We start from the raw sequence: 57,671 nt of genomic DNA, 5'->3' as shown, positions 1-57,671 counted from the left end.
CAAGCCCGCGGCGGCCTCAGCCGCGCCCGGGAAGAGGCAGCCCGCGCAGAAGCCGAAGCCCCCTGCGCCCGAGGCCGGCCCGGGCCCGGAGCGGTCCGCCGCCCCGGCACTGCGGCCCGCCTCGCCCGCGCAGCCGTCCGCCCCGGTCACCTCCACGCCGAAGCCCCCGGCGAAGCCCGCCGCCAGGCCGGTCGTCCCGGCCGCCTCCGCTTCGCGTTCCGGAGGCTCCTCCAACCGGGTACGGGCCAGGCTCGCCCGCCTCGGCGTGCAGCGCTCCAGCCCGTACAACCCGGTGCTGGAACCGCTGCTGCGCATCGTCCGCGGCAACGACGCCAAGATCGAGACCGCCACGCTCCGCCAGATCGAGCGCGCCTACCAGGTCGCCGAGCGCTGGCACAGGGGGCAGAAGCGCAAGAGCGGCGACCCGTACATCACCCATCCGCTCGCCGTCACCACGATCCTCGCCGAACTCGGCATGGACCCGGCGACGCTGATGGCCGGGCTGCTGCACGACACGGTCGAGGACACCGAGTACGGACTGGACACCCTGCGCCAGGACTTCGGCGACCAGGTCGCCCTGCTCGTCGACGGCGTCACCAAGCTGGACAAGGTCAAGTTCGGCGAGGCCGCGCAGGCCGAGACCGTGCGCAAGATGGTCGTCGCCATGGCCAAGGACCCCCGGGTCCTCGTCATCAAGCTCGCCGACCGGCTCCACAACATGCGCACCATGCGCTATCTCAAGCGGGAGAAGCAGGAGAAGAAGGCCCGCGAGACGCTGGAGATCTACGCCCCCCTGGCCCACCGCCTGGGCATGAACACCATCAAGTGGGAGCTGGAGGACCTCGCCTTCGCGATCCTCTATCCCAAGATGTACGACGAGATCGTCCGCCTCGTCGCCGAGCGGGCCCCCAAGCGCGACGAATACCTCGCCGTCGTGACCGACGAGGTCCAGGCCGACCTGCGCGCCGCCCGGATCAAGGCCACGGTCACCGGACGGCCGAAGCACTACTACAGCGTCTACCAGAAGATGATCGTGCGGGGGCGGGACTTCGCCGAGATCTACGACCTGGTGGGCATCCGGGTCCTCGTCGACACCGTCCGCGACTGCTACGCGGCGCTCGGCACCGTCCACGCGCGATGGAATCCGGTCCCCGGCCGGTTCAAGGACTACATCGCGATGCCCAAGTTCAACATGTACCAGTCGCTGCACACCACGGTGATCGGTCCCAGCGGCAAGCCCGTCGAACTCCAGATCCGTACGTTCGACATGCACCGGCGCGCCGAGTACGGCATCGCGGCGCACTGGAAGTACAAGCAGGAGGCCGTCGCGGGCGCCTCCAAGGTGCGCACCGACGTCCCGAAGAGCACCGGAAAGGGCGCGCGGCAGGACACCGTCAACGACATGGCGTGGCTGCGGCAGCTCCTGGACTGGCAGAAGGAGACCGAGGACCCCGGCGAGTTCCTGGAGTCCCTGCGCTTCGACCTCTCCCGCAACGAGGTCTTCGTCTTCACGCCCAAGGGTGACGTCATAGCACTCCCCGCGGGCGCGACCCCCGTCGACTTCGCGTACGCGGTGCACACGGAGGTCGGCCACCGGACCATAGGGGCGCGGGTCAACGGGCGGCTCGTACCACTCGAATCGACCCTCGACAACGGCGACCTGGTGGAGGTCTTCACCTCCAAGGCGGCCGGCGCCGGGCCCTCCCGGGACTGGCTGGGCTTCGTCAAGTCGCCCCGCGCCCGCAACAAGATCCGCGCCTGGTTCTCCAAGGAGCGCCGCGACGAGGCGATCGAACAGGGCAAGGACGCCATCGCGCGCGCGATGCGCAAGCAGAACCTGCCGATCCAGCGCATCCTGACCGGCGACTCGCTGGTCACCCTCGCGCACGAGATGCGCTACCCCGACATCTCGTCCCTGTACGCCGCGATCGGCGAGGGCCATGTGGTCGCGGCCGGGGTCGTGCAGAAGCTGGTCCAGGCACTCGGCGGCGAGGACGCGGCCAAAGAGGACATCGCCGAGAGCTCGCCGCCCTCGCGCGGCCGAGGCAAGCGCCGCTCCAACGCAGACCCCGGGGTCGTCGTCAAGGGTGTCGAGGACGTCTGGGTCAAGCTGGCCCGCTGCTGCACACCCGTCCCCGGCGACCCGATCATCGGGTTCGTCACCCGCGGCAGCGGCGTCTCCGTGCACCGTGCCGACTGCGTCAACGTGGACTCGTTGTCGCAGCAGCCGGAACGCATCCTGGACGTCGAATGGGCTCCCACCCAGTCCTCGGTCTTCCTGGTCGCCATCCAGGTCGAGGCCCTGGATCGCTCCCGGCTGTTGTCGGACGTCACCCGGATCCTGTCCGACCAGCACGTCAACATCCTGTCGGCGGCCGTGCAGACTTCCCGGGACCGGGTGGCCACCTCGCGCTTCACCTTCGAGATGGGCGACCCCAAGCACCTCGGACACGTGCTCAAGGCGGTGCGCGGGGTGGAGGGCGTCTACGACGTCTACCGGGTGACCTCGGCCCGCAGGCCCTGACCCGGCCGCCGGGATCCGCGCGCCGGCCCGGCTCGTACGCACGACGGCCGAGGCCCCCGTACACGTCCCTCGGGACGCGTACGGGGGCCTCGACTACGGCGGGGATCAGCCGCCGAACTCCTCCAGCCCCTTCAGCGCCTGGTCCAGCAGCGCCTGACGACCTTCGAGCTCCTTGGCCAGCTTGTCGGCGCGGACGTTGTTCCCCGACGCGCGGGCGGTGTCGATCTGGGTGCGCAGCTTGTCGACGGCGGCCTGCAGCTGACCGGTCAGACCCTCGGCACGCGCACGTGCCTCAGGGTTCGTCCGGCGCCACTCCGCCTCCTCGGCCTCCTGGAGCGCCCGCTCCACCGCGTGCATCCGCCCCTCGACCTTAGGGCGGGCGTCACGCGGCACATGGCCGATGGCCTCCCAGCGCTCGTTGATGCCCCGGAACGCGGCGCGGGCCGCCTTCAGGTCCTTCACCGGCACCAGCTTCTCGGCCTCGGCCGCGAGCTCCTCCTTGAGCTTGAGGTTCTCGCCCTGTTCCGCGTCCCGCTCGGCGAAGACCTCGCCGCGGGCGGCGAAGAAGACGTCCTGGGCGCCGCGGAAGCGGTTCCACAGGCCGTCCTCGGCCTCGCGCTGGGCGCGGCCCGCCGCCTTCCACTCCGTCATCAGCTCGCGGTAACGGGCGGCCGTGGCCCCCCAGTCCGTGGAGCCGGAGAGCGACTCGGCCTCCGCGACCAGCTTCTCCTTCGCCTTGCGGGCCTCCTCGCGCTGGGCGTCCAGCGACGCGAAGTGGGCCTTGCGGCGCTTGGAGAACGCCGAGCGGGCGTGCGAGAAGCGGTGCCACAGCTCGTCGTCGGACTTGCGGTCGAGCCGCGGCAGGCCCTTCCACGTGTCGACGAGCGCGCGCAGCCGCTCGCCCGCGGAGCGCCACTGCTCGCTCCGCGCCAGCTCCTCCGCCTCGGTGACCAGAGCCTCCTTGGCCTGCCTCGCCTCGTCGGACTGACGCGCCTTCTGGACCTTGCGCTCCTCGCGCCGCGCCTCGACCTTCGCCACCAGGGCGTCGAGCCGCACGCGCAGGGCGTCGAGGTCGCCGACGGCGTGATGCTCGTCCACCTGCAGACGCAGATGCTCGATGGCGGTCGTCGCGTCCTTCGCCGACAGGTCGGTGGTCCTCACCCGACGTTCGAGGAGGCCGATCTCGACCACCATGCCCTCGTACTTGCGCTCGAAGTAGGCCAGAGCCTCCTCGGGGGAACCCGCCTGCCACGATCCGACGACCTTCTCGCCGTCGGCCGTACGCACGTACACGGTGCCCGTCTCATCGACGCGGCCCCACGGGTCGCTGCTCACAGCGCCTCCTCCACCTGATGCCCGCGAGAGGGTTCGCCCCCCTGGCATCGTCCACAGTTTCCTCGGGCGGGCAGCGCCCGCCCTGCACAACGCCAATCTAGGCGACCGGCCGCCCGGCTGTCCGCACTCGGCGGGGCCGAAAATATTCCGCTCCCACCGCGGCCCTCGCCACCGGACCGCCCGGGCCGGTCGCCCGGTCGCCTCACGACTTGTCGACGGCGGCCTTCGAGATGTCCACGGCCGTCTTCGGCGCACCGTCGCCGCCCGCACCACCGGCCACTCCCGCCGCGCCGACCTTCTCGACGGTCTTCAGCGAGGCGGCGTCCATGGTGCCGAACGGGGTGTAGCTCGGCGGCAGCTTGCTGTCCTTGTACACGAGGAAGAACTGGCTGCCTCCGGTGTGCGGCTGTCCGGTGTTGGCCATCGCCACCGTGCCCGCCGGATAGGTCACCGTGCCGTCCGCGCCCGCCTTGCCCAGCGCCGTCAGGTTCTCGTCCGGGATCGTGTAGCCGGGGCCGCCCGAGCCGTTGCCCTCGGGGTCGCCGCACTGCAGCACGAAGATGCCCTGCGTGGTCAGCCGGTGGCACTTCGTGCCGTCGAAGAAGCCCTTGTCGGCGAGCGCCTTGAAGGAGTTCGTGGTGTGCGGGGTCTTCGCCGCCTCCATGGTGAACGCGATGTCGCCCGCTCCGGTTTTGAGCGACATCGTGTACTTCGCCTTCTTGTCGATCGCCATCGCGGGCTCGGGCTCGGCCTTCTCGCTCGTCGACGGGGAGGGGGAGGCGCTCGCCGCCGCGTCGCTCTTGTCCTTCTTGTCGTCGCCGTCGAGGACGAGGTACGTGCCCACCCCGCCGACCGCCACCACGGCCACCGCCGCCGAGACGGCGATGGCCAGCCGCTTCGACCGGCGGCGGGCCTCCTCCCGGCGCCGCTGCTGCCGCTCGAACTTCTCCCTGGCGAGCTGCCGCCGCCGCTGATCGTTGCTGACCACCGGGTGATCTCCTTGTAGGTCGTTTGTGGGGCCTGGATTGCCCGTACCGTATATGGGTTGGCTGTGTGATGAGGAGCGCCGGTAGGCTCTGAACTGCCGCGACCTTCGTCAGTCGCGAATCCGCCGTCGGACGACCAGTAAGGACGATCGTGCTCATTGCCGGGTTCCCCGCAGGGGCCTGGGGGACCAACTGTTACCTGGTCGCCCCGGCCGCAGGCGAGGAGTGCGTGATCATCGATCCGGGCCATCGGGCCGCGGCCGGGGTCGAGGACGCGCTGAAGAAGCATCGGCTGAAGCCCGTCGCCGTCGTCCTGACCCACGGACACATCGATCACGTCGCCTCGGTCGTCCCGGTGTGCGGCGCGCACGACATCCCCGCCTGGATCCACCCCGAGGACCGGTACATGATGAGCGACCCGGAGAAGGCCCTCGGCCGCTCCATCGGCATGCCGCTCATGGGTGAGCTGACGGTGGGGGAGCCGGACGACGTCAAGGAGCTGAGCGACGGTGTGCCGCTGAAGCTGGCCGGTCTGGAGTTCCACGTCGCTCACGCGCCCGGCCATACCAAGGGGTCGGTGACGTATCGGATGCCCGAGGCCGCGGACGTTCCGCAGATCCTCTTCTCGGGCGACCTGATCTTCGCCGGCTCCGTCGGACGCACCGACCTGCCCGGTGGCGACCACGCCGAGCTGCTCGAGTCGCTGGCCCGTGTGTGCCTGCCGCTCGACGACTCGACCGTGGTGCTGTCGGGCCACGGCCCCCAGACGACCATCGGCCGCGAGCGCGCCACGAACCCGTATCTGCACGGGACGGACGCGCCCCGACGAGGAATGTGACGAGAGTAAAGACCGTGAGCACCTTCAAGGCCCCCAAGGGCACGTACGACCTGATCCCGCCCGATTCCGCGAAGTACCTCGCCGTGCGCGAGGCGATCGCCGCCCCCCTGAAGAACTCCGGCTACGGATACATCGAGACGCCCGGCTTCGAGGACGTCACCCTCTTCTCGCGCGGAGTCGGTGAGTCCACCGACATCGTGACCAAGGAGATGTACACCCTCACCACCAAGGGCGGCTCCCAGCTGGCGCTGCGCCCCGAGGGCACCGCCTCCGTGCTGCGCGCCGCGCTGGAGGCCAACCTCCACAAGGCGGGCAACCTCCCCGTGAAGCTGTGGTACTCCGGCTCGTACTACCGCTACGAGCGCCCGCAGAAGGGTCGCTACAGGCACTTCTCCCAGGTGGGCGCCGAGGCGATCGGTGCCGAGGACCCGGCGCTGGACGCCGAGCTGATCATCCTGGCCGACCAGGCGTACCGCACGCTGGGCCTGCGGAACTTCCGCATCCTGCTCAACTCGCTGGGCGACCGGGAGTGCCGCCCCGTCTACCGGGACGCGCTCCAGGGCTTCCTGCGCGGGCTCGACCTGGACGAGGACACCCGCCGCCGCATCGAGATCAACCCGCTCCGGGTCCTGGACGACAAGCGGCCCGAGGTCCAGAAGCAGCTGGCCGGAGTGCCGGTGCTGCGCGACTACCTGTGCGACGCCTGCAAGGCGTACCACGAGGAGGTCCGCGACCTGCTCTCCGCGGCGGGAGTGGCGTTCGAGGACGACGAGAAGCTCGTCCGCGGGCTCGACTACTACACCCGCACCACGTTCGAGTTCGTCCACGACGGACTCGGTTCGCAGTCCGCGGTGGGCGGCGGCGGCCGCTACGACGGCCTGTCCGAGATGATCGGCGGCCCGGCGCTCCCGTCGGTCGGCTGGGCGCTCGGCGTGGACCGTACGGTGCTCGCCCTGGAGGCCGAGGGCATCGAGCTCGAACTCCCGGCGACCACCAGCGTCTTCGCGGTGCCGCTGGGCGAGGAGGCCCGGCGGGTGCTCTTCGGGATCGTCACGCAGCTGCGCCGCGAGGGCGTCGCGACGGACTTCGCCTACGGCAACCGCGGCCTCAAGGGCTCCATGAAGAGCGCGAACCGGTCGGGGGCGCGGCTCACGATCGTCGCGGGCGAACGCGATCTGACCGAGGGCGTTGTCCAGCTCAAGGACATGGAGTCCGGCGAGCAGACGGCGGTCGCGCTGGCGGACGTGGTCGGGGCCGTGCGCGAGCGCCTGGCCTGACCGCGGACGGTCTCCGGCGCCTCTCCCGGCAGTGTTCGCGCGCTGCGGACACTGCCGGGAGCCGAGTCGGCGTCCTGCCCGGACCCTGCCGGATATGCCGTCGATTCCCGGATATGCCGTCAATTCAATGAGTGGGAAATTCACCCTGTCGGGGGATTCCTGGCGAGCGGGGCACGGGGTCGCATCCGTTCCGGCCATCGTCGGTGGGCGTCGCCCGCCGCGGCGGCGCACCCGCGGGGGTGCGTCCCCGGCCCGCTCCGGGAACCGTCCGGCCCGATCCGTCCGGGCGGTTTTGTCCCGCCGGATCCGCAGGTCGGGACGGTCGGGCCGGGGCGGTGCCCCGGTGGGCGGTCCGCCCTCTCCTCGCCCCCGCGCCGGTCCCGGAGGGCCCGCACCCCTCATGTCGCGCACTCGCTCCGCGTGGAATCCGCCAGACATGTTTATGTCCATCGAACGGATGAGCGCTGGAGGGGTGCGGCACAATGACCGTGCCCAGCAGGCCACTCACTGATGGAAACGGCGATATGACGACTGCAGCGGTTGACCGCCCCTCCTCCGACCAGGACGGGAAGGGGGTGGAGAGGTCCTTCGGCGCCGGCCGGGCGTTCGCGCTGCTGCTGGTGATCACGGGCGCCGCCGGGCTCCTCGCGGCCTGGATCATCACGATCGACAAGTTCAAGCTGCTGGAGGACCCGAACTTCACGCCGGGGTGCAGCCTCAACCCGGTCGTCGCCTGCGGCAGCATCATGAAGAGCGAGCAGGCGTCCGCCTTCGGGTTCCCGAACCCGATGCTCGGCCTGGCCGCCTACTCGGTGATCATCGGCATCGGCCTGGCGCTGCTCTCGGGTGCCCGCTTCCGCAGCTGGTACTGGCTGGGGATGAACGCCGGAACGCTGTTCGGCGTCGGCTTCTGCACCTGGCTCATGTACCAGTCGCTGTACCACATCAACTCGCTCTGCCTGTGGTGCTGCCTGGCCTGGGTCGCCACCATCGTCATGTTCTGCTACGTCACCAAGCACAACATCGAGCACCGGATCATCCCCGCGCCGAACTGGCTGCGCAACGGACTGACGGAGTTCCACTGGGTGCCGCCGGTCCTGTGGATCGGCATCATCGGCATGCTGATCCTGACCCGCTGGTGGGACTTCTGGACGAGCTGACCCGGCGGCCCGTGCCGCGGGCCCTGCCGGACGGCCGGCCCAGCAGGGGTGTCGGTGCCGTGACATAGGCTTCAGTACGTGGAGCCCGACCTCTTTACCGCAGCCGCCGAGGAACGCCAGGAGAACGACCCGTCCAGCAGCCCCCTCGCTGTCCGGATGCGCCCCCGTACTCTCGACGAGGTCGTCGGACAGCAGCATCTGCTCAAGCCGGGCTCGCCCCTGCGCCGTCTCGTCGGCGAGCGGAACGGCGGCCCGGCGGGCCCGTCGTCCGTGCTCCTGTGGGGTCCGCCCGGCATCGGGAAGACGACGCTGGCCTACGTGGTCAGCAAGGCCACCAACAAGCGCTTCGTCGAACTCTCCGCGATCACCGCGGGCGTCAAGGAGGTGCGGGCCGTCATCGACGGGGCCCGCCGCGCCACCGGAGGCTACGGCAAGGAGACCGTCCTCTTCCTCGACGAGATCCACCGCTTCTCCAAGGCCCAGCAGGACTCGCTGCTCCCCGCCGTGGAGAACCGCTGGGTGACCCTGATCGCCGCGACCACGGAGAACCCCTACTTCTCCGTCATCTCGCCGCTCCTGTCGCGCTCGCTGCTCCTCACCCTGGAACCGCTCACGGACGACGACCTGCGCGGTCTGCTCCGCCGCGCCCTGAGCGACGAGCGCGGACTGGGCGGCGCGGTGACTCTGCCGGGCGACGCCGAGGGGCATCTGCTCCGCATCGCGGGCGGCGACGCCCGCCGGGCGCTCACGGCGCTGGAGGCGGCGGCCGGCGCGGCCCTGGACAAGCAGGAGAAGGAGATCACCCTCCGCACCCTGGAGGAGACCGTCGATCGCGCCGCCGTCACCTACGACCGGGACGGCGACCAGCACTACGACGTGGCCAGCGCGCTCATCAAGTCCATCCGCGGCTCCGACGTCGATGCCGCCCTGCACTATCTGGCCCGGATGATCGAGGCGGGGGAGGACCCCCGGTTCATCGCCCGACGGCTGATGATCTCGGCCAGCGAGGACATCGGCCTCGCCGATCCCACGGCGCTGCCCACCGCCGTCGCGGCGGCGCAGGCGGTCGCCATGATCGGATTCCCGGAGGCCGCGCTCACCCTGAGCCACGCCACGATCGCCCTGGCCCTGGCGCCCAAGTCCAACGCGGCGACGCTCGCGATCTTCGCCGCGCAGGAGGATGTGCGGGGGGGCCTCGCGGGCTCCGTACCGGCCCATCTGCGCGACGGCCACTACAAGGGAGCCGCCAAGCTGGGCCATGCCCAGGGCTATGTGTACCCCCACGACGTCCCCGGCGGCATCGCCGCCCAGCAGTACGCCCCGGACGCCGTCCGTGACCGGCGGTACTACCGCCCCACGCGCTACGGCGCGGAGGCGCGCTACGCGGACGTGGTGGAACGGGTGCGCGAGCGGCTCGGCCGGCCCGGTCCCGACGACGAGGCGGCGCGGTCCGGCGACTGAGCGCGGCGGGCAGGGGCGGGTCTGCGCTCGTATCGGCGGGGCGCGAGCCTCCTGGGACCCGTCCCCGGGAGGAGCGCGACCCGTCTCAACGCGCCGCCGCCTCGAAGAGCGTGCGCATGGCGTGCCGCAGCTCGACGACGTCGCGCACCGGCTCGGGGAACTCGAAGCGAGCGTCGAAGCACCGGTCGCGGTCCTCGCACACGCGTACCCGCAGCCCGAACCGGTCCAGTGCCAGCGGCACGACGGAGGGCCGGTGTGCCGCGCAGCGGCGGGACGTCCGTCCGCCCAGCAGCGAGCACAGCGCGCCCAGCCGCTCCCGGTGGGCCGCGTGCAGATGCTGGAGCAGCTCCGTCTCATGACCGGCGAGCGGATCGGGCACCGCGTCCCGGAAGGCGTCGGGCTCGACCGCCTCGGCACCCCACAGGTCGTCGACGTACGCCTCGCCCGTCTCCAGCCGCAGCGTCGTCCGGCCGGGGCCCGACAGTCCGGGCACGATGGTGAGCCACCCCGAGACCCGGGCGCGGGCCCGGACGCGGTGCGGCACGGAGACCGGGGCGACGTCCGTGATCTCCAGCACCGCTACCAGCTCGTCGTCCCCGGCGTGCGCCGCGGCCCGTACGACGGGGGAGGCCGTGGGCAGTTCGAGGAACAGGTCGCCTTCGGGCCCCACGTTCCTGGTGGACGTCACCAGCTCGTCCCAGCCGGCCGTGCGCAGCCCGGGCGCGAGCAGCACCGCCGAGCAGGTACTCTGTACGAGAGTTCGTGTGCGCTCGGCTGCTGACGGCATCCGAGTGGTTTCTGGCCCGCTGGGACGCGGCTGACCACGATCTGATCGGTCCTCCGTCATGTCGGCACCCGGTGAGGTGTCGAGATTGTCAGTGCTGTCCGTGATGTGACTGGTGTTCCCCGGGCGAGACATGCGATCTCCTCAACTAAGGTGAGCCTAACCTAACCTACAACGGAGGTCTGGAGAACGTGCCTAACCAGTCGCGTCCCAAGGTCAAGAAGAGCCGCGCGCTCGGCATCGCACTGACGCCGAAGGCCGTCAAGTACTTCGAGGCCCGCCCCTACCCGCCGGGCGAGCACGGCCGTGGCCGCAAGCAGAACTCGGACTACAAGGTCCGTCTGCTGGAGAAGCAGCGTCTGCGCGCCCAGTACGACATCAGCGAGCGCCAGATGGTGCGTGCCTACGACCGCGCCAAGAAGGCCGAGGGCAAGACGGGCGAGGCGCTCGTCGTCGAGCTGGAGCGCCGTCTCGACGCCCTGGTGCTGCGTTCGGGCCTCGCCCGCACCATCTACCAGGCCCGTCAGATGGTCGTGCACGGCCACATCGAGGTCGACGGCCGCAAGGTCGACAAGCCGTCCTTCCGCGTCCGCCCCGACCAGGTCGTGACGGTCCGCGAGCGCAGCCGCGACAAGTACCCCTTCCAGGTGGCCCGCGAGGGTGGCTACGCCACGGACGGCGAGACCCCGCGCTACCTGCAGGTGAACCTGAAGGCCCTGGCCTTCCGCCTCGACCGGGACCCGAACCGCAAGGAAATCCCCGTCATCTGCGACGAGCAGCTCGTCGTCGAGTACTACGCCCGCTGATCCAGGCGTAGCCGCTCACGGTTCGTGCTCGGGCCCGACCGCTCCCGTCCTGGGGAACGGTGCGGGCCCGAGTGCTTTCCCGGGGCCGAGCACCGGTCCGCGGGGACGACCGGGACCCTGCGGCTCCTCGTCGGCCCCGTCCGCCAGCACCCGCGCCACCACCGCGTCCGGATCCAGCGCGCCACCCGCGCGCAGCTCCGCCTCGTACGGGCCGTCGCCCAGCTCCCGCCGCGCCAGCTTCTCGCACCGGACCCGCGGATGGCCGAAGTACGCCGAGCCGAACAGGGGCGGCCCCACCGACGGCCAGATCCGGTCGGCGGCCCCTTGGAGCAGCGCGGCCTCCGCCGCGTCGCCCTCGACCGCCGTGACCAGGGCCAGCAGTTCCAGGACGAGCACCGAGACCAGCAGGTCGTGGAAGGTGTGCCCGATGGTCAGGGACTCCCTGAGCAGCTCCCGGGCCCGGCCCGGCCGGCCCTCCTGCAGCGCGGCGTAGGCCAGGACGTACAGGGCGTACGAGAGGGCCCACCGTTCCCCGTGGTCCTCGCAGATCTCCCTGACCTCCTCGCAGCTCTCCACCGCGGCGTCGACGTCCCCGTGGAACCCGGCCGCCATCGCGAGCTCGATCCGAGCCATCAGCACATTGCTGTTCAGTTCGCCGAGTTCCCGGTAGCGGGCGAGGGCCTCGGTCAGCAGCTCCCGCGCCCTGGCCATGTCGTCCGTGACCAGTGCCAGGCACCCCAGTCGGTGCACCGCGTACGCCAGCGCCGTGGCGTCGTCGGCCCGGTCCGCCTCCTCCTGGCACTCCTGGAGCGCGGCGCTCGCGCCGATCGGGTCGCCCTGCAGCACGGCCACGTGCCCGAGCACCCACAGCGCCTTCAGCCGCGAGGGGTCGTACGGTGTCTCCTCCTCCAGCACGTGGTCCAGCCAGCGTCTGCCCTCCGAGAGGCGCCCGCAGCCCACCCAGAGGAACCAGAGCGTGCCCGCCAGGTACTGCGCGAGGTGCGCCTCGCCCGGGATCTCCAGCGAATACTCCATCGCCTGCCGCAGATTCGGCAGTTCGCTCTCCGCCCGGGCGGCCACCTGGCTCTGCCGGGGGCCGAACCAGTCCAGCTCGCACCAGGTGGCGAGTCCCAGGAACCAGTCGCGGTGGCGGCGGCGCAACCGGTCCGTGTCGCCGGTGGCCACCAGCCATTCGGCGCCGTACTCGCGCATCGTGTCCAGCATCCGGTACCGGCTGCCGACCGCCGCTTCCTCGCGCACCACGACCGACTGCGCGAGCAGCCCGGAGAGCGCGTCGAGCACCGCGTCGCCCGGCAGGCCGGTGCCTCCGCAGATGTACTCGACCGCCTCGAGGTCGAACTGCCCGGCCAAGACCGAGAGCCTCGCCCACAGCAGACGCTGCTGCGGAGTGCAGAGCTCGTGGCTCCAGCCGATGGCCGTCCGGAGCGTCTGGTGCCGGGGCAGCGCGCTGCGGCTGGAGCCGGTCAGCAGCCGGAACCGGTCGTCCAGGCGTTGCAGCACCTGCTCGGTGGACAGGACGCGCAGCCGTCCCGCGGCGAGTTCCAGGGCGAGCGGGATCCCGTCCAGACGGCGGCACAGCTCCCGTGCGGCCGCCCGGTTCTCCTCGGTCAGCCGGAAATCCGGTCGTACCGCGGCGGCGCGCTCGGCGAACAGTCGTATCGCGTCCTCGTCCGTCATTGGGGCGAGCGGGAAGACGTGCTCGCCGTCGACGTCCAGCGGAAGCCGCCCGGTGGCCAGCACCCGCAGCCGCGGATGCCGGCGCAGCAGCTCGCCCACCAGGTCGGCGCAGGCGTCCACGAGATGCTCGAAGCCGTCGACCACCAGGAGGAGCCGGTGTCCGGCGAGGTGTTCGTGGAGGATCGTGCGGGGCGGCCTGCCGGTGTGGTCGGTGAGGCCGAGGGCGTCGACCACGGTGTGGTCCAGCAGTTCGGGATCGTGGACGGCGGACAGCTCCACCATCCGGACATGGCCGCAGTACCGTTTCTCCAGCCGCATCGCGATCTTGAGCGCGCAGCGGGTCTTGCCCACTCCGCCGACGCCGACGACGGTGACCAGCCGCGCCCGGTCCATCACGCGGCCGAGGGAGGCCAGTTCGTCCTCCCGCCCCACGAATCCACTGAGTTCCGCCGGGAGATCGCCGGCGGCGGTGGGGGCGCTCGAATCGTGGGGGAGCTGAGGGCGTCGCATGAAACACGCACAGTACTTGTACGAGTGCTCTCCGTACAATCACCTGATGGGATCGCATACCTGTCCGCAGAGAATGCGGTACGGGACGCGACCACCGGCGCGATAGGCTCGGTAGACGACGTCCCGCTGCCCGCGGCGCAGGGCGTCGGTACCGAGCAGAGACAGCACAGAGACAGCGACTATCCAGAGAGCGGTGCACACAGTGTCCGGTGGAGAGGTGGCCGGGATCCTGGTGGCCGTCTTCTGGGCGATCCTGGTTTCGTTCCTCGCCGTCGTACTGGTGAGGCTGGCCCAGACGCTCAGGGCGACCACCAAACTCGTGGCGGACGTGACCGAACAGGCCGTCCCGCTGCTCGCGGACGCCTCCGCGACCGTGCGCTCCGCGCAGACCCAGCTCGACCGGGTCGACGCGATCGCGACGGACGTCCAGGAAGTCACCTCGAACGCCTCGGCGCTCTCCACCACCGTCGCCTCGGCCTTCGGCGGCCCGCTCGTCAAGGTCGCCGCGTTCGGGTACGGGGTCCGGCAGGCCATCGGCCGCCGGACCGGTGCCGAACAGGAACCCGCCCGCCGGGCGGCCCGGCGCACGGTGATCGTCGGCCGTACCGTGCCCCCCGTGCGCGGTGGGAAGCGCACCGGCAGAAACCCCCGCGGACCGAAGGACTGACGCAGCGATGTTCCGCCGCACGTTCTGGTTCACCGCCGGCGCAGCCGCCGGTGTCTGGGCCACCACCAAGGTCAACCGCAAGCTCAGGCAGCTGACCCCCGAGAGCCTCGCGGCACAGGCCGCGGACCGGGCCGTCGAGACCGGCCACCGGATCAAGGACTTCGCCCTGGACGTCCGTGAGTCGATGGTGCGGCGCGAGGCCGAGCTGGGCGAGGCCCTGGGGCTGGAGGCGCCGGTCGACCCCGAGCTGCCGGCGCGGCCCCGCTTCGCCGTCGTCGAGGCGGCCGAGCCCGTCGGGCCGGACAGGGCTCTCGCGGCCGGCGACCGCCGTACGCCTCCCCGCAACCCATACACCTACAACCCGTACAACCGGAATGAGGACCACTGATGGAGTCGGCTGAAATTCGTCGCCGCTGGCTGAGCTTCTTCGAGGAGCGCGGTCACACCGTCGTCCCTTCGGCGTCGCTCATCGCGGACGACCCGACTCTGCTGCTGGTCCCCGCGGGCATGGTGCCCTTCAAGCCGTACTTCCTCGGCGAGGTCAAGCCGCCCGCCCCGCGCGTCACCAGCGTGCAGAAGTGCGTCCGCACGCCGGACATCGAGGAGGTCGGCAAGACCACCCGGCACGGCACGTTCTTCCAGATGTGCGGCAACTTCTCCTTCGGGGACTACTTCAAGGAAGGCGCCATCACGCTCGCCTGGGAGCTGCTCACCGGCTCCGTGGCGGACGGCGGCTACGGCCTCGACCCCGAGCGGCTGTGGATCACGGTCTACCTCGACGACGACGAGGCCGAGCAGATCTGGCGCGACAAGATCGGCGTGCCGGCCGAGCGCATCCAGCGCCTGGGCAAGAAGGACAACTTCTGGTCCATGGGCGTCCCCGGACCCTGCGGCCCCTGCTCCGAGATCAACTACGACCGCGGCCCCGAGTTCGGCGCCGAGGGCGGCCCGGCCGTCAACGACGAGCGCTACGTGGAGATCTGGAACCTGGTCTTCATGCAGTACGAGCGCGGCGCCGGTGACGGCAAGGAGGACTTCCCGATCCTCGGCGACCTGCCGTCGAAGAACATCGACACGGGCCTCGGCCTGGAACGCCTCGCCATGATCCTGCAGGGCGTGCAGAACATGTACGAGACGGACACGCTCAAGGTCGTCATCGACAAGGCCACCGAGCTCACCGGCGTCGCCTACGGCAGGGCCCACGGCAGCGACGTCTCGCTGCGCGTGGTCGCCGACCACATCCGTACCTCCGTGATGCTCATCGGCGACGGCGTCACCCCCGGCAACGAGGGCCGCGGCTACGTGCTGCGCCGCATCATGCGCCGCGCCATCCGCAACATGCGGCTGCTGGGCGCCACCGGGCCGGTCGTCAGGGACCTGGTCGACGTCGTGGTCGACACGATGGGGCAGCAGTACCCGGAGCTGGCCACCGACCGCAAGCGCATCGAGAGCGTCGCCCTCGCCGAGGAGGCCGCCTTCCTCAAGGCCCTCAAGGGCGGCACCAACATCCTCGACACCGCCGTCACCGAGACCAAGGCCGCGGGCGGCAAGGTCCTGCCCGGCGAGAAGGCGTTCCTGCTCCACGACACCTGGGGCTTCCCGATCGACCTCACCCTGGAGATGGCCGCCGAGCAGGGCCTGTCCGTGGACGAGGACGGCTTCCGCCGTCTGATGAAGGAGCAGCGGGAGCGGGCCAAGGCCGACGCCAAGGCCAAGAAGACCGGTCACGCCGACCTGTCCGCCTACCGCGCGGTCGCTGACGATTCCGGCACCACCGAGTTCACCGGCTACACCGCCACCGAGGGCGAGTCGACCGTCGTCGGCCTGCTCGTCGACGGCGTGCCCTCGCCCGCCGCCTCCGAGGGCGACGAGGTCGAGGTCGTCCTCGACCGCACCCCGTTCTACGCCGAGGGCGGCGGCCAGCTCGCAGACCAGGGCCGGATCCGGCTGGGCAGCGGTGCCGTCATCCAGGTCCGCGACGTCCAGCAGCCCGTCCCCGGCGTCTCCGTGCACAAGGGTTCGGTCCAGGTCGGCGAGGTCACGGTGGGCGCCTCCGCGTACGCCGTCATCGACACCACCCGCCGCCGTGCCATCGCCCGCGCCCACAGCGCCACCCACCTCACGCACCAGGCGCTGCGCGACGCGCTGGGCCCCACGGCCGCCCAGGCCGGTTCGGAGAACTCGCCGGGCCGCTTCCGCTTCGACTTCGGTTCGCCGTCCGCCGTGCCGGGCACGGTCCTCACCGACGTCGAGCAGAAGATCAACGAGGTCCTCGCCCGCGACCTCGACGTCCACGCCGAGGTCATGCCGATCGACGAGGCCAAGAAGCAGGGTGCCATCGCCGAGTTCGGCGAGAAGTACGGCGAGCAGGTCCGGGTCGTCACCATCGGGGACTTCTCCAAGGAGCTGTGCGGCGGTACGCACGTCCACAACACCGCCCAGCTGGGTCTGGTGAAGCTGCTCGGCGAATCGTCCATCGGTTCCGGCGTGCGCCGCATCGAGGCCCTCGTCGGTGTCGACGCGTACAACTTCCTGGCCCGGGAGCACACGGTCGTCGCCCAGCTCCAGGAGCTGGTCAAGGGCCGTCCCGAGGAGCTTCCGGAGAAGATCGCCGGAATGCTCGGCAAGCTGAAGGACGCCGAGAAGGAGATCGAGAAGTTCCGCGCGGAGAAGGTCCTCCAGGCCGCCGCCGGGCTCGCCGAGTCCGCCAAGGACGTACGCGGCGTCGCCCTCGTCACCGGGCAGGTCCCGGACGGCACCTCCGCCGACGACCTGCGCAAGCTGGTCCTCGACGTGCGCGGGCGCATCCAGGGCGGCCGCCCGGCCGTCGTGGCCCTGTTCACCACGGCGAACGGGCGCCCGCTGACCGTGATCGCCACCAACGAGGCCGCTCGCGAGCGCGGTCTCAAGGCCGGCGACCTGGTCCGCACGGCCGCCAAGACCCTGGGCGGCGGTGGCGGCGGCAAGCCGGACGTCGCGCAGGGCGGCGGCCAGAACCCCGAGGCCATCGGCGAGGCCATGGCCGCGGTCGAACGCCTCGTCACCGAGACGGCATGACGGCGGACGTGACGGGAGCGACGGGGATGCGCCGGGGCCGCCGTCTCGCGATCGATGTCGGGGACGCCCGGATCGGGGTCGCCTCGTGCGACCCCGACGGGATCCTCGCCACACCGGTGGAGACCGTGCCGGGGCGTGACGTCCCGGCGGCCCACCGGCGGCTGAGGCAGATCGTCGAGGAGTACGAGCCGATCGAGATCATCATCGGTCTGCCGCGTTCCCTCGGCGGTGGCGAAGGACCCGCGGCCGCCAAGATCCGGCTCTTCGCACGGGAGATGGCCCGCTCGGTGTCACCCCTTCCGGTGCGGCTGGTCGACGAGCGGATGACGACGGTGACGGCCAGTCAGGGACTGCGCGCCTCGGGAGTGAAGTCGAAGAAGGGCCGCTCCGTCATCGACCAGGCTGCGGCCGTGGTGATCCTCCAGAACGCCCTCGAGTCCGAACGGCGGTCGGGCAGAGCACCCGGTGAAGGCGTCGCGGCGGAGGGCTGATCGCGATACGGTAACGTTCCGCGCGATGCGGCGGTGTTCGAACAAGCACCGCACAGCGAAGAGGCGGAACGTCGCCTCGCGGCTCTAGGGGATCGATGACTGAGTATGGCCGGGGCCCCGGCTCCGAACCGTGGCATCCCGAGGACCCCTTGTACGGGGACCAGGGATGGGGAGGACAGCAGTCCGCCCACGGTGGGGGCCAGTACGGCGGCGGGCAGCAGCAGCCCCATCCCCAGGACCCCTATGCGCAGGACCCGTACCACCAGGACGCGTACCACCAGGACCCGTACGGCCAGGGCGGCTACGCGCAGCAGCCGCAGGACCCGTACGCGCAGCACCCGCAGGCGTCCGATCCGTACGGGCAGCAGTACCACCAGCAGCCCGCGTACGGAACCCCGCAGGATCCGTACGCGCAGCAGCAGCCGCAGGAATACCAGCCGCAGCAACCCCAGCAGCCCGTCTACCACACCGGCGGCTGGGACCCGGGGCAGCAGCCGGCCGAGCCGTACGACGCCCACGCGGCCGATCCGTACGGTGGTCGGCCGGCGGGCCAGGGCGAGATGCCCGACCAGTACGGCACGCCGGACGCCTACCCGCCGCCGCAGCCCCCGGCCGGCCGTGACACCGCTCCCGGACCGGCCCCCGCGAAGAACCCCGACTGGGACCCGGAGACCGAACCGGAGGAGACCCACCCCTTCTTCACCGGCGCCGACGCCCCGGGCGGCAAGGACGACCACGGCGACGAGGACGACGAGCACGACGACCCGCCCGCCTCGCGCCGGGCCGCACGCGGCGGCGGGGAGCGCCGGGGCAAGAGCAAGGGCAAGAAGAAGAGCCGCAACGGCTGCGCCTGTCTGGGCGTCGCGGTGGTCCTGGTCGGCGGTCTCGGTGGGGTCGGGTATCTCGGCTATTCGTTCTGGCAGGACAAGTTCGGCGCGCCGCCGGACTACTCCGGACAGGGGACCGGCCAGGTCGAGATCGAGATCAAGAAGGGCCTCTACGGCTACGACATCGGCAACATCCTGAAGGAGAAGGGTGTCGTCAAGAGCGTCGACGCGTTCGTCGCCGCGCAGAAGGAGAACCCCAAGGGCGGACAGATCCAGGCCGGGGTCTATCTGCTCCACGAGAAGATGTCCGCGGCCGAGGCCGTGAAGATGCTGGTCGACCCGAAGAACCAGAATTCGCTGGTCATCCCCGAGGGCACCCGCAATTTCGATGTCTACGAGATGATCGACAAACGGCTGGGCCTCAAGAAGGGAACGACCAAGGAAGTCGCTGCGTCCAAGGCGTCCGCTCTCGGTCTGCCCGAGTGGGCCGCCGACAACAAGGACATCAAGGACCCGCTGGAAGGATTCCTCTATCCGTCCGCGTATCCGGTCGCCAAGGGGGCCAAACCGGAAGCCATTCTCAGGACGATGGTCTCCCGGGCCAACGAGGAATACAACAAGCTCGATCTCGAGAAGACGGCCAAGGAGCACGACCTCGACGGCCCTTGGCAGGTTCTCACCGTCGCGAGCCTCGTCCAGGCGGAGGGCCTCACGCACGACGACTTCCGCAAGATGAGCGAGGTCGTCTACAACCGCTTGAAGCCGGACAATGTGACCACGAATCGCAAACTCCAATTCGACTCGGCTTTCAACTACCTCAAGAATCAGAGCAAGATCAAGATCGGTTCGAGCGAGATCCATAACAATCCGGACCCCTACAACACCTATTACCATGCGGGTCTCCCGCCGGGGCCGATCAGCAATCCGGGCGATGACGCCCTGCGCGCCACGCTCAATCCCACCGGTGACGGGTGGATGTTCTTCATCTCGCTCGACGGCAAGAAGACCCAGTTCACCAAGACGTCCGCCGAGCACGAGAAGCTCAACAAGAAATTCAAGGAAATCCATGGCCTCGGATGACCGGCGCCACCGCGCAGCCGTCCTCGGCTCGCCCATCGCGCACTCGCTCTCCCCGGTCCTGCACCGGGCCGCGTACGCCGAACTCGGCCTGACCGGCTGGTCGTACGACCGCTTCGAGGTCGACGAGGCGGGCCTGCCCGCCTTCCTGGAGGGCCTCGACGCCTCCTGGGCCGGACTGTCCCTGACCATGCCGCTCAAGCGCGCGGTCATCCCGCTGCTGGACGCCGTCAGCGAGACCGCCTCGTCGGTGGAGGCCGTCAACACGGTCGTGTTCACCCGGGACGGCCGACGGACCGGTGACAACACCGACGTCCCCGGCATGATCGCCGCCCTGAGGGAACGCGGCGTCGAGAAGGTCGAATCGGCCGCCGTGCTCGGCGCCGGGGCGACCGCGTCCTCGGCGCTCGCCGCACTGTCCGGGATCTGCGCGGGGCCGGTCACGGCGTATGTGCGCAGCGCGGAACGCGGCCGGGAGATGCGCGGCTGGGGCGAACGGCTCGGCATCGACGTCAGGACCTGCGACTGGTCACGGGCCGCCGAGGCGCTGCGCGCCCCCCTGGTCGTCGCCACCACCCCGGCCGGTGCCACCGACGCGCTGACCGGCGACGTGCCCGAGCGGCCCGGCACGCTCTTCGACGTGCTGTACGAGCCCTGGCCGACCGGACTCGCCGCCTCGTGGGCGGCCCGGAACGGCACAGTCATCGGAGGTCTCGACCTCCTGGTGCACCAGGCGGTGCTCCAGGTCGAGCAGATGACCGGCCGTGCGCCCGCGCCCCTCGCTGCCATGCGACAGGCCGGGGAAGCGGCGCTCGCTCCCCGCTGACCCCGTGTTCCGGCCGCCGGGAGACGTCCGCCTGCTGGACCGGCGACCGGTCCACGCCCCCGGACGTGGGAGGATCGAGGGCGGCGGGCCAGGGCCGCGCACCCGGTCGCGCCGTCGCAGTTCGAGGCGCGAGCATGAGGAGCACCGTTGAGCAGGTTGCGCTGGCTGACCGCGGGGGAGTCGCACGGCCCCGCACTCGTGGCGACGCTGGAGGGTCTTCCCGCCGGTGTCCCGATCACCACTGGGATGGTGGCGGACGCGCTCGCGCGGCGGCGGCTCGGATACGGCCGCGGGGCGCGGATGAAGTTCGAGAAGGACGAGGTCACCTTCCTCGGCGGGGTCCGCCACGGCCTCACCATGGGTTCCCCGGTCGCCGTGATGGTGGGCAACACCGAGTGGCCCAAGTGGGAGCAGGTCATGTCGGCCGACCCGGTCGACCCCGAGGCGCTGGCCGAACTGGCCCGCAACGCTCCGCTCACCCGCCCGCGCCCCGGCCACGCCGACCTCGCGGGCATGCAGAAGTACGACTTCGACGAGGCCCGGCCGATCCTGGAGCGCGCCAGCGCCCGGGAGACCGCGGCCAGGGTCGCGCTCGGCACCGTCGCCCGGTCGTACCTCAAGGAGACGGCCGGCATCGAGATCGTCAGCCACGTGGTCGAGCTGGCTGCCGCCAAGGCGCCCCGCGGCGTCCTTCCGACCCCGGCCGACGTCGAACGGCTCGACGCCGACCCCGTGCGCTGTCTGGACCCCGACGCGAGCGAGGCGATGGTCGCGGAGATCGACCAGGCCCACAAGGACGGCGACACCCTCGGCGGCGTGGTCGAGGTGCTCGCGTACGGGGTGCCCGTCGGCCTCGGCTCGCACGTCCACTGGGACCGCCGCCTCGACGCCCGGCTCGCCGCCGCGCTGATGGGCATTCAGGCCATCAAGGGCGTCGAGGTCGGTGACGGCTTCGACCTGGCCCGCGTCCCCGGCTCCCGGGCGCACGACGAGATCCTGGTCACCGAGGACGGGATCAGGCGCGCCTCCGGCCGCTCGGGCGGCACCGAGGGCGGTCTGAGCACCGGCGAGCCGCTGCGGGTCCGTGCCGCGATGAAGCCCATCGCGACGGTGCCGCGCGCGCTCGCGACCGTCGACGTCGCCACCGGCGAGGCCGCCAAGGCCCACCACCAGCGCTCCGACGTCTGCGCCGTCCCGGCCGCGGGCATCGTCGCCGAGGCGATGGTCGCCCTGGTCCTGGCCGACGCCGTCGCGGAGAAGTTCGGCGGCGACAGCGTCACCGAGACCCGCCGCAACGTGCGCTCGTACCTCGACCACCTGAGGATCCGATGAGCGGCCCGCTGATCGTCCTCGTCGGACCGATGGGCGTCGGCAAGTCCACCGTCGGGCAGCTGCTCGCCGAACGGCTCGGCACCACTTACCGGGACACCGACGCGGACATCGTGGCGGCCGAGGGCCGGGAGATCTCGGACATCTTCGTCGACGACGGCGAGCCCCGTTTCCGTGAGCTGGAGCGGGCCGCCGTACGGACCGCGGCCGCCGAGCACGAGGGCGTCCTCGCCCTCGGCGGCGGCGCGGTCCTCGACGCGGGCACGCGGGAACTGCTGTCCTCGCTGCCCGTCGTCTACCTCTCGATGGACGTCGAGGAGGCGGTCAGGCGCACCGGCCTCAACGTCGCCCGCCCGCTGCTGGCCGTCAACCCGCGCAAGCAGTGGCGCGAGCTGATGGAGGCCCGCCGCCCCCTGTACACCGAGGTCGCCCGGGTGGTCGTCGCCACCGACGGCCGCACCCCCGACGAGGTCGCCCAGGCGGTCCTCGACGCAATGGAGTTGAAGAAGGAGACATGGCGGACGCAGTGACCCGCATCCACGTCGCGGGCAGCGCGGGCACCGACCCGTACGACGTGCTGATCGGCCGGCAGCTCCTCGGCGAGCTGCCCACGCTCATCGGCGACCGGGCCAGGCGCGTCGCGGTCCTGCACCCCGAGGCGCTCGCCGAGACCGGTGACGCGGTCCGCCAGGACCTCGCCGAGCAGGGCTACGAGGCCATCGCCGTCCAGGTGCCCAACGCGGAGGAGGCCAAGACCGCAGAAGTCGCCGCGTACTGCTGGAAGGCCCTGGGCCAGTCCCACTTCACGCGTTCCGACGTCATCGTCGGCATCGGCGGCGGAGCCACCACGGACCTGGCCGGATTCGTCGCCGCGACCTGGCTGCGCGGGGTGCGCTGGATCGCCGTGCCGACGACCGTGCTCGCCATGGTCGACGCGGCGGTCGGCGGCAAGACGGGCATCAACACCGCCGAGGGCAAGAACCTCGTCGGCGCCTTCCACCCGCCCGCCGGGGTCCTGTGCGACCTCGCCGCCCTGGACTCGCTGCCTGTCCACGACTACGTCAGTGGCCTGGCCGAGATCATCAAGGCCGGATTCATCGCCGACCCCGCGATCCTCGACCTGATCGAGGCGGACCCCGAGAGCGCCCGTACGCCCACCGGACCGCACACCGCCGAGCTGATCGAACGTTCCATCCGGGTCAAGGCCGAGGTCGTCTCCGGCGACCTCAAGGAGTCCGGACGGCGCGAGATCCTCAACTACGGCCACACCCTGGCCCACGCCATCGAGAAGAACGAGCGCTACAAGTGGCGGCACGGCGCGGCCGTCTCGGTCGGCATGGTCTTCGCCGCCGAGCTCGGACGACTGGCCGGACGTCTCGACGACGCCACCGCCGACCGGCACCGCGCCGTCCTGGAGTCCGTCGGACTGCCCCTGACCTACCGCGGCGACCAGTGGCCCAGGCTGCTGGAGACCATGAAGGTCGACAAGAAGTCCCGCGGCGACCTGCTGCGCTTCATCGTCCTCGACGGTCTCGGCAAGCCGACCGTGCTGGAGGGCCCCGACCCGGCCGTCCTGCTCGCCGCGTACGGGGAGGTGTCGGCGTGAGCCGTCGGGTCCTCGTCCTCAACGGGCCGAACCTCGGCCGGCTCGGGTCCCGCGAACCCGACGTGTACGGGGCCACCTCGTACGCCGGACTCGTCGAGACCTGCCGGGCCGTCGGCGAGGAGCTCGGCATGGACGTCGAGGTCCGCGAGACCAACGACGAGGGGGAGCTGATCCGTTGGCTCCACGAGGCCGCCGACGGTTCGGTCCCGGTCGTCCTCAACCCGGGCGCCTTCACCCACTACTCGTACGGGATGCGGGACGCGGCGGCCCAGCGCACCGCCCCGCTGATCGAGGTGCACATCTCGAACCCGTACGCGCGGGAGGAATTCCGCCACACCTCCGTGGTCGCGGCGGTCGCCACCGGGACCGTGGCCGGATTCGGCATCGGTTCCTACCGCCTCGCCCTGCGTGCCCTCGCGGACGAGGCGACCGGCTGACGGACCGGCACATCCGACGGCCGGCCGGGCACTGTCGGCCGTCCCCGTCCGTTCATCCTGCGGCGGCCGGGGACGGTACGGTTGCCGTCCCAGTCCCAGTCGCCTGTACGAGACGGAGTGGCACCGGATGCAGCACGCAGTGGGGGCCCCGCTGCCACCGCCCCAGGGCCCGGCGAACGGGCCGCACCAGGCACGGCACCCAGGCCACCCCGGCCCCCCGGGCCCGCCGCCCCCCGCCGCGCCCACCGGAGGGGGCTGGGGCGGCCCGGCCCCGCAGCACGCCCCCGGACCTCCCGCCAGAGAGGTCACCGGGCACGTCCCACTGCCACCCGGCGGGCCCGTCCCGCTGCCCGCGCCGCCGGCCGGTGCCGGTACCGGCACCGCGACGCTCGCCGTCCTGCTGATCGGCCCGGCGGGAGCGGGCAAGACCACCGTGGCCCGGCTCTGGGCCGGCCGCCGCCGCGTCCCCACGGCCCACGTCAGCCTCGACGACGTCCGTGAATGGGTCTGCTCCGGCTTCGCCGACCCGCAGTCGGGGTGGAACGAGCACTCCGAGGCGCAGTACCGCCTCGCCCGCCGCACCTGTGGCTTCGCCGCTCGCAACTTCCTCGCCAACGGCATCTCCTGCATCCTGGACGACGCCGTCTTCCCCGACCGGCCCGTCGTCGGCCTCGGCGGCTGGAAGCGCCACGTCGGTCCCGGGCTGCTGCCCGTCGTCCTGCTGCCCGGCCTTGAGGTGGTACTGGAGCGCAACGCCGCCCGCAGCGGGAACCGCCGCCTCTCCGACGAGGAGGTCGCCCGCATCCACGGCCGGATGGCGGGCTGGTACGGCTCCGGCCTGCCGATCATCGACAACTCGACGTACGACGTGGAGACCACCGCGCGGGTCCTGGACGACGTGCTCGCCCGTTCCATAACGAGCCCGCCCGCCTGGTGAGCGGCCGGTGAGCCGCGTCCGGACGGCGCGCCGGCAAGGCGCTCGCGGGCGCCGTGCCGGGGCCGGGGACGGCCCGTCCGCGGCCCCGGTCGGACGCGCTGACCGAGCACGCCCGGGCCGGTCCTCGTAGGCTCGTGACATGTCAGACGTGTACGCCGTCCGTCGCGGGCTGCTCCGCGACCGGTGCGCAGCCGTCGGGTCCGCGGCCGCGCTGGTCTCCCGTCCCGCCAACGTCCGCTACCTCGCGGGCGGGGCGCCCCCCGGCGCCGTGCTGCTGCTCGGTCCCGGCGAGGACGTGCTGCTGCGCCCCCGTGACACGGTCGGCGAACCCGGGGACGGGCGGACCGACGACCGGCTGCGGGTGGCGTCCCTGTCGGCCGCCGACGGGGATCCGGTGGTCGCCGCCGCCGAACTGGCCGCCTCGTCGGGCGCGGAGTCCCTGGCCGTCGAGGAGCACCATCTGACGGTCTCGCGCCACCGCGCCATGGGATCGGTGGTCCCGCGGGTCCGGCTGGCCGATCTCGGCCCCACCGTCGAACAGCTCCGGGTGGTCAAGGACGAGGAGGAGATCGCGTGTCTGCGGATCGCCGCCGAGATCACCGACCAGGCCCTGGGCGAACTCCTCGAATCCATCCTGGTCGGCCGCACCGAGCGGCATCTCGCCCTGGAGCTGGAACGCCGGCTGGTGGACCACGGGGCCGACGGCCCGGCCTTCCCCACCTCCGTGGCCACCGGGCCCAACTCCGGCCGGGGCCGCCACCGCCCCACGGACCGGCGGGTGGAGGAGGGGGACTTCCTCTCCGTCTGCCTCGGCGCCAACTACCGCGGCTACCGCTGCGAGATCGGCCGCACGTTCGTGATCGGCACGGCGCCCGCCGACTGGCAGATCGAGCTGTACGACCTGGTCTTCGCCGCCCAGCGGGCCGGGCGGGAGGCCCTCGTCCCCGGCGCCGCCTACCGGGACGTGGACCGCGCGGCCCGCTGTCTCCTGGACTCGGCGGGCCACGGCGGCAGCCTCGCGCCCTGCACCGGGCACGGTGTGGGACTGGAAATCGACGAGGACCCGCAGCTGGCACCCGCGGCCATGGGTAAACTGGACGCTTGCGTGCCGGTCACCGTCGAACCGGGGGTCCACCTCCCGGGCCGGGGCGGGGTCCGGATCGATGACACGCTCGTCGTGCGCCCCGAGGCGGACGGCGGACCCGAGCTACTCACCATTACGACCAAGGAGCTGCTCGCGCTCTGACGCGTTTCCTTGGTCGTTCCACCAGCTTCAGTCCAGGAGATTCCGCAACCGTGGCTTCCACGAACGACCTCAAGAACGGCCTGGTGCTCAAGCTCGACGGAGGCCAGCTCTGGTCCGTCGTCGAGTTCCAGCACGTCAAGCCCGGCAAGGGCCCGGCCTTCGTGCGCACCAAGCTCAAGAACGTGCTCTCCGGCAAGACCGTCGACAAGACGTTCAACGCCGGCGTGAAGGTCGAGACGGCCACCATCGACCGCAGCGACATGCAGTTCTCGTACATGGACGGCGACTACTTCGTCTTCATGGACATGGACACGTACGACCAGCTCATGGTCGACCGCAAGGCTGTCGGCGACGCCGCCAACTACCTGATCGAAGGCTTCACCGCCACCGTCGCCCAGCACGAGGGCGAGGTGCTCTACGTCGAGCTGCCCGCCGCCGTCGAGCTGACCGTCCAGCACACCGAGCCGGGCGTCCAGGGCGACCGCTCCACCGGTGGCACCAAGCCCGCCACCCTGGAGACCGGCTACGAGATCGGTGTCCCGCTCTTCATCACCACGGGTGAGAAGATCAAGGTCGACACCCGCACGGGCGACTACCTCGGCCGGGTGAACAGCTGACCGTGGCTGCCCGGACCAAGGCCCGCAAGCGCGCCTTCCAGATCCTCTTCGAGGCCGACCAGCGCGGCACATCCGTGCAGACCGTCCTCGCGGACTGGGTGCGGCACGCGCGGGCCGACCACCGCCAGCCGCCGGTCACCGAGTACACGATGGAGCTCGTCGAGGGGTACGCGCGGCACGCGGACCGCATCGACGAACTCATCGTGACCTACGCGGTGGACTGGGAGATCGACCGCATGCCGGTCGTCGACCGGAACATCCTGCGGCTCGGCGCGTACGAGCTGATATGGGTCGACGAGACCCCGGACGCGGTGGCGATCGACGAGGCGGTCCAGCTCGCCAAGGAGTTCTCCACCGACGAGTCCCCGTCCTTCGTGAACGGCCTGCTGGCCCGCTTCAAGGACCTCAAGCCGAACATCCGCCGGGCGCAGTAGCCCCGCGACGTTCTTCGGCGGTCGTGGAGCCCGCGGTCGGACCGGCCGCGGGCTCCACGGCGTCCGGCGGCCGACCGCGGCCCGACGGAGGCCCACTGCGGCCCCGTGCCGGCGGCTGTCGGGGAGCCGTCGGTGCGATCCGGGGGAGCCCGCCGTACGAGCCGCGCACGGGACGAAAAAGCCGTGCCGACCGGACACCCGGGAAGGGGATGCCCGCGTCGGCACGGCGACACGTTTCTTCGGGGGAGGGGGCTCAGCCCTCCTCGTGGGCGACGGCACGGCGCGCGTCCGCGTCGAGCACACCCCAGCTGATCAGCTGCTCCGTGAGCACGGACGGCGACTGGTCGTAGATCACGGCCAGCGTGCGCAGGTCGTCCTGGCGGATCGAGAGCACCTTGCCGTTGTAGTCACCGCGCTGGCTCTGGATCGTCGCGGCGTAGCGCTGGAGCGGTCCGGCCTTCTCCTGCGGGACGTGGGCGAGGCGCTCCAGGTCCAGGACGAGCTTCGGCGGCGGCTCGGCGGCTCCGCCGGGCGTCGTGCCGGGCAGGAGCTCCTGCACCGGGACCCCGTAGAAGTCCGCGAGCTCGGCGAGTCGCTGCACGGTCACGGCGCGGTCACCGCGCTCGTACGAACCGACCACGACGGCCTTCCAGCGGCCCTGCGACTTCTCCTCCACGCCGTGGAGGGAGAGGCCCTGCTGGGTGCGGATGGCGCGGAGTTTGGCCCCGAGCTGTTTTGCGTATTCGCTGGACATAAGGCTCCCCGGACGCTGGAACAATGCGCGGCTCCGCCGCGTTGCTGGTAACTCACTGTGAGGTTACGCAGCGTTACTTGGCTGCGTCAAGCCGAACGGTCCGGACCGACACCCGCGGGGGTGCGATCGGAGCCCGGCACAAGCCCTGCTACCGTGGATGACGCAAATTCGACGTCCTTTAAAGTCCGTCCCGTGAGGCGGAGAAGGAGGTCCGTTTCTTATGGACGCACAGCATGAACCCCCCGGCAATGCGGCACGCCCCGTTCTGGAGGCCCCCGACATCTCCCGGGCACTGACCCGCATCGCCCACGAGATCGTCGAACGTGCCAAGGGCGCCGACGACGTGGTGCTCCTCGGCATCCCGACGCGCGGCGTCTTCATCGCCCGCCGACTGGCCGAAAAGCTTCAGGAGATCACTGGCCGGAAGATGCCGGTCGGCTCCCTCGACATCACCATGTACCGCGACGACCTGCGGCTGCGCCCGGCGCGCGCCCTGGCCCGCACCGAGATCCCCGGCGAGGGCATCGAGGGCCGTCTGGTGGTCCTGGTGGACGACGTCCTCTTCTCGGGCCGCACGATCCGCGCCGCGCTCGACGCCCTGGGCGACATCGGCCGTCCCCGCGCCGTGCAGCTCGCGGTCCTCGTCGACCGGGGACACCGCGAACTCCCGATCCGCGCCGACTACGTCGGAAAGAACCTCCCCACGTCGCTGCGGGAGACGGTCAAGGTCCAGCTCTCCGAGGAGGACGGCCGTGACGCCGTGCTGCTCGGTGTCCAGCGGGCCGTCCCGGCCGGCGAGCAGTAGCCGCACTTCACCCGTACGGAGGACCCCGAGCCCGTGCGGCCGCTTCCGCACGCCCGCATGCCCGAATCCTCCCTCTCTCGGAGAACACCCAGATGAAGCGTCACCTCATCTCGGCCGCCGACCTCACCCGCGACGACGCCGTCCTGATCCTCGACACCGCCGAGGAGATGGCCCGGGTCGCCGACCGGCCGATCAAGAAGCTCCCCACCCTGCGCGGTCGTACCGTCGTCAACCTCTTCTTCGAGGACTCGACGCGTACCCGCATCTCCTTCGAGGCCGCCGCCAAGCGCCTCTCCGCGGATGTCATCAACTTCTCCGCGAAGGGCTCGTCCGTCTCCAAGGGCGAGTCGCTCAAGGACACCGCGCTGACCCTGGAGGCGATGGGCGCCGACGCCGTCGTCATCCGGCACGGCGCCTCCGGCGCCCCGTACCGGCTCGCCACCTCCGGCTGGATCGACGGTGCCGTCGTCAACGCGGGCGACGGCACCCACGAGCACCCCACCCAGGCCCTTCTGGACGCCTTCACGATGCGTCGCCGCCTCGTCGGCGCCGACAGCGGCCTGGGCAGGGACCTGGAGGGCCGCCGGATCACGATCGTCGGCGACATCCTGCACAGCCGGGTCGCCCGCTCCAACGTCCACCTGCTGAACACGCTCGGCGCGCACGTCACGCTCGTCGCCCCGCCGACGCTCGTCCCGGTCGGTGTCGAGCAGTGGCCGTGCGAGGTCAGCTACGGCCTCGACCAGGTGCTGCCGAAGTCCGACGCGGTGATGATGCTGAGGGTGCAGCGCGAACGGATGAACGCCGCGTACTTCCCGACCGAGCGCGAGTACTCCCGCCGCTACGGCCTGGACGCCGACCGCATGGCGAGGATGCCCGGGCACGCCGTCGTCATGCACCCCGGCCCGATGGTCCGGGGCATGGAGATCACCGCGGAGGTCGCCGACTCCGACCGCTGCACGGCCGTCGAGCAGGTCGCCAACGGCGTCTCGATCCGCATGGCCGTCCTCTACCTGCTGCTGGGCGGCGCCGAGCCCGCCGCCCCGGCCACCCCGTCGCCCGCCGCCCCCGCCCGTACCGAGGAGAACCAGTGACCATGAGCAAGACCCTTATCCGCGGTGCGAAGGTCCTCGGCGGCGAGGCCCAGGACGTCCTGATCGACGGCGAGACCGTCGCCGCAGTCGGCACCGGTCTGGACGCCGGGGACGCGACCGTCGTCGACGCCGCCGGCCGGATCCTGCTGCCCGGCCTGGTCGACCTCCACACCCACCTGCGCGAGCCCGGCCGCGAGGACTCCGAGACCGTCCTCACCGGCACGAAGGCCGCGGCCGTCGGCGGCTTCACCGCCGTGCACGCCATGGCGAACACCTTCCCGGTCGCCGACACCGCCGGCGTCGTCGAGCAGGTCTGGCGGCTTGGCAGGGAGTCCGGCTACTGCGACGTGCAGCCCGTCGGCGCCGTCACCGTCGGCCTGGAGGGCAGGAAGCTCGCCGAGCTCGGTGCCATGCACGACTCGGCCGCCGGGGTGAAGGTCTTCTCCGACGACGGCAAGTGCGTCGACGACGCGGTGATCATGCGCCGCGCGCTGGAGTACGTGAAGGCGTTCGACGGGGTCGTCGCCCAGCACGCCCAGGAACCCCGGCTCACCGAGGGCGCCCAGATGAACGAGGGCGTCGTCTCCGCGGAACTCGGCCTCGGCGGCTGGCCCGCCGTCGCGGAGGAGTCGATCATCGCCCGTGACGTCCTGCTCGCCGCCCATGTCGGCTCCCGGGTGCACATCTGCCACCTGTCGACCGCCGGGTCCGTCGAGCTCGTCCGCTGGGCCAAGTCCAAGGGCTGGGACGTCACCGCCGAGGTCACCCCGCACCACCTGCTCCTGACCGACGAGCTCGTACGGACCTACGACCCGGTTTACAAGGTGAACCCGCCGCTGCGCACCGAGGCCGACGTCATGGCCCTGCGCGAGGCGCTGGCCGACGGCACCATCGACTGCGTCGCCACCGACCACGCCCCGCACCCGCACGAGGACAAGGACTGCGAGTGGGCCGCCGCCGCCATGGGCATGGTGGGCCTGGAGACCGCGCTCTCCGTCGTCCAGCAGACCATGGTGGACACCGGGCTGCTGGACTGGGCGGGCGTCGCGGACCGGATGTCGTTCCGCCCGGCCGCCATCGGCCGGCTCGACGGACACGGCCGGCCCGTCTCGGTCGGTGAGCCCGCCAACCTCACCCTGGTCGATCCGGCATACCGTGGTGTGGTGGACCCCGCGGGCTTCGCCTCCCGCAGCCGCAACACCCCCTACGAGGGGCGCGAGCTGCCGGGCCGAGTCACTCACACCTTCCTGCGGGGCCGTGCCACGGTCGTCGACGGGAAGCTCGCGTGACATCACTCACCCCCCTGTACCTCCAGCTCGCCGCCGAGCAGAAGTCGGCCGAAGTGACCGACTGGGCCGCCCGCATCAGCTGGGTCGTCGGACTGCTCGTGTTCATCGCCTTCGTCTACTGGCTGATGCGCCAGGGATGGAAGTGGCGCGGCAGCCTCCAGTCCGATCTGCCGGAACTCCCGACCGCACCGGAAGGGTTCGCGGACGGCGGGAAGCCGCTGACGCTGACCGGCCGGTACCACGCCTCGACGACCGCCGGACAGTGGCTCGACCGGATCGTCGCCCACGGCCTCGGCACCCGCAGCCGGGTCGAGCTCACCCTGACCGACCAGGGCCTGGACGTCGTGCGCCCCGGCGCGGCCGACTTCTTCGTCCCGGCCGCCGCGCTGCGCGGGGCCCGGCTCGACAAGGGCATCGCGGGCAAGGTCCTCCCCGAGGGCGGCCTGCTGATCATCACCTGGGCGCACGGCGACAAGCTGATCGACTCCGGGTTCCGCTCCGACCGCTCGGCCGAGCACCCGGCCTGGGTCGAGGCCATCGAACAACTCACCAGCACTACGGAAGGCACCGCACGATGACGACCTCCGCCCGGGGAGCCGGCAGAGCTCCCGCCGTACTCGTCCTGGAGGACGGCCGCACCTTCCGCGGCCGTGCCTACGGGGCCGTGGGGGAGACCTTCGGCGAAGCGGTGTTCTCCACCGGCATGACCGGTTACCAGGAGACGCTGACCGACCCCTCCTACCACCGCCAGGTCGTCGTGATGACCGCCCCGCACGTCGGCAATACCGGCGTCAACGACGAGGACCCCGAGTCGAAGCGGATCTGGGTCTCCGGCTACGTCGTCCGCGACCCCGCCCGGGTGCCCTCCAACTGGCGCGCCCGGCGCTCGCTCGACGACGAACTGGAGAGCCAGGGCGTCGTCGGCATCAGCGGCGTCGACACCCGCGCCCTCACCCGCCACCTGCGCGAGCGCGGCGCCATGCGCGTCGGCATCTTCTCCGGCGACGCGCTGGCCGAGGAGGCCACGCTGCTGGCCCGTGTCCAGCAGGCGCCCCAGATGGTGGGCGCCGACCTCTCCGCCGAGGTCGCCACGAAGGAGGCGTACGTCGTCCCCGCGATCGGCGCCAAGAAGTTCACCGTCGCCGCCGTCGACCTCGGCATCAAGGGCATGACCCCGCACCGGATGGCCGAGCGCGGCGTCGAGGTGCACGTACTGCCCGCCACCGCCACGCTGGAGGACGTGTACGCGGTCGAGCCCGACGGCGTGTTCTTCTCCAACGGTCCCGGTGACCCGGCCACCGCCGACCACCCGGTCTCCGTCATGCGGGGCGTCCTGGAGCGCGGCACCCCGCTCTTCGGGATCTGCTTCGGCAACCAGATCCTGGGCCGCGCCCTCGGCTTCGGCACCTACAAGCTGAAGTACGGGCATCGCGGGATCAACCAGCCCGTGCAGGACCGTACGACCGGAAAGGTCGAGGTCACCGCGCACAACCACGGCTTCGCCGTCGACGCCCCGCTCGACAGGGTCACCGACACGGAGTTCGGCCGCGCCGAGGTCTCCCACGTCTGCCTGAACGACCAGGTCGTCGAGGGGCTGCGGCTCCTCGACCGGCCCGCCTTCAGCGTCCAGTACCACCCCGAGGCGGCCGCGGGCCCGCACGACGCCGCGTACCTCTTCGACCGTTTCGTCTCCCTGATGGAGGGCCGGCGTGCCTAAGCGCTCCGACATCCAGTCCGTCCTGGTCATCGGCTCCGGCCCGATCGTCATCGGCCAGGCCGCCGAGTTCGACTACTCCGGTACCCAGGCGTGCCGCGTGCTCAAGGCCGAGGGCCTGCGCGTCGTCCTGGTCAACTCCAACCCGGCCACGATCATGACCGACCCGGAGATCGCCGACGCCACGTACGTCGAGCCGATCACCCCCGAGTTCGTCGAGAAGATCATCGCCAAGGAGCGCCCCGACGCGCTCCTGCCCACCCTGGGCGGCCAGACCGCGCTCAACACCGCGATCTCCATGCACGAGAACGGTGTCCTGGAGAAGTACGGCGTCGAGCTGATCGGCGCCAACGTCGAGGCCATCCACAAGGGCGAGGACCGCGACCTCTTCAAGGCCGTCGTCGAGGCGGTCCGCGCCAAGACCGGCCACGGCGAGTCCGCCCGCTCGGTCATCTGCCACTCCATGGACGAGGTGCTCGCGGGCGTCGACACGCTCGGCGGCTACCCCGTGGTCGTGCGCCCCTCCTTCACCATGGGCGGAGCCGGCTCCGGCTTCGCACACGACGAGGACGAGCTGCGCCGCATCGCCGGCCAGGGCCTGACGCTCTCCCCGACCACCGAGGTGCTCCTGGAGGAGTCCATCCTCGGCTGGAAGGAGTACGAGCTGGAGCTGATGCGCGACAGGAACGACAACGTCGTGGTCGTCTGCTCCATCGAGAACTTCGACCCGATGGGCGTCCACACCGGTGACTCGATCACCGTCGCCCCCGCGATGACGCTCACCGACCGCGAGTACCAGCGGCTGCGCGACATCGGCATCGCGATCATCCGCGAGGTCGGCGTCGACACCGGCGGCTGCAACATCCAGTTCGCCGTCGACCCGGTCGACGGCCGGATCATCGTCATCGAGATGAACCCGCGGGTCTCCCGCTCCTCGGCGCTCGCCTCGAAGGCCACCGGCTTCCCGATCGCCAAGATCGCCGCCAAGCTGGCCGTCGGCTACACGCTCGACGAGATCCCCAACGACATCACCGAGCAGACCCCGGCCTCCTTCGAGCCGACGCTCGACTACGTCGTGGTCAAGGCCCCCCGGTTCGCCTTCGAGAAGTTCCCCTCCGCCGACTCCGCCCTCACCACCACCATGAAGTCGGTCGGCGAGGCCATGGCGATCGGCCGCAACTTCACCGAGGCGCTCCAGAAGGCGCTGCGCTCCCTGGAGAAGAAGGGCTCGCAGTTCTCCTTCACCGGCGACCCCGGCGACAAGGACGAACTGCTCGCCGCGGCGGTCCGCCCGACCGACGGCCGGATCAACACCGTCATGGACGCGATCCGGGCCGGTGCCACCCAGGAGGAGGTCTTCGAGGCCACCAGGATCGACCCCTGGTTCGTCGACCAGCTCTTCCTGATCAAGGAGATCGCCGACGAGCTGGCCGCCGCCGACGAACTCGTCCCCGAACTGCTCGCGGAGGCCAAGCGGCACGGCTTCTCCGACCAGCAGATCGGCGAGATCCGCGGGCTGCGCGAGGACGTGGTCCGCGAGGTGCGGCACGCGCTGGGCGTGCGCCCGGTGTACAAGACGGTCGACACCTGCGCCGCCGAGTTCGCGGCGAGGACGCCGTACTTCTACTCGTCCTACGACGAGGAGAACGAGGTCGCACCGCGCGAGAAGCCCGCGGTCATCATCCTCGGCTCCGGCCCGAACCGCATCGGTCAGGGCATCGAGTTCGACTACTCCTGCGTCCACGCCTCCTTCGCACTGAGCGACGCGGGCTACGAGACCGTGATGGTCAACTGCAACCCGGAGACCGTCTCCACCGACTACGACACCTCCGACCGCCTGTACTTCGAGCCGCTGACGCTGGAGGACGTGCTGGAGATCGTGCACGCGGAGACGCTCGCGGGCCCGGTCGCCGGTGTCGTCGTCCAGCTCGGCGGCCAGACCCCGCTCGGTCTGTCGCAGGCGCTCAAGGACAACGGCGTCCCCGTCGTCGGCACGCCCCCGGAGGCCATCCACGCCGCCGAGGACCGCGGCGCCTTCGGCCGTGTCCTGGCCGAGGCCGGGCTGCCCGCGCCGAAGCACGGCACCGCCACCACCTTCGGCGAGGCCAAGGCCATCGCCGACGAGATCGGCTACCCCGTCCTCGTACGCCCGTCGTACGTGCTCGGCGGGCGCGGCATGGAGATCGTCTACGACGAGACCCGGCTCTCCGCGTACATCGCCGAGTCCACCGAGATCAGCCCCACCCGGCCGGTCCTGGTCGACCGCTTCCTCGACGACGCGATCGAGATCGACGTCGACGCGCTCTACGACGGCGCCGAGCTCTACCTCGGCGGCGTCATGGAGCACATCGAGGAGGCCGGCATCCACTCCGGCGACTCGGCCTGCGCGCTGCCCCCGATCACCCTCGGCGGCTTCGACATCAAGCGGCTGCGCGCCTCCACCGAGGGCATCGCCAAGGGCGTCGGCGTCCGCGGACTGATCAACATCCAGTTCGCGCTCTCCGGCGACATCCTGTACGTCCTGGAGGCCAACCCGCGCGCCTCGCGCACGGTCCCCTTCACCTCGAAGGCGACCGCCGTCCCGCTCGCCAAGGCCGCCGCCCGGATCTCCCTGGGCGCGACCATCGCCGAACTGCGCGCGGAGGGCCTGCTCCCGGCGCACGGCGACGGCGGCACCCTGCCGCTCGACGCCCCGATCTCCGTCAAGGAGGCCGTCTTGCCGTGGTCGCGCTTCCGCGACATCCACGGCCGCGGCGTCGACACCGTCCTCGGCCCGGAGATGCGCTCCACCGGCGAGGTCATGGGCATCGACTCGGCCTTCGGCACGGCGTACGCCAAGTCGCAGTCCGGCGCCTACGGGCCGCTGCCCACCAAGGGCCGCGCGTTCATCTCGGTGGCCAACCGCGACAAGCGCTCGATGATCTTCCCGGCGCGCGAACTCGTCGCCCACGGCTTCGAGCTGCTCGCCACCTCCGGCACCGCCGAGGTCCTCAAGCGCAACGGCATCAACGCCACCGTCGTGCGCAAGCAGTCCGAGGGCACCGGCCCGCAGGGCGAACGCACCATCGTCCAGCTGATCCACGACGGCGAGGTCGACCTGATCGTCAACACGCCGTACGGCACCGGTGGCCGGCTCGACGGCTACGAGATCCGCACCGCCGCCGTGGCCCGGTCCGTGCCGTGCCTGACGACGGTCCAGGCGCTCGCCGCCGCCGTCCAGGGCATCGACGCGCTCACCCACGGAGACGTCGGCGTCCGCTCCCTCCAGGAACACGCGGAACACCTGATCGCCGCCCGCGACTAGCCGAAGGGGGACACCGGAAACGGTGTCCCCCTCTCCATGAGGACACCCCCGATGTACAAACTCTTCTTCCAGCTGTTCTTCAAACGGATGGACACGGAGCGGGCGCACCACCTGGCCTTCGGCTGGATCCGCCTCGCGGCCCGCGTCCCCGTGCTGCGCACCTTCGTCGCCGCCGTGCTCGCCCCCCGGTACAAGGAGCTGCGCACGGAGGCGTTCGGCCTGCGGATGCACGGCCCGTTCGGCCTCGCCGCCGGCTTCGACAAGAACGCCGTCGGGATCGACGGCATGGCGATGCTCGGCTTCGACCACGTCGAGATCGGCACGGTCACCGGCGAACCGCAGCCCGGCAACCCCAGGAAGCGCCTCTTCCGCCTCGTCGCGGACCGCGCGCTGATCAACCGCATGGGCTTCAACAACGAGGGCTCCGCGGCGGTGGCCCGACGGCTCGCGGCCCGCACCCCGGTCCTCCGGACCACGGTCGGGGTCAACATCGGCAAGACGAAGGTCGTGCCGGAGGCCGAGGCGGTCGGCGACTACGTGAAGTCCACCGAACGGCTCGCCGCCCACGCCGACTACCTCGTCGTCAACGTCTCCTCGCCCAACACCCCCGGCCTGCGCAACCTCCAGGCCACCGAGGCGCTGCGCCCCCTGCTCGCCGCCGTGCGCGAGGCGGCCGACCGCACCGTCACCGGACGGCGCGTCCCGCTGCTGGTCAAGATCGCCCCGGACCTCGCGGACGAGGACGTCGACGCGGTCGCCGACCTCGCGGTCGAGCTGGGGCTCGACGGCATCATCGCCACCAACACCACCATCGCCCGGGACGGTCTCGGTCTGAAGTCCCCGCGCGCCCTCACCGGCGAGACCGGCGGACTGTCCGGAGCGCCCCTCAAGGCGCGCTCCCTGGAGGTCCTGAGCCGCCTGTACGCGCGGGTCGGGGACCGGATCACCCTGGTCGGCGTCGGGGGCGTCGAGAACGCCGAGGACGCCTGGCAGCGCATCCTCGCGGGCGCCACGCTCGTCCAGGGGTACAGCGCCTTCATCTACGAGGGCCCGTTCTACGCCCGGGCGATCCACAAGGGCCTGGCCGCCCGCCTGGCCGCCTCCCCGCACGCCACCCTCGCCGAGGCCGTCGGCGCGGAGACCAGGAAGGCCATCGCATGACCACCCCGGAACCGTTCGGCGCGCGTCTGCGCCACGCCATGGACACCCGCGGGCCGCTCTGCGTCGGTATCGACCCGCACGCCTCGCTGCTCACCGCCTGGGGCCTGGGCGACGACATCGCGGGCCTGGAGCGGTTCACGCGCACCGTCGTCGAGGCGCTGGCGGACCGCGTGGCGGTCCTCAAGCCGCAGTCGGCGTTCTTCGAGCGCTTCGGCTCGCGCGGCATCGCGGTCCTGGAGAAGGCCGTCGAGGAGGCACGGGCGGCCGGCGCGCTGGTCCTGATGGACGCCAAGCGCGGCGACATCGGCTCGACCATGGGTGCCTACGCGGCGACCTACCTGGACCCCGGCTCCCCGCTGTTCTCGGACGCCGTCACCGTCTCGCCGTACCTGGGCTTCGGCTCGCTGCGTCCGGCGCTCGACGCGGCGGTCCTGTCCGGCTCGGGCGTCTTCGTGCTCGCCCTCACCTCCAACCCCGAGGGGGCCGAGGTGCAGCGCGCCACCGCCGCCGACGGCCGCTCGCTGGCCCAGGTGATGCTCGACCACCTGGCCGCGGAGAACGAGGGGGCCCGGCCGCTCGGTTCGGTCGGCGCGGTGGTCGGCGCCACGCTCGGCGACGCGGGCGTGGACCTCGCCGTCAACGGTCCGCTGCTCGCGCCGGGCATCGGGGCCCAGGGGGCGACCCCCGCGGATCTCCCCGGCGTCTTCGGGGACGCGGTGGGCAACGTGCTGCCCAGCGTGAGCCGCGGGGTGCTGAGCCGGGGGCCGCACGCGGTGGGGCTGCGCGACGCCGCCGAACGGCTGACGGACGAGGTCCGGACGGCCGTCGCGGGCGCATGACCGTGCAGGTTGTCACTGCGTTGAGTGAATTCTGAACGAAAAACTCGGATGTTATGTCTGGAATGTCCTGGTCGGCGGAGGCTGACCAGGACTTTTCGTTGGTTCTCGCTGACTCGGGCCGCCCGGGCCGCTAGTCTCCGTCGAGAGCCGACGTGCACGAGTGGCGCGTCGCTCGCCTGGTGTGGGGCGCACAGCTTCCTCACCGGTCCGTATCCGACAGATCGACATCCGAGGTGACGTAGGCGTGGCTCTTCCGCCCCTTACCCCCGAACAGCGCGCAGCCGCGCTCGAAAAGGCCGCCGCGGCTCGCCGGGAGCGGGCCGAGGTCAAGAATCGACTCAAGCACTCCGGCGCCTCCCTCCACGAGGTCATCAAGCAGGGCCAGGAGAACGACGTCATCGGGAAGATGAAGGTCTCCGCCCTCCTGGAGTCCCTGCCCGGCGTGGGCAAGGTCCGCGCCAAGCAGATCATGGAGCGGCTCGGCATCTCCGAGAGCCGCCGGGTCCGGGGTCTCGGCTCCAACCAGATCGCATCCCTGGAGCGCGAGTTCGGCGGCAGCGCCGCCTGACGTTCTCGGGCACCTCCGAGAACCTGGATAATCGCTCCATGGCTGCAACATCCCGGGGGACGTCCCCCGTACCCCCGGACGTACGTCCGCGGCTGACCGTGCTCTCCGGCCCCTCCGGGGTCGGCAAGAGCACGGTCGTCGCCCATATGCGCAAGGCCCACCCCGAGGCGTGGCTCTCGGTGTCGGCGACGACCCGCAAGCCGCGCCCCGGCGAGCAGGACGGCGTCCACTACTTCTTCGTGGACAACGACGAGTTCGACAAGCTGATCGCCAACGGCGAGCTGCTGGAGTGGGCCGAGTTCGCCGGCAACCGCTACGGCACGCCGCGCCGGGCCGTGCTCGAACGCCTGGATGCCGGTGAGCCGGTGCTGCTGGAGATCGACCTCCAGGGTGCCCGGCTGGTACGGCAGTCCATGCCGGATGCCCGGCTCGTCTTCCTGGCCCCGCCGAGCTGGGAGGAGCTGGTCCGCCGGCTCACCGGCCGCGGGACCGAGTCGGCCGAGGTGATCGAGCGTCGGCTCGCCGCCGCCAAGGTCGAGCTGGCCGCCGAGTCCGAGTTCGATACGACGCTGGTCAACACCTCCGTCCAGGACGTGGCACGCGAGCTGCTAGCCTTGATGCTGGAGGCTTCCGGCCGCAGCGACGGCACGGACGGCACCGACTGAACAACCCGGGCACGTGCGGTGTACGCGGCATGTGCGACAGACGGACACGTCGGTACCGTCACCAGCGCGGAGCCTCGCGCCGTCAAAGGTTTCTTTGATCCTCACCCCCTTCGGAAGGCAGAGAGTGTCCTCTTCCATCACCACGCCCGAGGGCATCATCAACCCGCCGATTGATGAGCTCCTCGAGGCCACCGACTCGAAGTACAGCCTCGTGATCTACGCCGCCAAGCGCGCGCGCCAGATCAATGCGTACTACTCGCAGCTCGGCGAGGGCCTCCTGGAGTACGTCGGTCCGCTCGTCGACACCCACGTGCACGAGAAGCCGCTCTCGATCGCGCTCCGCGAGATCAACGCGGGCCTGCTCACCTCCGAGGCCGTCGAGGGCCCCGCGCAGTAGGCAGGAATCGCACCTCCACCACAGGCCCGGCGGCCACGACCGCCGGGCCTGTGGTGCGTCCGGGGGCGACGGCGCCGCACCCGGCGCGGTGCGGCAGCATGGGGGAGTCCGAATACGAGTGCGGGGAGACGCAGTGGACAAGCCGAAGGTCGTTCTTGGGGTCAGCGGGGGCATCGCCGCGTACAAGGCGTGCGAGCTCCTGCGCCGGTTGACCGAGTCCGGTCACGACGTACGGGTCGTCCCGACCGAGTCGGCGCTGCACTTCGTGGGCGCGGCCACCTGGTCGGCGCTCTCGGGCCACCCGGTCGCCACGGAGGTCTGGAACGACGTCCACGAGGTCCCGCACGTCCGGATCGGGCAGGGCGCGGACCTCGTCGTCGTCGCCCCCGCGACCGCGGACACGCTCGCCCGGGCCGCTCACGGCCTCGCCGACGACCTGCTCACCAACACGCTCCTCACGGCGCGCTGTCCGGTCGTCTTCGCACCCGCCATGCACACCGAGATGTGGGAGCACCCCGCCACCCGCGAGAACGTCGCCACGCTGCGCCGCCGCGGCGCCGTCGTCATCGAGCCCGCCGTCGGCCGGCTCACCGGCGTCGACACCGGCAAGGGCCGGCTGCCCGACCCCGGGGAGATCTTCGAGGTCTGCCGCCGGGTGCTGACCCGCGGCGCGGCCGAACCGGACCTGGCGGGCCGGCACGTCGTGATCAGCGCGGGAGGCACGCGCGAGCCGCTCGACCCGGTGCGCTACCTCGGCAACCGCTCCTCCGGCAAGCAGGGCTACGCCCTGGCGCGCACCGCGGTCGCCCGCGGCGCCCGGGTCACCCTGATCGAGGCCAACACCGGCCTGCCCGACCCGGCGGGCGCCGACGTCGTGAGCGTCGGCACCGCCGTCCAGCTGCGCGAGGCGGTGCTGAGGGCCGCCGCGGACGCCGACGTGGTCGTGATGGCCGCCGCGGTCGCCGACTTCCGCCCCGCCGCCTACGCGCCGGGCAAGATCAAGAAGAGGGACGGGCAGGAGCCGGAGCCCGTCGCGCTCGTTCGTAATCCGGACATCCTCGCCGAGGTCTCCGCCGGACGCGCCCGGCCGGACCAGATCGTCGTCGGTTTCGCCGCCGAGACCGACGACGTCCTCGCCAACGGCCGCGAGAAGCTCCGCCGCAAGGGCTGTGATCTCCTCGTCGTCAACGAGGTCGGCGAGCGCAGGACCTTCGGGTCCGAGGACAACGAGGCGGTGGTGCTCGGCGCCGACGGCACCGAGACACCGGTGCCCCACGGACCCAAGGAGGCCCTCGCCGACACGGTCTGGGACCTCGTGTCGCCGCGGTTGGGATGAAGATCTCGTTCCATGGTCCGGCACTCCGCGAAACCCCCGGAAAACCGGGCACGCAGGGCATGTCGGCGAGGCTGATTCCATGCCCTGACGGGCCCGTCCGGCGGCCTCGGGACTCCCAAGGAGCGAGACGCGCTGTCCGCCGGACGAAAGCGACCGATAAACTGTCCGCGGATCGTGCCGGGCGCAGCTCCCGGACGGTCCGCCAAATGATCAGCCAGCAGCCGCTGCAACCCCAGGGAGCGATGTGTCCCGCCGTCTCTTCACCTCGGAGTCCGTCACCGAGGGTCACCCCGACAAGATCGCTGACCAGATCAGCGACACGATCCTCGACGCACTGCTCCGCGAGGACCCCACCTCGCGCGTCGCCGTCGAGACCCTGATCACCACCGGTCTGGTGCACGTTGCGGGTGAGGTCACGACCAAGGCCTACGCCGACATCCCGACCCTCGTGCGCAACAAGGTCCTGGAGATCGGCTACGACTCCTCCAAGAAGGGCTTCGACGGCGCCTCCTGCGGTGTCTCGGTCTCCATCGGCGCCCAGTCGCCCGACATCGCGCAGGGCGTCGACACGGCCTACGAGGCGCGGGTCGAGGGTTCCGCCGCGGGCGGCGAGGGCGACGACCTCGACAAGCAGGGCGCCGGCGACCAGGGCCTGATGTTCGGCTACGCGTGCGACGAGACGCCCGAGCTCATGCCGCTCCCGATCCACCTCGCGCACCGGCTCTCGCGCAGGCTCTCCGAGGTCCGCAAGAACGGGACCATCCCCTACCTGCGCCCCGACGGCAAGACCCAGGTCACCATCGAGTACGACGGCGACAAGGCGGTCCGCCTCGACACGGTCGTCGTCTCCTCGCAGCACGCCAGCGACATCGACCTCGACTCGCTGCTCGCGCCCGACATCCGCGAGTTCGTCGTCGAGCACGTGCTGGCGCAGCTCGTCGAGGACGGCATCAAGCTGGACACCGACGGCTACCGGCTGCTGGTCAACCCGACCGGCCGCTTCGAGATCGGCGGCCCGATGGGCGACGCCGGTCTGACCGGCCGCAAGATCATCATCGACACGTACGGCGGCATGGCCCGCCACGGCGGCGGAGCCTTCTCCGGCAAGGACCCGTCCAAGGTCGACCGCTCGGCCGCCTACGCCATGCGCTGGGTCGCCAAGAACGTCGTCGCCGCGGGTCTCGCCGCCCGCTGCGAGGTGCAGGTCGCGTACGCGATCGGCAAGGCCGAGCCGGTCGGCCTCTTCGTCGAGACCTTCGGCACCGCCACCGTCGAGACCGAGAAGATCGAGCACGCCATCGGCGAGGTCTTCGACCTCCGCCCGGCCGCGATCATCCGCGACCTCAACCTGCTGCGTCCGATCTACGCCCAGACCGCGGCCTACGGCCACTTCGGCCGCGAGCTCCCCGACTTCACCTGGGAGCGCACGGACCGCGTGGAGGCGCTGCGCAAGGCGGCCGGTCTGTAACGACCCGGGGAACAGCCCTCAGCCGTACGCCGGGGCCCGGACACCGCACAGGGTGTCCGGGCCCCGGCGCGTGCTCCCGGCGCTCTGCCCCGGGGCGGGCTCCGACTCGGGAGGCGCTGTCCGCGGGGTCTGGTAGGAATGTGGCTGTGAGCAGCGACGACAAGCGATCCGGCGACCCCGGGCCCGGGGCCGGGGAGCAGCTCGCGCTGATCCGGGAGACGGTGCGCGGGGCGAAGGTGCCGCGGGCCAAGCCGCGGACCTGGCGCGGTGCCGCGCTCGCCGAGGAGCTGCCCGTCGCCCGGGTCCTGGTCAACAAGGGCGCGCTCCATCTCGACCAGTACTTCGACTATGCCGTGCCCGAGGAGCTCGACGCCGACGCCCGGCCCGGGGTGCGGGTGCGCGTGCGGTTCGGCGCCGGTTCCCGCCACGTGCGCGGCGGACGGCGCGAGGGCGGGGGACTGATCGACGGCTTCCTCGTCGAGCGGCTCGCCGAATCCGACTACCCGGGGGCGCTCGCCGCGCTCGCCTACGTCGTGTCGCCCGAGCCGGTGCTGAGCCCGGAACTGCTCGCGCTCGCGCGCGCCGTCGCCGACCGGTACGCGGGCAGTCTCGCCGACGTGCTGCAACTGGCCGTGCCGCCCCGCAACGGCAGGGCCGAGTCCAAGCCCTCGCCCGCGCCCCTGCCCCCGCCGCCCCCGCCGCGGCCGGGCAGCTGGGAGCGGTACCCGCAGGGGCCCGCGTTCCTGCGGGCCCTGGCCGAGGGCGGCGCGCCCCGGGCCGTGTGGACGGCGCTGCCCGGACCGCACTGGCCGCGCGAGATCGCCGGGGCCGTGGCCGCGACGCTCGCCTCCGGCCGGGGCGCCCTCGTCGTCGTACCGGACGGCCGGGCCGCGGGCCGGGTGGACGCGGCCCTCACCGAACTGCTCGGCGAGGGGCGCCACGCCCTGCTGACCGCCGACTCCGGGCCGGAGAAGCGCTACCGGGAGTGGCTGGCCGTGCGGCGCGGCTCGGTGCGGGCGGTGGTGGGGACGCGCGCCGCGATGTTCGCGCCGGTCGCGAACCTGGGCCTGGTGGCCGTCTGGGACGACGGGGACTCCAGCCACAGCGACGACAACGCCCCCTTCCCGCACGTGCGGGAAGTGCTCGAACTCAGGGCGGCGCACGCGCGGTGCGCGTTCCTGCTCGGCGCCACGAGCTGCACGGTGGAGGCCGCGCAGCTGGTGGAGAGCGGCTGGGCGCTGCCGCTGGCCGCGGACCGGGAGCAGCTGCGGACCGCGGCGCCCCTGGTGCGCACCGTGGGCGACGGGGAACTGGCGAGGGACGGGGCCGCCCGGGCGGCCCGGCTTCCCAGCCTGGCCTGGCGGACCGTCCGTGACGGGCTGCGCGAGGGCCCCGTGCTGGTCCAGGTGCCGCGCCGGGGATACGTGCCCCGGCTGGCCTGCGAGCGCTGCCGCGAACAGGCCCGGTGCCGTCACTGCGCGGGACCGCTCCAGGCACCGGACCAGCGGGATCTCGAATGCGCCTGGTGCGGACGCGCCGAGACCGACTGGCACTGCGCCGCCTGCGGCTCCGTCCGGCTGCGGGCCCAGGTCGTCGGCGCGCGCCGGACCGCCGAGGAGCTCGGCAGGGCGTTCCCCGCCGTACCGGTCCGCACCTCGGGCCGTGACCACGTCCTGGAATCGGTGCCGGACGCGCCCGCGCTGGTCGTCAGCACCCCCGGCGCCGAACCCGTGGCCGAGGGCGGCTACGCGGCGGCGCTGCTGCTGGACGGGTGGGCGCTGGTCGGGCGTCCCGATCTGCGGGCCGGCGAGGAGGCGCTGCGGCGCTGGACGGCCGCCGCCTCGCTGGTACGGGGCCGGGCGCAGGGCGGCACGGTGGTGGTCGTCGCCGAGCCGACCCTGCGGCCCGTGCAGGCGCTGGTGCGGTGGGACCCGGTCGGGCACGCCCGCCGCGAGCTGGCGGAACGGGCGGAGCTGGGCTTTCCGCCGGTGTCGCGGATGGCGTCGGTGACCGGTTCGCCGGACGCGCTCGCCGCTTTCTTCGCCGCCGCCGAGCTGCCGCCCGAGGCCGAGGTGCTCGGCCCGGTCCCGTTCCCGCGCACCGAACCGGGCAGGCCGCGCAGGCCCGGGGACGCGCCGCCGGGAGAGCCCTGGGAGCGGGCGCTGGTGAGGGTTCCGCCGGGGAGCGGCACGGCCCTGGCGTCCGCGCTGAAGGCGGCGCAGGCGGCGCGGCTCGCGCGGGGCGGCGGCGGCCAGGTCCGGATCCGGGTGGACCCGCCGGACATCGGCTGACGGCCCGGGTCCGGAGCGGGCCGGGCGCGTCCGTCGCCGCCCGCGCACCCGGGGGCGTGGCGGTCGGGTGCGCGGGCACACGTGTGCCCGGCCCGTCGGCCCGTCCGACGCGCCGACGACCGCCACGGACGACGGGCCCGGAGCGCCGGGCACACGGCTGCCCCGCCGTGCGTCGGGCGCGGCGGGGCAGTGGACGGGGTGGTCAGCCGTTGCGCGGGCCGGGGAAGACCCCGGGGCGCAGGTCCTCGCGCAGTGCCGGACGGTCCGCCGGGTGCTGCGGGGGCATGGAGCGCGCGGCGGGCACCGCCGGCAGGGGCGGGGTGCCGCCGGAGCCGGGCGCCATGGGCATCGGGCGCGGCACGGCGCCCTCCCCGGCCGGCTCGGCCGCTCCGGGCTGCCGGGCGTTGCGGCGTGCGCCGTAGCGGCGGTGGACCGCCTGCTTGGTGACCCCGAGCGCGGAGCCCACCGCGTCCCAGGAGAAACCCAGCGAACGGTCGAAGTCCACCGCCGCGGTGACCAGGGTCTCTACGCTGTCGCGCAGTTCCTGGGCCAGCCTGACGGTGGGGGCCGGGGCCCTGCCGTAGACGACGAAGCCCGTGGACGGGCCGGAGCGGCGCGGTCGGTAGACGTTGCCCAGTTGGGCGGTGAGCGTGCGCAGCGCGTCCACCTGCCGCCGGACCCGCTCGATGTCCCGCACCAACAGATGCAGGCTGGCCCGCGCTTGGGCGTCGTGGGTTGCGTGGTCGGCCATGAAGAAGCCTCTCGAACCGGCGTTGAAAGGGATCGGGCCGCACCGTGGCGGCCCGCTTCGGTCAATCTCTCTTGACCAACGCGACAGTCGGTGATCTGGTCACGTGCGGGGGCGCGAGCGCATCCCCGAGGGGCGCGCGGTGACGCGTACGCCCCCCGAGCACCCGGCCCATAGACTTGGGGGCCGACCGGCGGACCGGAGCGGCGTCGTCCCACCGCGCCGGTCGGCCCCCCGCGTCGCAGTTCACCGTACGTTCCGGCCCGAGAGGCAGTCAGCCACCCATGAAGCTCGTCTTCGCAGGCACCCCCGAGGTTGCCGTACCCGCCCTGGACGCCCTGATCGCCTCCGACCGGCACGAGGTGGCGGCCGTCGTCACCCGGCCCGACGCACCGGCCGGGCGGGGCCGCCGACTGGTCGCCAGCCCCGTCGCGGAGCGTGCCGAGGAGGCCGGGATCGAGGTGCTCAAGCCCGCCAGGCCGCGCGACGAGGACTTCCTGGCGCGGCTGCGGGAGATCGCTCCGGACTGCTGCCCGGTCGTCGCCTACGGGGCGCTGCTGCCCAGGACCGCGCTCGACGTGCCCGCCCACGGCTGGGTCAACCTCCACTTCTCGCTGCTGCCCGCCTGGCGCGGCGCGGCCCCCGTCCAGCACGCGGTCATGGCCGGGGACGAGGTGACCGGGGCGTCGACCTTCCTGATCGAGGAGGGGCTGGACTCCGGTCCGGTGTACGGCGTCCTCACCGAGGAGGTGCGTCCCACCGACACCAGCGGCGACCTGCTCACCCGCCTGGCGTTCGCCGGGTCGGGGCTGCTCGTGGCGACCATGGACGGCATCGAGGACGGCACGCTGCACGCGGTGCCCCAGCCCGCCGACGGCGTGACCCTCGCCCCGAAGATCACCGCCGAGGACGCCCGGGTGCGGTGGTCCGAGCCCGCCCTGCGGGTCGACCGGGTGGTGCGCGGCTGCACCCCCGCTCCCGGCGCGTGGACGGTGTTCCGCGGCGAACGCCTGAAACTGGTCCAGGTGACCCCGGTGACGGACCGCGCGGACCTGGCGCCCGGCGAGCTGTCGGCGGCGAAGAACAACGTGTACGTCGGCACCGGGTCGCACGCCGTCGAACTGCTCTGGGTCCAGCCGCAGGGCAAGAAGCCGATGAGGGCCGCGGACTGGGCCCGCGGGGTGCGGATCGTCCACGGCGAGCTGCTGGGGGCCTGAGAGCCCGTCGGGTGACGCCCCCGAGGGCCCCGGGGGCCGGGCGCGGCGACGTAGGCTTGGGGGGTTCGTCCCCTCACCACCAGCGGAGCACCTTTCACGTGAACGACCAGCAGCGTCGCCGTCCCGCCAAGCCGCATCGCCGTCCGAAGAAGGACCCCGTCCGGTTCCTCGCCTTCGAGGCGCTCAGGGCCGTCGACGAACGCGACGCGTACGCCAACCTCGTCCTGCCCCCGCTGCTGAAGAAGGCCCGCGCCGCGGGTGACTTCGACAACCGGGACGCGGCGCTGGCGACCGAGCTGGTCTACGGGACGCTGCGCCGCCAGGGGACGTACGACGCGATCGTCGCGGCCTGCATCGACCGGCCGCTGCGCGAGGTCGACCCGCCGGTCCTCGACGTGCTCGACATGGGCGTGCACCAGTTGCTCGGCACCCGCATCCCCACCCACGCCGCGGTCTCCGCCAGTGTGGAACTGGCCCGGGTGGTGCTCGGCGAGGGGCGGGCCAAGTTCGTCAACGCCGTGCTGCGGAAGGTCGCCGCGGACGACCTCGACGGCTGGCTGGAGCGTGTCGCCCCGCCGTACGACGAGGACCCCGAGGACCACCTCGCGGTCGTGCACTCGCATCCCCGCTGGGTCGTCTCCGCCCTCTGGGACGCGCTGGGCGGCGGCCGGGCCGGGATCGAGAACCTCCTGGAGGCGGACAACGAACGGCCCGAGGTCACGCTCGTCGCCCGCCCCGGCCGGTCCACGACCGAGGAACTCCTCACCGCCCTCGGCGAGGAGAACGGCCTGCCCGGCCGCTGGTCGCCCTACGCCGTGCGGATGGCCGAGGGCGGCGAGCCCGGCGTCCTGGAGGCGGTGCGGGAAGGGCGCGCCGGGGTCCAGGACGAAGGCAGCCAGCTGGTGGCCGCGGCCCTCGCCCACGCCCCCCTGGAGGGCCGTGACTCCCGGTGGCTCGACGGCTGCGCGGGGCCGGGGGGCAAGGCCGCCCTGCTCGCTGCGCTGGCCGCCGGACGCGGGGCCGCCCTGCTCGCCGCCGAGAAGCAGCCGCACCGGGCCCGCCTGGTCGAGCGCGCGCTGGCCGGCAACCCCGGCCCGTACCAGGTGGTCACCGCCGACGGCACCCGCCCGCCGTGGCGTCCGGGCACCTTCGACCGGATCCTGATGGACGTGCCGTGCTCCGGACTGGGCGCGCTGCGGCGCCGTCCGGAGGCGCGCTGGCGGCGTCGGCCGGAGGACCTGGAGGGTTTCGCGCCGCTGCAACGCGGTCTGCTGCGCGAGGCGTTGGCGGCGGTACGGGTCGGCGGCGTCGTCGGCTACGCGACCTGCTCGCCGCATCTCGCGGAGACCCGGGTCGTCGTCGAGGACGTGCTCAGGGGGCGCGGCGGCAGGCCGGCCGAGGCGGAATGGATCGACGCCCGCCCGCTGATGCCGGGAGTGCCCGCGCTCGGGGACGGACCCGACGTCCAGCTGTGGCCGCATCTGCACGGCACGGACGCGATGTACCTGGCGCTGCTGCGGCGCACCGGCTGACGACGCAGCGGGCGTAGGGAGCGCCGCGCGACGTCCCGGCCGACCGGCCGTCGTTCACGGGCCGCCCGGGGTCCGCGTGCGACGGCCGAAACGTCCGGATCGGGCGGATGGTGCGGCCCGGATCCCGCGAACTGTAACGATCCCGTGAGGCTTTGGCCCGCGCAGGGGCGGGGAACCGGTGCGGAGCATGGCAGGCTTGGCACATGGCCCAGATCAACCCCAGCATCCTGTCCGCCGATTTCGCCCGCCTCGCCGAGGAGGCGAAGGCGGTCGAAGGCGCCGACTGGCTCCACGTCGACGTGATGGACAACCACTTCGTCCCCAACCTGACCCTCGGTGTGCCGATCGTGGAAGCGCTCAGCCGGGCCACGGGCACCCCGCTGGACTGCCATCTGATGATCGAGGACGCGGACCGCTGGGCGCCGCAGTACGTCGAGGCGGGAGCCGGATCCGTCACCTTCCACGCGGAGGCCGCCGCCGCCCCCGTGCGGCTGGCGCGGGAGATCCGGGCCAAGGGCGCCCGCGCCTCCATGGCGCTCAAGCCCGCGACGCCCATCGAGCCGTACGAGGACCTGCTCCCCGAGCTCGACATGCTGCTGATCATGACGGTGGAGCCGGGCTTCGGCGGCCAGGCGTTCCTGGACATCATGCTGCCGAAGATCCGCCGCACCCGTGAGCTGATCTCCAAGCACGGGCTCGAACTCTGGCTCCAGGTCGACGGTGGCGTCTCCGGGTCCACCATCGAGCAGTGCGCCGAGGCCGGGGCGGACGTCTTCGTCGCCGGCTCGGCGGTCTACGGGGCCGAGGACCCCGCCGAGGCGGTGCGCGCCCTGCGCGCCCAGGCCGACGAGGCCACCGCCTCGGCCGCCTGGGCCTGCCGCCACTGACACCGAACCACGGCCGGAACGCGCTCCGGCCCCGAACGGAAGTCGGCCCGACCAAGGGCGGATGAACGCGGTCCGACGGGACCGATCAGGGATCGCCGGATCTGACAGGATGAACGGCGTATCGAGAGTGTGAACAGCAGTGAGGAGATCGCGGTGTCTGCAATGTCGGCGGGACGGTCCGCCCTGCGGATGGGGCCCGCGGAGCTGGTGCAGGCGGCGGCCATGGCCCGCCGCTTCTACCTCGAAGGAAAGTCGAAGATCCAGATCGCCGAGGAGTTCGGTGTCAGCCGCTTCAAGGTGGCCCGGGTCCTGGAGACGGCGCTCGAACGCGACCTCGTGCGCATCGAGATCCGTGTCCCCGCCGAGCTGGACGCCGAGCGTTCCGACGCGCTCCGGGCCCGTTACGGGCTGCGTCACGCGGTGGTCGTCGAATCGCCCGCGGAGGAGCCCGACGACGCACCCGACCCGGAGAACCTGGGGGAGGTCGCGGCCGATCTGCTCGGCGAACTGGTGACCGAGGGCGATGTGCTCGGTCTCGCCTGGGGCCGGTCCACGATCCACATGGCCGCCGCCCTCGACCGGCTGCCCCCGTGCACCGTCGTGCAGCTCACCGGTGTGTACGACGCGGGGACGGCCGAACGCGGCTCGGTCGAGGCGGTCCGCCGCGCCGCCCAGGTGGCGGGCGGCGAGGCCCACCCCATCTATGCGCCGATGCTGCTCCCCGATTCGGCCACGGCCGCCGCGCTGCGCCATCAGACGGGCATCGCCCGCGCCTTCGACTACTTCGACAAGGTGACGGTCGCCGCGGTGTCCATCGGCTCCTGGGAGCCGGGCATCTCCACGGTCCACGACATGCTCACGGACGAGGAGCGCGCCCACTACGCCTCGCTCGGTGTCGCGGCGGAGATGTCCGCGCACCTCTTCGACACGGAGGGGCGCCGGGTCGGCCGGGACCTGGGGGAGCGGTGCATCACGGTCGAGGCCGACCGCCTGCGCCGGATCCCGGAAGTGGTCGCGATCGCGGGCGGCCGGCGCAAGGCCGCCGCGATCGGGGCGGTGCTGCGGTCCGGTCTGGTCACCAGCCTGGTGACGGACACGGCGGCGGCCGAGTACCTGCTGACCGAGTCGGCGGCGCCGAGGCGCCCGGCCCTGGAACGGGCCGACCCGGACGGGGCCTGAGCGGGGGACGGGGCAGGAACGGTGCGGCCGGGCGGCCGCGGGCGGTGTCGACGGCCGTCCGCGCCGCCCGCGGCCGGCCGCCGCATCCGTGCCGCGTCATGAACGGCGGCGTCCGTACGACGGCGGGAACGGCGTCCGTGCCGCGCGGGAACGGCGTCCGTGCCGCGGACCGTCCTGACGGTCCGCGGGCGGAGTGCGAGGTGTCAGTCCCGGGCGACGCCCAGGACCGTCGCCTCCAGGTATTCCTCCGGTTCCTCGTACTGGCCCACGTCCGCCGGGTTGTAGCGGGGGGTCTGGCGCGACCAGTCCAGATTGCCGCGCATCCAGCTCCGCATCCCGTCCAGGTACGGCAGGAGCATCCCGGACAGCTGCGGGTAGGAGCTCAGCAGCTCGGCCTCGGCGGCGAGGAACCGCCGGGTCTCCCTGTCGGTCTCGGCGCAGACGTGCTCCAGCGCCTCCCGCTTTCCGTATCCGCGGTGGTGCCGGACCAGATGGACGAGGTTGTGGATCTCGCCGAGGACCTGTTCCTTCTCGTACGAGTACACGTCGTTGGCCCAGCACACGACGTTGCACGAGGCTTCCAGGGCGGTGATGAACCGGGAGTCGTTGTGGATCGACTCGGGGGCCTCGATCCCGGCGACGATCTCTATGAGATCCATGCACACGTGGATCGCGCCCGTGTGGCGCCGCTTGGCGATGTACGTCTCCTCGGACGGCACCACACCGTCCGCGCGGTTCCCGGCCTCCCAGGTGGTGGTTGTCATGAGGTACTCGGTCAGGTGCCAGCCGAACCGGGCGCGCCAGTGCGCGGCGGCATCCGGGGTCGTGCGTTCCCACAGGTCGACCAGGGCGACCACGGCGGCGGGAAGCTCCTCGTCCGGCGCGGTCCCCGTGCCCTTGCCCTCGATCACGGACCTCATCACGGCCACCACGTCGCGCACCCGCTCGGGGCTGCGGCCCAGGTGGCCGTCGTCGAGCTGGTCGTCGACGAGGAACAGCCACACGAACCAGTCGGCGACGAGGTCGAGCCTCTCGGCGTCGGCGGTCGGATACACCATGCCGACGAAGGCCCCGAAGTCCGCCTGATCGAAGCGCTCCCTGGCCGAATCCCGGTGTACCAGACCGGTGTTGCGGATCCAGGTGTCGAGATGGACCCGGGTGTGTGGGACGTGCGGGTTGGTGCGCTGGGGGAACGGGCAGTAGATGTCCGGCAGTTCACTGTCCACGGTGGGTCCTTGATCCTCTCCGGTCGTACCTCTGACGGAGGTTGTGACTCCTCCGCATCCTCCTCCGGGCGTCGTGGTGACCCACGGGACCTGCGGGTTTTGAAGCTACCCGACCGCTTGTGGCCAGGTCCAGGGATGATGATCGTGAATGATTCCGAATGCCGCGGGGCATGATGCGAGGACGGCCGGGTGCGTGGCGCGACCGAGGAGGGGTCCGTTCGCCCGGGGTTCCCGCGCGTCCTCATTGGAGGAACGTACGAGCGCCGGTGCTTTTTGCTGTGCCTTCGTGAACGCGACCTGCGCCGTTTCGTATGAAAAAATGAGCATCATGCGCTTTCTTGAGCCCGGCACCGGTCGCTACACGGAGTCCCCCTCGGTTCCGTACGACCTCACGTACGACGACGTCTTCATGGTCCCGGGGCGTTCGGCGGTCGGTTCCCGCCAGGGAGTCGATCTCTCCTCGCCCGACGGCACCGGCACCACCATCCCACTGGTCGTGGCGAACATGACGGCCATCGCGGGCCGCCGGATGGCCGAAACGGTCGCCCGCCGCGGCGGGCTCGTCGTCATCCCGCAGGACATCCCGATCGACGTGGTCACCGATGTCGTCTCCTGGGTGAAGAAGCGCCATCTGGTGCTGGACACGCCGATCGTGCTGACGCCCGGCCAGACGGTGGCCGACGCGCTGTTCCTGCTGCCGAAGCGCGCGCACGGCGCCGGCGTCGTCGTGGACGAGGATCACCGGCCCGTCGGTGTCGTCACCGACCACGACCTGGGCGGTGTCGACCGCTTCACCCAGCTCTCCGAGGTCATGTCCAGGGACCTGATGCTGCTCGACGCGGACATCGCGCCGCGCGACGCGTTCCACGAACTCGACGGTGCCCACCGCAAGTTGGCTCCCGCGGTCGACGCGGACGGCCGGCTCGTCGGCATCCTCACCCGCAAGGGCGCGCTGCGCGCCACGCTGTACACCCCGGCCACCGACGCCGCGGGCCGGCTGCGGATCGCCGCCGCGGTCGGGATCAACGGCGATGTCGCGGGCAAGGCCAAGCAGTTGCTCGACGCGGGCGTCGACACGCTCGTGGTGGACACCGCGCACGGCCATCAGGAGTCCATGATCGGCGCCGTCCGCGCGGTCCGGGCGCTCGACCCGAGGGTGCCGCTCGTCGCGGGCAACGTCGTCGCCGCCGCGGGGGTGCGCGACCTCGTCGAGGCGGGTGCGGACATCGTCAAGGTCGGTGTGGGACCGGGCGCCATGTGCACCACCCGGATGATGACGGGTGTGGGCCGGCCGCAGTTCTCCGCGGTCCTCGAATGTGCCGCCGAGGCGAAGAAGTACGGCAAGCACGTGTGGGCCGACGGTGGCGTCCGGCACCCGCGCGATGTCGCGATGGCGCTCGCGGCGGGTGCCTCGAACGTGATGATCGGGTCGTGGTTCGCCGGTACGTACGAGTCGCCCGGCGACCTCCAGCAGTCCGCCGACGGGCGCTTCTACAAGGAGTCCTTCGGCATGGCGTCCGCGCGCGCCGTGAAGAACCGCACCTCGGACGAGTCGGCGTACGACCGGGCCCGCAAGGGGCTCTTCGAGGAGGGCATCTCCACCTCGCGGATGTTCCTCGACGCGGCCCGGCCCGGTGTGGAGGACCTGATCGACTCGATCATCGCGGGCGTCCGTTCCTCCTGCACCTACGCCGGTGCGGCGTCGCTGGAGGAGTTCACCGAGAAGGCGGTCGTCGGGGTGCAGAGCGCCGCCGGGTACGCCGAGGGCAAGCCGCTGCACGCCAGCTGGAGTTGATCCCGCTGCCGCCATGATGCGGTTCACCGGCGGGAGTTGATCCCGCCGCCCGGCGCGGTGATGCCGCAGCCGATCCCGCGCCCGTCACAACACCTTTGCCCCTCACGGCCGTTCGCGCCGTGAGGGGCAACCGCATTCCCGCCCGGGAACGGGGCACGGTTGTCCGATTACGGTGCCTGGGTGGCCTGAGCCACGGCCCAACTTCCCCGGAGCCTCAGTAGTATGAACGGCAATCAGCTGCCCGGCTCTCTCTGCGGTAAGGGATCTCATGTCCTTCTTCACTGACCTGGCCCATCAGTACATCGACGGAGAGTGGAGGCCGGGCAAGGGATCCTGGGACATCATCGACTTCAACCCGTACAACGGGGAGAAGCTCGCCTCGATCACGGTCGCCACGGCCGACGAGGTGGACCAGGCGTACCGCTCGGCCGAGACCGCCCAGCACGCCTGGGGCGAGACCAACCCGTACGCCCGGCGGCAGGTGCTGGAGCGGGCACTGCGCATCGTCGAGGAGCGCGAACAGGAGATCAGCGACGCGATCGTCGCGGAACTCGGCGGCACCCGGCTGAAGGCGGCGTTCGAGCTGCATCTGGCCAAGGAGTTCCTGCGCGAGTCGATCCAGCTCGCGCTGCGGCCCGCCGGGCAGATCCTGCCCTCGCCGACCGAGGGCAAGGAGAACCGCGTCTACCGGGTGCCGGTCGGCGTCGTCGGCGTGATCAGCCCCTTCAACTTCCCGTTCCTGCTGTCGCTGAAGTCGGTCGCCCCGGCCCTGGCGCTCGGCAACGCCGTGGTGCTCAAGCCGCACCAGAACACCCCGGTCTGCGGCGGCACGCTGGTGGCGAAGGTGTTCGAGGACGCGGGGCTGCCGGCCGGGCTTCTCAACGTCGTGATCACCGATATCGCCGAGATCGGCGACGCGCTGCTGGAGCACCCCGTTCCGCAGGTCATCTCCTTCACCGGCTCGGACAAGGTGGGGCGGCACGTCGCCACGGTGTGCGCGGCCAACCTCAAGCGGGCCGTGCTGGAGCTCGGCGGGAACAGCGCACTGATCGTCCTCGACGACGCCGACCTGGACTACGCCGTGGACGCGGCCGTCTTCAGCCGCTACGTGCACCAGGGCCAGGTCTGCATGGCCGCGAACCGCATCCTGGTCGACCGGGCGGTGGAGAAGGAGTTCACCGAGAAGTTCGTCGCCAAGGTCGCGTCGCTGCCGGTCGGTGACCCCGCGGCGCCGGACACCGTGATCGGCCCGCTGATCAACGCCACCCAGGCCGAGGCGATCACCTCGCTCGTCGACCAGGCGGTGGAGGACGGGGCCACCGCCCTGCTGCACGGTCGGGCCGAGGGCAACCTGGTGAGCCCGTCCGTGCTGACCGGCCTGCCCGCCGATGCCCCCGTCCTGTCCGAGGAACTGTTCGGACCGGTCGCGCTCGTCGTGCCGTTCGACGGCGAGGACGAAGCGGTGCGGATCGCCAACGACACCCCGTACGGGCTCAGCGGCGCGGTGCACACCGGCAACATCGAGCGCGGTGTGCGCGTCGGGCAGCGCATCCACACCGGAATGATCCACATCAACGACGGCACGGTCCACGACGAGCCCATCGTCCCCTTCGGCGGTGAGAAGAGCTCCGGCCTCGGCCGGCTGAACGGCGACTCCATGGTCGAGGCGTTCACCACGCAGAAGTGGATCTCGGTGCAGTACGGCCGCTCGCGCTTCCCCTTCTGACGGGGTCGCGCCCGCGACGCGGTTCCCTTCCCCACCGCCCCGCCGGGTGCGCCCGGCGGGGCGGTGGCGTGTTCTACTTCGGGGGCGGCCCGCGCCGCCCCCGAACCGGCCATCGCAGAGAAGTGAACCGCCCGACGTGCGCCTGAACGACCTCGACGAACGCATCGTCCACGCCCTCGCCGAAGACGCCCGGCGCTCCTACGCGGACATCGGCGCGCTCGTCGGTCTCTCCGCCCCCGCGGTGAAACGCCGCGTGGACCGGCTGCGCGCCGAAGGGGCGATCACCGGGTTCACGGTGCGGGTCGACCCGGCGGCGCTGGGATGGCAGACCGAGGGCTACATCGAGATCTACTGCAGCCGCAACACCTCCCCGGAGGCGATCAAGCAGGGGCTGGAGCGCTATCCGGAGGTCGCGTCGGCGTCCACGGTGACGGGCGAGGCCGACGCGCTGGTGCAGGTCTTCGCCGCGGACATGCGTCACTTCGAGCAGGTGCTGGAACGGATCGCGGGCGAGCCGTACGTGGAGCGGACCAAGTCCGTGCTGGTGCTGTCGCCATTGCTGCGCCGGTACACGTCGGGGCCGCCGCAGTAGGCGCGGTGCGCCGGGAGGACCCGGGCCGACCCCGCCCGGGCGGACCGGCTGAGACCTGCGTCACCCTTCTGACCTGGGACGACGCCCGGCGCAATGAATCGCCGCAGCGGGCCCGTGACGCGCAATGGATCGACGGTGGATGCGCAACGGTCGCGCCTTGTCCGCCCCGAGCGGCGGACCGTACCGTCGATACGTCCCGCCCCGCCCCCATCGCCCGAGGTCAGACATGCCGTCGCTGCGCACCGCCCTGCTCCAGAGCTCCGGACGCCCCGGGCACGTGGACACGAACCTCGCGGCGCTCGACGAAGCGGCGCGGCGGGCGGCGGACGCCGGGGCCCGGCTCATGGTCTGCCCCGAACTGTTCCTGACCGGGTACGCGATCGGTGCCGACGTGGCCCGGCTGGCCGAACCGGCCGACGGGCCGTCCGCCGGGGCCGTCGCAAAGATCGCGGCCCGGCACGGGCTCGCGGTCCTGTACGGATGCCCGGAGCGCGACGGCGAGCGGATCTTCAACACCGCACGGCTCGTCGGCCCGGACGGGGCGGCGCTCGCGAACTACCGCAAGACCCATCTCTTCGGCGACTTCGAGCAGGAGTGGTTCACCCCGGGCGAGCACCCCGTCGTGCAGGCCGAACTGGACGGCGTCCGCGTCGGGATCCTGATCTGCTACGACGTCGAGTTCCCGGAGAACGTCCGCGCACACGCCCTCGCCGGCACCGAGCTGCTGCTGGTGCCCACCGCGCTCATGCACCCGTACCAGTTCGTCGCCGAATCGCTCGTCCCGGTACGGGCCTTCGAGAGCCAGATGTACGTGGCCTATGCCGACCGCACGGGCCCGGAGGGCGCGTTCGAGTTCGTCGGGCTGAGCTGTCTGGCCGGCCCCGACGGCACCGTCCGCGCCCGCGCCGGACGCGGCGAGGAACTGATCATTGGCGACGTCGACCCCGCGCTCCTGGGCGCGTCGCGCGAGGCCAACCCGTATCTGCGCGACCGCCGCCCCGGCCTGTACGGCTCCCTCGCCTGAGCCCGGGCCCGCCACCCCTTCCGTTCCACCGTCTCGTTCCACCGCTCTCGTTCCCGCGCAAGGAGTCCGTACCCCATGACGTCCACGGTGCCCAACGCCGCCCAGCACACCGAGGCGGCCGAGCCCATCACCATGTTCGGGCCGGACTTCCCGTACGCGTACGACGACTATCTGGCGCATCCCGCGGGGCTCGGGCAGATCCCGGCGACCGAGCACGGCACCGAGGTCGCCGTCATCGGCGGCGGGCTGTCCGGCATCGTCGCCGCGTACGAGCTGATGAAGATGGGCCTGCGGCCCGTCGTGTACGAGGCCGACCGGATCGGCGGCCGACTGCGCACCGTCGGCTTCGACGGCTGCTCCGCCGCGGGCGGAGGAGGGGAACTCACCGCGGAGATGGGCGCGATGCGCTTCCCGCCCTCCTCCACCGCGCTCCAGCATTACATCGACCTGGTCGGCCTGGAGACCAGGCCGTTCCCCAACCCGCTCGCCCCGGCCACCCCGTCGACCGTCGTCGACCTCAAGGGCGAGTCGCACTACGCGCGGACCATCGACGACCTGCCGCAGGTGTACCGGGACGTGATGGACGCCTGGAACCGGTGCCTGGAGGAGGAGGCCGACTTCTCGGACATGAACCGCGCGATGCGCGAACGCGACGTGCCGCGCGTCCGGGAGCTCTGGTCGAGGCTCGTCCACCGGCTCGACAACCAGACCTTCTACGGCTTCCTCTGCGACTCCGACGCCTTCAGGTCGTTCAAGCACCGGGAGATCTTCGGCCAGGTCGGTTTCGGCACCGGAGGATGGGACACCGACTTCCCCAACTCCATCCTGGAGATCCTGCGCGTCGTCTACACCGAGGCGGACGACCACCACCGCTCCATCGTCGGCGGCAGCCAGCAACTCCCGCTGCGGCTCTGGGAACGCGAACCGCGCAAGATCGTCCACTGGCCGCTGGGCACCTCGCTGTCCTCGCTGCACGGCGGCGAACCGCGCCCCGCCGTCACCCGGCTGCACCGTACCGCCGGCAACCGGATCACCGTCACCGACGCCGCCGGCGACATCCGCACCTATCCGGCAGTGATCTTCACCGGACAGTCCTGGCTGTTGCTCTCGAAGATCGACTGCGACGACGC

Annotated in this window: 50 protein-coding genes (1 of these 50 cut by a window edge); 43 read left to right on the top strand and 7 right to left on the bottom strand. The window is 71.8% G+C overall.

What is annotated here, in order from left to right; genetic code table 11:
- Nucleotides 1-2,524, top strand: the 3' portion of a protein-coding gene (locus tag AMK22_RS22290) for a RelA/SpoT family protein (RefSeq protein ID WP_073787648.1). The gene continues 41 nt to the left of window position 1, outside the view; the window shows 2,524 of its 2,565 coding nt (coding positions 42-2,565); its start codon lies beyond the left edge, outside the window; its stop codon occupies nucleotides 2,522-2,524.
- Nucleotides 2,525-2,629: 105 nt separating this feature from the next.
- Here the strand turns inward: AMK22_RS22290 and AMK22_RS22285 are convergent, their stop codons facing one another.
- Both AMK22_RS22285 and AMK22_RS22280 read right to left on the bottom strand, forming a co-directional pair.
- The gene (locus AMK22_RS22285; protein WP_073787647.1) at nucleotides 2,630-3,859 is read right to left on the bottom strand and encodes a DUF349 domain-containing protein; all 1,230 of its coding nucleotides are present in this window, start codon (nucleotides 3,857-3,859) and stop codon (nucleotides 2,630-2,632) included.
- Between the two features lie 202 nt (nucleotides 3,860-4,061).
- Nucleotides 4,062-4,847: a peptidylprolyl isomerase gene (locus AMK22_RS22280; RefSeq protein WP_073787645.1), complete on the bottom strand. Its 786-nt coding sequence runs from the start codon at nucleotides 4,845-4,847 to the stop codon at nucleotides 4,062-4,064.
- Nucleotides 4,848-4,996: 149 nt separating this feature from the next.
- On the opposite strand from AMK22_RS22280, the gene AMK22_RS22275 reads away from it, so the two are divergent.
- The 4 genes from AMK22_RS22275 (at nucleotide 4,997) to AMK22_RS22260 (ending at nucleotide 9,581) form a co-directional block, all read left to right on the top strand.
- A complete protein-coding gene (locus AMK22_RS22275; protein ID WP_073787643.1) occupies nucleotides 4,997-5,683 on the top strand; it encodes an MBL fold metallo-hydrolase in 687 nt (228 codons plus the stop codon).
- Between the two features lie 14 nt (nucleotides 5,684-5,697).
- Nucleotides 5,698-6,960 carry a histidine--tRNA ligase gene (gene hisS, locus AMK22_RS22270; RefSeq protein ID WP_073787641.1) on the top strand — a complete coding sequence of 421 codons (1,263 nt, stop codon included), beginning with the start codon at nucleotides 5,698-5,700 and terminating at the stop codon, nucleotides 6,958-6,960.
- 524 nt (nucleotides 6,961-7,484) lie between these two features.
- Nucleotides 7,485-8,120 carry a vitamin K epoxide reductase family protein gene (locus AMK22_RS22265; RefSeq protein WP_073787639.1) on the top strand — a complete coding sequence of 212 codons (636 nt, stop codon included), beginning with the start codon at nucleotides 7,485-7,487 and terminating at the stop codon, nucleotides 8,118-8,120.
- Nucleotides 8,121-8,198: 78 nt separating this feature from the next.
- Complete coding sequence (locus AMK22_RS22260; RefSeq protein ID WP_073787637.1) at nucleotides 8,199-9,581, top strand: replication-associated recombination protein A; 1,383 nt, start codon at nucleotides 8,199-8,201, stop codon at nucleotides 9,579-9,581.
- A gap of 85 nt (nucleotides 9,582-9,666) precedes the next feature.
- On the opposite strand, the gene AMK22_RS22255 is transcribed toward AMK22_RS22260, so the two are convergent.
- On the bottom strand, nucleotides 9,667-10,368 hold the full coding sequence (locus tag AMK22_RS22255; RefSeq protein ID WP_073787635.1) for a DUF2470 domain-containing protein: 702 nt from the start codon (nucleotides 10,366-10,368) through the stop codon (nucleotides 9,667-9,669).
- A 188-nt stretch (nucleotides 10,369-10,556) separates the two neighbouring features.
- Here AMK22_RS22255 and rpsD point away from each other — a divergent pair, with 188 nt between their 5' ends.
- Entirely contained in the window at nucleotides 10,557-11,171 is a 615-nt protein-coding gene (gene rpsD / locus AMK22_RS22250; protein ID WP_073787633.1) for a 30S ribosomal protein S4, read from the top strand.
- Nucleotides 11,172-11,186: 15 nt separating this feature from the next.
- On the opposite strand, the gene AMK22_RS22245 is transcribed toward rpsD, so the two are convergent.
- Entirely contained in the window at nucleotides 11,187-13,379 is a 2,193-nt protein-coding gene (locus AMK22_RS22245) for an ATP-binding protein (RefSeq protein WP_073787631.1), read from the bottom strand.
- Nucleotides 13,380-13,596: 217 nt separating this feature from the next.
- On the opposite strand from AMK22_RS22245, the gene AMK22_RS22240 reads away from it, so the two are divergent.
- The 14 genes from AMK22_RS22240 (at nucleotide 13,597) to nusB (ending at nucleotide 26,930) form a co-directional block, all read left to right on the top strand.
- Nucleotides 13,597-14,046, top strand: coding sequence for a DUF948 domain-containing protein (locus AMK22_RS22240; protein ID WP_073787629.1), 450 nt, complete (start codon nucleotides 13,597-13,599; stop codon nucleotides 14,044-14,046).
- 7 nt (nucleotides 14,047-14,053) lie between these two features.
- Entirely contained in the window at nucleotides 14,054-14,434 is a 381-nt protein-coding gene (locus AMK22_RS22235) for a hypothetical protein (RefSeq protein ID WP_073787627.1), read from the top strand.
- Nucleotides 14,434-17,103, top strand: a complete 2,670-nt coding sequence (gene alaS / locus AMK22_RS22230; protein WP_073787625.1) for an alanine--tRNA ligase — start codon at nucleotides 14,434-14,436, stop codon at nucleotides 17,101-17,103. Before AMK22_RS22235 ends, alaS begins: the two co-directional genes overlap by 1 nt.
- A gap of 26 nt (nucleotides 17,104-17,129) precedes the next feature.
- Complete coding sequence (ruvX, locus tag AMK22_RS22225) at nucleotides 17,130-17,594, top strand: Holliday junction resolvase RuvX (RefSeq protein ID WP_073787943.1); 465 nt, start codon at nucleotides 17,130-17,132, stop codon at nucleotides 17,592-17,594.
- Between the two features lie 95 nt (nucleotides 17,595-17,689).
- The gene (mltG, locus tag AMK22_RS22220) at nucleotides 17,690-19,501 is read left to right on the top strand and encodes an endolytic transglycosylase MltG (protein WP_073787623.1); all 1,812 of its coding nucleotides are present in this window, start codon (nucleotides 17,690-17,692) and stop codon (nucleotides 19,499-19,501) included.
- A complete protein-coding gene (locus AMK22_RS22215) occupies nucleotides 19,488-20,324 on the top strand; it encodes a shikimate dehydrogenase (RefSeq protein ID WP_073787621.1) in 837 nt (278 codons plus the stop codon). Before mltG ends, AMK22_RS22215 begins: the two co-directional genes overlap by 14 nt.
- Before the next feature lie 147 nt (nucleotides 20,325-20,471).
- On the top strand, nucleotides 20,472-21,656 hold the full coding sequence (gene aroC / locus AMK22_RS22210; RefSeq protein WP_073787619.1) for a chorismate synthase: 1,185 nt from the start codon (nucleotides 20,472-20,474) through the stop codon (nucleotides 21,654-21,656).
- Entirely contained in the window at nucleotides 21,653-22,183 is a 531-nt protein-coding gene (locus AMK22_RS22205; RefSeq protein ID WP_073787617.1) for a shikimate kinase, read from the top strand. The genes aroC and AMK22_RS22205 overlap by 4 nt, the downstream gene beginning before the upstream one ends.
- Nucleotides 22,168-23,259, top strand: a complete 1,092-nt coding sequence (gene aroB, locus AMK22_RS22200) for a 3-dehydroquinate synthase (protein WP_073787615.1) — start codon at nucleotides 22,168-22,170, stop codon at nucleotides 23,257-23,259. The genes AMK22_RS22205 and aroB overlap by 16 nt, the downstream gene beginning before the upstream one ends.
- Nucleotides 23,256-23,696 (top strand): type II 3-dehydroquinate dehydratase, encoded by a 441-nt coding sequence (aroQ, locus tag AMK22_RS22195; protein WP_073787613.1) that lies wholly within the window; start codon nucleotides 23,256-23,258, stop codon nucleotides 23,694-23,696. The genes aroB and aroQ overlap by 4 nt, the downstream gene beginning before the upstream one ends.
- A gap of 127 nt (nucleotides 23,697-23,823) precedes the next feature.
- Nucleotides 23,824-24,633 carry a Pro-rich N-terminal domain-containing protein gene (locus AMK22_RS22190; RefSeq protein WP_073787611.1) on the top strand — a complete coding sequence of 270 codons (810 nt, stop codon included), beginning with the start codon at nucleotides 23,824-23,826 and terminating at the stop codon, nucleotides 24,631-24,633.
- 139 nt (nucleotides 24,634-24,772) lie between these two features.
- Nucleotides 24,773-25,879, top strand: a complete 1,107-nt coding sequence (locus tag AMK22_RS22185; protein ID WP_073787609.1) for an aminopeptidase P family protein — start codon at nucleotides 24,773-24,775, stop codon at nucleotides 25,877-25,879.
- A gap of 50 nt (nucleotides 25,880-25,929) precedes the next feature.
- Nucleotides 25,930-26,496 (top strand): elongation factor P, encoded by a 567-nt coding sequence (efp, locus tag AMK22_RS22180; RefSeq protein WP_073787608.1) that lies wholly within the window; start codon nucleotides 25,930-25,932, stop codon nucleotides 26,494-26,496.
- A 2-nt stretch (nucleotides 26,497-26,498) separates the two neighbouring features.
- Nucleotides 26,499-26,930 carry a transcription antitermination factor NusB gene (gene nusB, locus AMK22_RS22175; protein WP_073787606.1) on the top strand — a complete coding sequence of 144 codons (432 nt, stop codon included), beginning with the start codon at nucleotides 26,499-26,501 and terminating at the stop codon, nucleotides 26,928-26,930.
- A 253-nt stretch (nucleotides 26,931-27,183) separates the two neighbouring features.
- Here nusB and bldD read toward each other — a convergent pair whose 3' ends face one another.
- Nucleotides 27,184-27,684, bottom strand: a complete 501-nt coding sequence (bldD, locus tag AMK22_RS22170) for a transcriptional regulator BldD (protein WP_030355502.1) — start codon at nucleotides 27,682-27,684, stop codon at nucleotides 27,184-27,186.
- Nucleotides 27,685-27,904: 220 nt separating this feature from the next.
- On the opposite strand from bldD, the gene pyrR reads away from it, so the two are divergent.
- From pyrR to AMK22_RS22100, 14 genes are all read left to right on the top strand, one after another.
- Nucleotides 27,905-28,489 carry a bifunctional pyr operon transcriptional regulator/uracil phosphoribosyltransferase PyrR gene (gene pyrR, locus AMK22_RS22165; protein ID WP_073787604.1) on the top strand — a complete coding sequence of 195 codons (585 nt, stop codon included), beginning with the start codon at nucleotides 27,905-27,907 and terminating at the stop codon, nucleotides 28,487-28,489.
- Nucleotides 28,490-28,581: 92 nt separating this feature from the next.
- Nucleotides 28,582-29,583: an aspartate carbamoyltransferase catalytic subunit gene (locus AMK22_RS22160; protein ID WP_073787602.1), complete on the top strand. Its 1,002-nt coding sequence runs from the start codon at nucleotides 28,582-28,584 to the stop codon at nucleotides 29,581-29,583.
- Between the two features lie 2 nt (nucleotides 29,584-29,585).
- A complete protein-coding gene (locus AMK22_RS22155; protein WP_073787600.1) occupies nucleotides 29,586-30,872 on the top strand; it encodes a dihydroorotase in 1,287 nt (428 codons plus the stop codon).
- Nucleotides 30,869-31,450 carry a PH-like domain-containing protein gene (locus AMK22_RS22150; protein ID WP_073787598.1) on the top strand — a complete coding sequence of 194 codons (582 nt, stop codon included), beginning with the start codon at nucleotides 30,869-30,871 and terminating at the stop codon, nucleotides 31,448-31,450. The genes AMK22_RS22155 and AMK22_RS22150 overlap by 4 nt, the downstream gene beginning before the upstream one ends.
- Nucleotides 31,447-32,589, top strand: coding sequence for a glutamine-hydrolyzing carbamoyl-phosphate synthase small subunit (gene carA, locus AMK22_RS22145; protein ID WP_073787596.1), 1,143 nt, complete (start codon nucleotides 31,447-31,449; stop codon nucleotides 32,587-32,589). The genes AMK22_RS22150 and carA overlap by 4 nt, the downstream gene beginning before the upstream one ends.
- Nucleotides 32,582-35,890 (top strand): carbamoyl-phosphate synthase large subunit, encoded by a 3,309-nt coding sequence (carB, locus tag AMK22_RS22140; protein WP_073787594.1) that lies wholly within the window; start codon nucleotides 32,582-32,584, stop codon nucleotides 35,888-35,890. Before carA ends, carB begins: the two co-directional genes overlap by 8 nt.
- 51 nt (nucleotides 35,891-35,941) lie before the next feature.
- Complete coding sequence (locus tag AMK22_RS22135) at nucleotides 35,942-37,051, top strand: quinone-dependent dihydroorotate dehydrogenase (RefSeq protein WP_073787592.1); 1,110 nt, start codon at nucleotides 35,942-35,944, stop codon at nucleotides 37,049-37,051.
- Entirely contained in the window at nucleotides 37,048-37,890 is an 843-nt protein-coding gene (gene pyrF, locus AMK22_RS22130) for an orotidine-5'-phosphate decarboxylase (protein ID WP_073787590.1), read from the top strand. The genes AMK22_RS22135 and pyrF overlap by 4 nt, the downstream gene beginning before the upstream one ends.
- Nucleotides 37,891-38,134: 244 nt before the next feature.
- Complete coding sequence (locus tag AMK22_RS22125) at nucleotides 38,135-38,458, top strand: integration host factor (RefSeq protein ID WP_014157387.1); 324 nt, start codon at nucleotides 38,135-38,137, stop codon at nucleotides 38,456-38,458.
- A 38-nt stretch (nucleotides 38,459-38,496) separates the two neighbouring features.
- Nucleotides 38,497-39,123 (top strand): guanylate kinase, encoded by a 627-nt coding sequence (gene gmk, locus AMK22_RS22120; RefSeq protein ID WP_073787588.1) that lies wholly within the window; start codon nucleotides 38,497-38,499, stop codon nucleotides 39,121-39,123.
- Nucleotides 39,124-39,247: 124 nt separating this feature from the next.
- Nucleotides 39,248-39,520: a DNA-directed RNA polymerase subunit omega gene (rpoZ, locus tag AMK22_RS22115; RefSeq protein WP_030610454.1), complete on the top strand. Its 273-nt coding sequence runs from the start codon at nucleotides 39,248-39,250 to the stop codon at nucleotides 39,518-39,520.
- Between the two features lie 133 nt (nucleotides 39,521-39,653).
- Entirely contained in the window at nucleotides 39,654-40,856 is a 1,203-nt protein-coding gene (coaBC, locus tag AMK22_RS22110) for a bifunctional phosphopantothenoylcysteine decarboxylase/phosphopantothenate--cysteine ligase CoaBC (protein WP_073787586.1), read from the top strand.
- Nucleotides 40,857-41,100: 244 nt separating this feature from the next.
- Nucleotides 41,101-42,324 (top strand): methionine adenosyltransferase, encoded by a 1,224-nt coding sequence (metK, locus tag AMK22_RS22105; RefSeq protein WP_073787584.1) that lies wholly within the window; start codon nucleotides 41,101-41,103, stop codon nucleotides 42,322-42,324.
- Between the two features lie 146 nt (nucleotides 42,325-42,470).
- The gene (locus AMK22_RS22100) at nucleotides 42,471-44,615 is read left to right on the top strand and encodes a primosomal protein N' (protein ID WP_073787582.1); all 2,145 of its coding nucleotides are present in this window, start codon (nucleotides 42,471-42,473) and stop codon (nucleotides 44,613-44,615) included.
- A 202-nt stretch (nucleotides 44,616-44,817) separates the two neighbouring features.
- Here the strand turns inward: AMK22_RS22100 and AMK22_RS22095 are convergent, their stop codons facing one another.
- Nucleotides 44,818-45,366: a hypothetical protein gene (locus AMK22_RS22095; protein ID WP_073787580.1), complete on the bottom strand. Its 549-nt coding sequence runs from the start codon at nucleotides 45,364-45,366 to the stop codon at nucleotides 44,818-44,820.
- A gap of 281 nt (nucleotides 45,367-45,647) precedes the next feature.
- On the opposite strand from AMK22_RS22095, the gene fmt reads away from it, so the two are divergent.
- From fmt to AMK22_RS22075, 4 genes are all read left to right on the top strand, one after another.
- Nucleotides 45,648-46,580, top strand: a complete 933-nt coding sequence (gene fmt, locus AMK22_RS22090) for a methionyl-tRNA formyltransferase (protein ID WP_073787578.1) — start codon at nucleotides 45,648-45,650, stop codon at nucleotides 46,578-46,580.
- Between the two features lie 98 nt (nucleotides 46,581-46,678).
- Nucleotides 46,679-48,112: an RsmB/NOP family class I SAM-dependent RNA methyltransferase gene (locus tag AMK22_RS22085; RefSeq protein WP_073787576.1), complete on the top strand. Its 1,434-nt coding sequence runs from the start codon at nucleotides 46,679-46,681 to the stop codon at nucleotides 48,110-48,112.
- Between the two features lie 203 nt (nucleotides 48,113-48,315).
- Complete coding sequence (gene rpe / locus AMK22_RS22080; RefSeq protein WP_073787574.1) at nucleotides 48,316-48,999, top strand: ribulose-phosphate 3-epimerase; 684 nt, start codon at nucleotides 48,316-48,318, stop codon at nucleotides 48,997-48,999.
- 162 nt (nucleotides 49,000-49,161) lie between these two features.
- Nucleotides 49,162-50,178: a sugar-binding transcriptional regulator gene (locus tag AMK22_RS22075; protein WP_073787572.1), complete on the top strand. Its 1,017-nt coding sequence runs from the start codon at nucleotides 49,162-49,164 to the stop codon at nucleotides 50,176-50,178.
- Nucleotides 50,179-50,381: 203 nt separating this feature from the next.
- Here AMK22_RS22075 and AMK22_RS22070 read toward each other — a convergent pair whose 3' ends face one another.
- Complete coding sequence (locus tag AMK22_RS22070; protein ID WP_073787569.1) at nucleotides 50,382-51,404, bottom strand: terpene synthase family protein; 1,023 nt, start codon at nucleotides 51,402-51,404, stop codon at nucleotides 50,382-50,384.
- 328 nt (nucleotides 51,405-51,732) lie between these two features.
- Here AMK22_RS22070 and AMK22_RS22065 point away from each other — a divergent pair, with 328 nt between their 5' ends.
- The 5 genes from AMK22_RS22065 to AMK22_RS41110 all read left to right on the top strand — a co-directional run.
- Nucleotides 51,733-53,199, top strand: a complete 1,467-nt coding sequence (locus AMK22_RS22065) for a GuaB1 family IMP dehydrogenase-related protein (protein ID WP_073787567.1) — start codon at nucleotides 51,733-51,735, stop codon at nucleotides 53,197-53,199.
- Nucleotides 53,200-53,467: 268 nt separating this feature from the next.
- On the top strand, nucleotides 53,468-54,925 hold the full coding sequence (locus AMK22_RS22060) for an aldehyde dehydrogenase family protein (RefSeq protein ID WP_073787565.1): 1,458 nt from the start codon (nucleotides 53,468-53,470) through the stop codon (nucleotides 54,923-54,925).
- 136 nt (nucleotides 54,926-55,061) lie between these two features.
- Nucleotides 55,062-55,517, top strand: a complete 456-nt coding sequence (locus AMK22_RS22055; protein WP_073787563.1) for an Lrp/AsnC family transcriptional regulator — start codon at nucleotides 55,062-55,064, stop codon at nucleotides 55,515-55,517.
- Between the two features lie 226 nt (nucleotides 55,518-55,743).
- Nucleotides 55,744-56,541, top strand: a complete 798-nt coding sequence (locus tag AMK22_RS22050; RefSeq protein ID WP_073787561.1) for a carbon-nitrogen hydrolase family protein — start codon at nucleotides 55,744-55,746, stop codon at nucleotides 56,539-56,541.
- Between the two features lie 75 nt (nucleotides 56,542-56,616).
- On the top strand, nucleotides 56,617-57,671 hold a 1,055-nt coding region (locus AMK22_RS41110; RefSeq protein ID WP_242434092.1), incomplete at its 3' end, for a flavin monoamine oxidase family protein.

It is taken from the genome of Streptomyces sp. CB01580 (assembly GCF_001905795.1).
Lineage (GTDB): Bacteria > Actinomycetota > Actinomycetes > Streptomycetales > Streptomycetaceae > Streptomyces.
The sequence above is the reverse complement of the archived record's forward strand: the minus strand, read 5'-3'. Positions and strand labels throughout refer to the sequence as shown.

Coding starts and splice junctions, on each gene's coding strand:
- AMK22_RS22265 (WP_073787639.1), top strand. CDS start 7,485: ATGACGACTGCAGCGGTTGACCGCCCCTCCTCCGACCAGGACGGGAAG.
- AMK22_RS22255 (WP_073787635.1), bottom strand. CDS start 10,368: ATGCCGTCAGCAGCCGAGCGCACACGAACTCTCGTACAGAGTACCTGC.
- AMK22_RS22245 (WP_073787631.1), bottom strand. CDS start 13,379: ATGCGACGCCCTCAGCTCCCCCACGATTCGAGCGCCCCCACCGCCGCC.
- AMK22_RS22235 (WP_073787627.1), top strand. CDS start 14,054: ATGTTCCGCCGCACGTTCTGGTTCACCGCCGGCGCAGCCGCCGGTGTC.
- alaS (WP_073787625.1), top strand. CDS start 14,434: ATGGAGTCGGCTGAAATTCGTCGCCGCTGGCTGAGCTTCTTCGAGGAG.
- ruvX (WP_073787943.1), top strand. CDS start 17,130: ATGCGCCGGGGCCGCCGTCTCGCGATCGATGTCGGGGACGCCCGGATC.
- mltG (WP_073787623.1), top strand. CDS start 17,690: ATGACTGAGTATGGCCGGGGCCCCGGCTCCGAACCGTGGCATCCCGAG.
- AMK22_RS22215 (WP_073787621.1), top strand. CDS start 19,488: ATGGCCTCGGATGACCGGCGCCACCGCGCAGCCGTCCTCGGCTCGCCC.
- AMK22_RS22205 (WP_073787617.1), top strand. CDS start 21,653: ATGAGCGGCCCGCTGATCGTCCTCGTCGGACCGATGGGCGTCGGCAAG.
- aroB (WP_073787615.1), top strand. CDS start 22,168: ATGGCGGACGCAGTGACCCGCATCCACGTCGCGGGCAGCGCGGGCACC.
- AMK22_RS22190 (WP_073787611.1), top strand. CDS start 23,824: ATGCAGCACGCAGTGGGGGCCCCGCTGCCACCGCCCCAGGGCCCGGCG.
- AMK22_RS22185 (WP_073787609.1), top strand. CDS start 24,773: ATGTCAGACGTGTACGCCGTCCGTCGCGGGCTGCTCCGCGACCGGTGC.
- bldD (WP_030355502.1), bottom strand. CDS start 27,684: ATGTCCAGCGAATACGCAAAACAGCTCGGGGCCAAACTCCGCGCCATC.
- pyrR (WP_073787604.1), top strand. CDS start 27,905: ATGGACGCACAGCATGAACCCCCCGGCAATGCGGCACGCCCCGTTCTG.
- AMK22_RS22160 (WP_073787602.1), top strand. CDS start 28,582: ATGAAGCGTCACCTCATCTCGGCCGCCGACCTCACCCGCGACGACGCC.
- AMK22_RS22155 (WP_073787600.1), top strand. CDS start 29,586: ATGAGCAAGACCCTTATCCGCGGTGCGAAGGTCCTCGGCGGCGAGGCC.
- carA (WP_073787596.1), top strand. CDS start 31,447: ATGACGACCTCCGCCCGGGGAGCCGGCAGAGCTCCCGCCGTACTCGTC.
- AMK22_RS22135 (WP_073787592.1), top strand. CDS start 35,942: ATGTACAAACTCTTCTTCCAGCTGTTCTTCAAACGGATGGACACGGAG.
- pyrF (WP_073787590.1), top strand. CDS start 37,048: ATGACCACCCCGGAACCGTTCGGCGCGCGTCTGCGCCACGCCATGGAC.
- gmk (WP_073787588.1), top strand. CDS start 38,497: ATGGCTGCAACATCCCGGGGGACGTCCCCCGTACCCCCGGACGTACGT.
- AMK22_RS22095 (WP_073787580.1), bottom strand. CDS start 45,366: ATGGCCGACCACGCAACCCACGACGCCCAAGCGCGGGCCAGCCTGCAT.
- fmt (WP_073787578.1), top strand. CDS start 45,648: ATGAAGCTCGTCTTCGCAGGCACCCCCGAGGTTGCCGTACCCGCCCTG.
- rpe (WP_073787574.1), top strand. CDS start 48,316: ATGGCCCAGATCAACCCCAGCATCCTGTCCGCCGATTTCGCCCGCCTC.
- AMK22_RS22075 (WP_073787572.1), top strand. CDS start 49,162: ATGTCGGCGGGACGGTCCGCCCTGCGGATGGGGCCCGCGGAGCTGGTG.
- AMK22_RS22065 (WP_073787567.1), top strand. CDS start 51,733: ATGCGCTTTCTTGAGCCCGGCACCGGTCGCTACACGGAGTCCCCCTCG.
- AMK22_RS22060 (WP_073787565.1), top strand. CDS start 53,468: ATGTCCTTCTTCACTGACCTGGCCCATCAGTACATCGACGGAGAGTGG.
- AMK22_RS22050 (WP_073787561.1), top strand. CDS start 55,744: ATGCCGTCGCTGCGCACCGCCCTGCTCCAGAGCTCCGGACGCCCCGGG.